Origin of the sequence: Enterococcus sp. DIV0086 (assembly GCF_050498705.1) — a bacterium.
Classification (GTDB): Bacteria; Bacillota; Bacilli; order Lactobacillales; family Enterococcaceae; genus Enterococcus; species Enterococcus faecalis.
On sequence record NZ_JBNIDN010000002.1, the window covers coordinates 1 to 57,671 of the forward strand.

General features: G+C 32.0%; 46 protein-coding genes and 7 pseudogenes (1 of these 53 running past the window's edge). 47 read left to right on the top strand and 6 right to left on the bottom strand.

What is annotated here, in order from left to right; all coding sequences use genetic code 11:
• Positions 1-176 precede the first annotated feature (176 nt).
• From IGI63_RS13995 to IGI63_RS14010, 4 genes are all read left to right on the top strand, one after another.
• Positions 177-686 carry a hypothetical protein gene (locus IGI63_RS13995; protein WP_429975999.1) on the top strand — a complete coding sequence of 170 codons (510 nt, stop codon included), beginning with the start codon at positions 177-179 and terminating at the stop codon, positions 684-686.
• A 136-nt stretch (positions 687-822) separates the two neighbouring features.
• Positions 823-1,503 (top strand): HAD family hydrolase, encoded by a 681-nt coding sequence (locus IGI63_RS14000; RefSeq protein ID WP_429976000.1) that lies wholly within the window; start codon positions 823-825, stop codon positions 1,501-1,503.
• 346 nt (positions 1,504-1,849) lie between these two features.
• On the top strand, positions 1,850-2,347 hold the full coding sequence (locus IGI63_RS14005) for a hypothetical protein (RefSeq protein ID WP_429976001.1): 498 nt from the start codon (positions 1,850-1,852) through the stop codon (positions 2,345-2,347).
• A 768-nt stretch (positions 2,348-3,115) separates the two neighbouring features.
• Positions 3,116-3,247, top strand: coding sequence for a hypothetical protein (locus tag IGI63_RS14010; RefSeq protein ID WP_429976002.1), 132 nt, complete (start codon positions 3,116-3,118; stop codon positions 3,245-3,247).
• A 135-nt stretch (positions 3,248-3,382) separates the two neighbouring features.
• On the opposite strand, the gene IGI63_RS14015 is transcribed toward IGI63_RS14010, so the two are convergent.
• Entirely contained in the window at positions 3,383-4,132 is a 750-nt protein-coding gene (locus IGI63_RS14015; protein ID WP_429976003.1) for an isochorismatase family protein, read from the bottom strand.
• 466 nt (positions 4,133-4,598) lie between these two features.
• Between IGI63_RS14015 and IGI63_RS14020 the strand changes: the two genes are divergently transcribed.
• The 3 genes and pseudogenes from IGI63_RS14020 (at position 4,599) to IGI63_RS14030 (ending at position 6,054) form a co-directional block, all read left to right on the top strand.
• Entirely contained in the window at positions 4,599-4,865 is a 267-nt protein-coding gene (locus IGI63_RS14020) for an IS3 family transposase (protein WP_429976004.1), read from the top strand.
• A gap of 271 nt (positions 4,866-5,136) precedes the next feature.
• A pseudogene (locus IGI63_RS14025) lies at positions 5,137-5,274 on the top strand (hypothetical protein); the annotation flags it as partial.
• Positions 5,275-5,589: 315 nt separating this feature from the next.
• Positions 5,590-6,054, top strand: coding sequence for a hypothetical protein (locus IGI63_RS14030; protein ID WP_429976005.1), 465 nt, complete (start codon positions 5,590-5,592; stop codon positions 6,052-6,054).
• 103 nt (positions 6,055-6,157) lie between these two features.
• Here the strand turns inward: IGI63_RS14030 and IGI63_RS14035 are convergent.
• A pseudogene (locus IGI63_RS14035) lies at positions 6,158-6,460 on the bottom strand (transposase); the annotation flags it as partial.
• Between the two features lie 116 nt (positions 6,461-6,576).
• Between IGI63_RS14035 and IGI63_RS14040 the strand changes: the two are divergent.
• The 17 genes and pseudogenes from IGI63_RS14040 to IGI63_RS14120 all read left to right on the top strand — a co-directional run bounded on the left by IGI63_RS14040 (position 6,577) and on the right by IGI63_RS14120 (position 26,760).
• Positions 6,577-6,765 carry a transposase gene (locus tag IGI63_RS14040; RefSeq protein WP_429976006.1) on the top strand — a complete coding sequence of 63 codons (189 nt, stop codon included), beginning with the start codon at positions 6,577-6,579 and terminating at the stop codon, positions 6,763-6,765.
• Between the two features lie 1,069 nt (positions 6,766-7,834).
• Positions 7,835-8,085, top strand: a pseudogene (locus IGI63_RS14045) (IS3 family transposase); the annotation flags it as partial.
• 1,859 nt (positions 8,086-9,944) lie between these two features.
• Positions 9,945-10,889: an ABC transporter permease gene (locus IGI63_RS14050; RefSeq protein WP_429976007.1), complete on the top strand. Its 945-nt coding sequence runs from the start codon at positions 9,945-9,947 to the stop codon at positions 10,887-10,889.
• Between the two features lie 330 nt (positions 10,890-11,219).
• Positions 11,220-12,131, top strand: coding sequence for a carbohydrate ABC transporter permease (locus tag IGI63_RS14055; RefSeq protein WP_429976295.1), 912 nt, complete (start codon positions 11,220-11,222; stop codon positions 12,129-12,131).
• Between the two features lie 245 nt (positions 12,132-12,376).
• Complete coding sequence (locus IGI63_RS14060; protein WP_429976008.1) at positions 12,377-14,062, top strand: extracellular solute-binding protein; 1,686 nt, start codon at positions 12,377-12,379, stop codon at positions 14,060-14,062.
• 1,445 nt (positions 14,063-15,507) lie between these two features.
• Positions 15,508-16,137 (top strand): YesL family protein, encoded by a 630-nt coding sequence (locus IGI63_RS14065; protein WP_429976009.1) that lies wholly within the window; start codon positions 15,508-15,510, stop codon positions 16,135-16,137.
• Entirely contained in the window at positions 16,115-16,618 is a 504-nt protein-coding gene (locus IGI63_RS14070) for a hypothetical protein (protein ID WP_429976010.1), read from the top strand. The genes IGI63_RS14065 and IGI63_RS14070 overlap by 23 nt, the downstream gene beginning before the upstream one ends.
• Positions 16,619-17,483: 865 nt before the next feature.
• On the top strand, positions 17,484-18,203 hold the full coding sequence (locus IGI63_RS14075) for a metal ABC transporter ATP-binding protein (RefSeq protein WP_429976011.1): 720 nt from the start codon (positions 17,484-17,486) through the stop codon (positions 18,201-18,203).
• Position 18,204: 1 nt separating this feature from the next.
• Entirely contained in the window at positions 18,205-19,044 is an 840-nt protein-coding gene (locus tag IGI63_RS14080) for a metal ABC transporter permease subunit (RefSeq protein WP_429976012.1), read from the top strand.
• Complete coding sequence (locus tag IGI63_RS14085) at positions 19,044-19,994, top strand: metal ABC transporter substrate-binding lipoprotein (RefSeq protein WP_429976013.1); 951 nt, start codon at positions 19,044-19,046, stop codon at positions 19,992-19,994. Before IGI63_RS14080 ends, IGI63_RS14085 begins: the two co-directional genes overlap by 1 nt.
• 16 nt (positions 19,995-20,010) lie before the next feature.
• Positions 20,011-20,244 carry a metal-dependent transcriptional regulator gene (locus IGI63_RS14090; RefSeq protein ID WP_429976014.1) on the top strand — a complete coding sequence of 78 codons (234 nt, stop codon included), beginning with the start codon at positions 20,011-20,013 and terminating at the stop codon, positions 20,242-20,244.
• 732 nt (positions 20,245-20,976) lie between these two features.
• Positions 20,977-23,790: a BspA family leucine-rich repeat surface protein gene (locus tag IGI63_RS14095; RefSeq protein ID WP_429976015.1), complete on the top strand. Its 2,814-nt coding sequence runs from the start codon at positions 20,977-20,979 to the stop codon at positions 23,788-23,790.
• A 54-nt stretch (positions 23,791-23,844) separates the two neighbouring features.
• Entirely contained in the window at positions 23,845-24,192 is a 348-nt protein-coding gene (locus tag IGI63_RS14100) for a hypothetical protein (protein WP_429976016.1), read from the top strand.
• The gene (locus tag IGI63_RS14105; RefSeq protein ID WP_429976017.1) at positions 24,189-24,722 is read left to right on the top strand and encodes a hypothetical protein; all 534 of its coding nucleotides are present in this window, start codon (positions 24,189-24,191) and stop codon (positions 24,720-24,722) included. Before IGI63_RS14100 ends, IGI63_RS14105 begins: the two co-directional genes overlap by 4 nt.
• 69 nt (positions 24,723-24,791) lie before the next feature.
• Complete coding sequence (locus IGI63_RS14110; RefSeq protein WP_429976018.1) at positions 24,792-25,817, top strand: DUF916 and DUF3324 domain-containing protein; 1,026 nt, start codon at positions 24,792-24,794, stop codon at positions 25,815-25,817.
• 140 nt (positions 25,818-25,957) lie between these two features.
• Positions 25,958-26,599 carry a DUF998 domain-containing protein gene (locus IGI63_RS14115; RefSeq protein ID WP_429976019.1) on the top strand — a complete coding sequence of 214 codons (642 nt, stop codon included), beginning with the start codon at positions 25,958-25,960 and terminating at the stop codon, positions 26,597-26,599.
• Positions 26,600-26,637: 38 nt separating this feature from the next.
• Positions 26,638-26,760: a cysteine-rich KTR domain-containing protein gene (locus IGI63_RS14120; RefSeq protein WP_429976020.1), complete on the top strand. Its 123-nt coding sequence runs from the start codon at positions 26,638-26,640 to the stop codon at positions 26,758-26,760.
• Between the two features lie 779 nt (positions 26,761-27,539).
• On the opposite strand, the pseudogene IGI63_RS14125 reads toward IGI63_RS14120, so the two are convergent.
• Positions 27,540-27,776, bottom strand: a pseudogene (locus IGI63_RS14125) (IS3 family transposase); the annotation flags it as partial.
• Between the two features lie 459 nt (positions 27,777-28,235).
• Between IGI63_RS14125 and IGI63_RS14130 the strand changes: the two are divergent.
• From IGI63_RS14130 to IGI63_RS14140, 3 genes are read left to right on the top strand one after another with little or no spacing between them, the layout of a single operon-like run.
• Positions 28,236-28,532: an IS3 family transposase gene (locus IGI63_RS14130; protein WP_429976021.1), complete on the top strand. Its 297-nt coding sequence runs from the start codon at positions 28,236-28,238 to the stop codon at positions 28,530-28,532.
• Entirely contained in the window at positions 28,519-28,764 is a 246-nt protein-coding gene (locus IGI63_RS14135) for a DDE-type integrase/transposase/recombinase (RefSeq protein WP_429976022.1), read from the top strand. The genes IGI63_RS14130 and IGI63_RS14135 overlap by 14 nt, the downstream gene beginning before the upstream one ends.
• A complete protein-coding gene (locus tag IGI63_RS14140; RefSeq protein ID WP_429976296.1) occupies positions 28,740-28,922 on the top strand; it encodes an IS3 family transposase in 183 nt (60 codons plus the stop codon). Before IGI63_RS14135 ends, IGI63_RS14140 begins: the two co-directional genes overlap by 25 nt.
• A 1,669-nt stretch (positions 28,923-30,591) precedes the next feature.
• Here the strand turns inward: IGI63_RS14140 and IGI63_RS14145 are convergent.
• Positions 30,592-31,551 (bottom strand): sugar-binding transcriptional regulator, encoded by a 960-nt coding sequence (locus tag IGI63_RS14145; RefSeq protein ID WP_429976023.1) that lies wholly within the window; start codon positions 31,549-31,551, stop codon positions 30,592-30,594.
• Between the two features lie 181 nt (positions 31,552-31,732).
• Here IGI63_RS14145 and IGI63_RS14150 point away from each other — a divergent pair, with 181 nt between their 5' ends.
• The 9 genes and pseudogenes from IGI63_RS14150 to IGI63_RS14190 form a co-directional block, all read left to right on the top strand.
• Positions 31,733-32,920: an NAD(P)-dependent malic enzyme gene (locus IGI63_RS14150; protein WP_429976024.1), complete on the top strand. Its 1,188-nt coding sequence runs from the start codon at positions 31,733-31,735 to the stop codon at positions 32,918-32,920.
• Positions 32,901-34,205 (top strand): 2-hydroxycarboxylate transporter family protein, encoded by a 1,305-nt coding sequence (locus tag IGI63_RS14155; RefSeq protein WP_429976025.1) that lies wholly within the window; start codon positions 32,901-32,903, stop codon positions 34,203-34,205. The genes IGI63_RS14150 and IGI63_RS14155 overlap by 20 nt, the downstream gene beginning before the upstream one ends.
• A 22-nt stretch (positions 34,206-34,227) precedes the next feature.
• Positions 34,228-35,244, top strand: coding sequence for a [citrate (pro-3S)-lyase] ligase (gene citC / locus IGI63_RS14160; RefSeq protein ID WP_429976026.1), 1,017 nt, complete (start codon positions 34,228-34,230; stop codon positions 35,242-35,244).
• A 3-nt stretch (positions 35,245-35,247) separates the two neighbouring features.
• On the top strand, positions 35,248-35,550 hold the full coding sequence (citD, locus tag IGI63_RS14165) for a citrate lyase acyl carrier protein (protein WP_429976027.1): 303 nt from the start codon (positions 35,248-35,250) through the stop codon (positions 35,548-35,550).
• On the top strand, positions 35,547-36,452 hold the full coding sequence (gene citE / locus IGI63_RS14170; protein WP_429976028.1) for a citrate (pro-3S)-lyase subunit beta: 906 nt from the start codon (positions 35,547-35,549) through the stop codon (positions 36,450-36,452). The genes citD and citE overlap by 4 nt, the downstream gene beginning before the upstream one ends.
• The gene (gene citF / locus IGI63_RS14175; RefSeq protein ID WP_429976029.1) at positions 36,445-37,998 is read left to right on the top strand and encodes a citrate lyase subunit alpha; all 1,554 of its coding nucleotides are present in this window, start codon (positions 36,445-36,447) and stop codon (positions 37,996-37,998) included. Before citE ends, citF begins: the two co-directional genes overlap by 8 nt.
• A 2-nt stretch (positions 37,999-38,000) precedes the next feature.
• Positions 38,001-38,543: a citrate lyase holo-[acyl-carrier protein] synthase gene (citX, locus tag IGI63_RS14180; protein ID WP_429976030.1), complete on the top strand. Its 543-nt coding sequence runs from the start codon at positions 38,001-38,003 to the stop codon at positions 38,541-38,543.
• A gap of 1 nt (position 38,544) precedes the next feature.
• On the top strand, positions 38,545-39,411 hold the full coding sequence (gene citG, locus IGI63_RS14185; RefSeq protein WP_429976031.1) for a triphosphoribosyl-dephospho-CoA synthase CitG: 867 nt from the start codon (positions 38,545-38,547) through the stop codon (positions 39,409-39,411).
• A gap of 441 nt (positions 39,412-39,852) precedes the next feature.
• A pseudogene (locus IGI63_RS14190) lies at positions 39,853-40,014 on the top strand (bis(5'-nucleosyl)-tetraphosphatase (symmetrical) YqeK); the annotation flags it as partial.
• Positions 40,015-40,180: 166 nt separating this feature from the next.
• Here IGI63_RS14190 and IGI63_RS14195 read toward each other — a convergent pair.
• Positions 40,181-40,849: a GntR family transcriptional regulator gene (locus IGI63_RS14195; RefSeq protein ID WP_429976032.1), complete on the bottom strand. Its 669-nt coding sequence runs from the start codon at positions 40,847-40,849 to the stop codon at positions 40,181-40,183.
• Positions 40,850-41,031: 182 nt separating this feature from the next.
• Between IGI63_RS14195 and IGI63_RS14200 the strand changes: the two genes are divergently transcribed.
• From IGI63_RS14200 to IGI63_RS14240, 9 genes and pseudogenes are all read left to right on the top strand, one after another.
• Positions 41,032-42,663 carry a mannitol dehydrogenase family protein gene (locus IGI63_RS14200; RefSeq protein ID WP_429976033.1) on the top strand — a complete coding sequence of 544 codons (1,632 nt, stop codon included), beginning with the start codon at positions 41,032-41,034 and terminating at the stop codon, positions 42,661-42,663.
• Between the two features lies 1 nt (position 42,664).
• Positions 42,665-43,732 (top strand): mannonate dehydratase, encoded by a 1,068-nt coding sequence (gene uxuA / locus IGI63_RS14205; protein ID WP_429976034.1) that lies wholly within the window; start codon positions 42,665-42,667, stop codon positions 43,730-43,732.
• 68 nt (positions 43,733-43,800) lie between these two features.
• The gene (uxaC, locus tag IGI63_RS14210) at positions 43,801-45,207 is read left to right on the top strand and encodes a glucuronate isomerase (protein ID WP_429976035.1); all 1,407 of its coding nucleotides are present in this window, start codon (positions 43,801-43,803) and stop codon (positions 45,205-45,207) included.
• A gap of 80 nt (positions 45,208-45,287) precedes the next feature.
• Positions 45,288-46,796 carry an MFS transporter gene (locus IGI63_RS14215; protein ID WP_429976036.1) on the top strand — a complete coding sequence of 503 codons (1,509 nt, stop codon included), beginning with the start codon at positions 45,288-45,290 and terminating at the stop codon, positions 46,794-46,796.
• Between the two features lie 24 nt (positions 46,797-46,820).
• Complete coding sequence (locus tag IGI63_RS14220; protein WP_429976037.1) at positions 46,821-49,331, top strand: TIM-barrel domain-containing protein; 2,511 nt, start codon at positions 46,821-46,823, stop codon at positions 49,329-49,331.
• A 1,294-nt stretch (positions 49,332-50,625) separates the two neighbouring features.
• Positions 50,626-51,567, top strand: a complete 942-nt coding sequence (locus IGI63_RS14225) for a nucleoside hydrolase (RefSeq protein WP_429976038.1) — start codon at positions 50,626-50,628, stop codon at positions 51,565-51,567.
• A 760-nt stretch (positions 51,568-52,327) separates the two neighbouring features.
• On the top strand, positions 52,328-53,206 hold the full coding sequence (locus IGI63_RS14230) for a helix-turn-helix transcriptional regulator (protein ID WP_429976039.1): 879 nt from the start codon (positions 52,328-52,330) through the stop codon (positions 53,204-53,206).
• A 531-nt stretch (positions 53,207-53,737) separates the two neighbouring features.
• Entirely contained in the window at positions 53,738-54,373 is a 636-nt protein-coding gene (locus tag IGI63_RS14235; RefSeq protein ID WP_429976040.1) for a GyrI-like domain-containing protein, read from the top strand.
• A 412-nt stretch (positions 54,374-54,785) separates the two neighbouring features.
• Positions 54,786-55,161: pseudogene (locus tag IGI63_RS14240) on the top strand (transposase); the annotation flags it as partial.
• Between the two features lie 270 nt (positions 55,162-55,431).
• Here the strand turns inward: IGI63_RS14240 and IGI63_RS14245 are convergent.
• Positions 55,432-55,593: pseudogene (locus IGI63_RS14245) on the bottom strand (IS6 family transposase); the annotation flags it as partial.
• A 423-nt stretch (positions 55,594-56,016) separates the two neighbouring features.
• Between IGI63_RS14245 and IGI63_RS14250 the strand changes: the two are divergent.
• The gene (locus tag IGI63_RS14250; protein ID WP_429976041.1) at positions 56,017-57,510 is read left to right on the top strand and encodes a phytoene desaturase family protein; all 1,494 of its coding nucleotides are present in this window, start codon (positions 56,017-56,019) and stop codon (positions 57,508-57,510) included.
• Positions 57,500-57,671, top strand: the 5' end (the start) of a protein-coding gene (locus IGI63_RS14255) for a phytoene/squalene synthase family protein (RefSeq protein WP_429976042.1). The gene runs 665 nt beyond the window's last position; 172 of the gene's 837 nt are visible here — the first part of the coding sequence; the start codon lies at positions 57,500-57,502; its stop codon lies beyond the right edge, outside the window. Before IGI63_RS14250 ends, IGI63_RS14255 begins: the two co-directional genes overlap by 11 nt.

Consider the following 57,671-nt stretch of genomic DNA (forward strand, 5'->3'; position numbering starts at 1 on the left):
AAAACCAAAATAATCTTTGAGCATTTTCACAATGTTTTTGTTGGGGAAATGTTTGTGACCTAGACCAATTTCCATTCACAAAGTGGCAGTGTAAATGCCTTTGAAATAGTAGAGGTTAGGGTAAAAATGTAGATTATGTTAACTGGATGATTAAATAACAGAAATGAGGGATTTGAATGAACACCAAAATTTTATTCGTGTTTCTGCTTACACTAAGTATAGGGTTAAGTGCTTGTTCCAAAAACGAAACTAAAAGGAGTGAGAAGCAACAAAGCTCCTCTGTTTCAGTTAAATCTAGTAAGAGTAGTGAAAAGGAAATAATTTCAAAGGATACAACAGTGTCTAAAGAAAATGTCATTGAGCAAAACTCATCAAATACTGTTGAAAATGAGAACACTGATAAAATTAACACAAAAAATCTAACTACTGAGCAAGCTATTTCATGGGTTAAAAACTATTTAATTCAGCAGGGAGCAAATCCTTCTGAAGCAGAGAATGAATTTCAAACCCAAATGTCAGACGATGGGTATCTAGAAATTTTGAGATATTCTTGGAATCCAGCAAAGACTTCCAAAACGATTTCGAATATATATCGTGTAAACGAACAAGGAGAACTACAAATAGGAAACAATGCAAATTTAGGAGAACCTTGGGAGACTATTAGTACAACTTATATTGGTGATTAGAACATGTAATAGCGATTATGTGACTAGTTCATTAAATAACGAAAAAAAGTAGTAAGCAATGAACCCCTGCATAGATTTGCGGGAGGTATAATAGACTAAAAATTTATGGTGTAACTGTTGGAGGAAGGAGAGTTTTATGAAAATTGAAGCAATCATTTTTGACATGGATGGGGTTATTGTTGACACTGAATTTTTTGATTTTAGTATACAAAAAGAGTTTATCCGTCAAGAGAATTCCTTTATTAATCTTGAAACTACTGATTTTAGTGAGCTAATTGGTCAGTCCTATAATATGTTATACGAAACACTAAAGCGTTTTATAGGAAGTACAGAGCCTTTGGAAATTATCGGAGATAAATTTACAAAATTTAGTGATGAAAAATATAAGTCATTAAATTATAAGAAGCTATTTCGTGGAGACACTCTTTTTCTTTTAGAATATGCAAAAGAAAAACAGATAAAATTAGCGGTAGCTTCATCTTCAACCTATTCGCATATCGTAGAAGTTCTTTCTTCATGCGGTATCTTATCTTATTTTGATGTTATTTACAGCGGGGAATTTGTTGAACAAAGTAAACCAAACCCTCAAGTATATTTAAATGTGCTAGAAAAATTGAACATAGCGTCAGAATTTTGCATCGCAATAGAAGATTCATCGTATGGGATAACTGCGGCAAACGAAGCAGGAATAACCACGATTGCCTATCAAGAAACCAGAGTTCCTGTTTACCAAGACCACGCAGCTTATCTAGCTAAAAATATGGAACATGTACAACAAATTATAACAGAACTAAATATCTCAGATAATGTATACTAAGCCATGAAGTGTAACCCGTTGTGCTAGTTAATTTTTAAAAGTATCCAAGTGAATATCTAAGCGTACCAGAAACTATATTTGAGCTCTTTCTAGCATAAAACTTTAAGTTAACAGGATCGCTTCTAAACGGGATTCAAATCCTATTAATGGATTATTATGAAAGAACAATGCTTAATCATATTTTGGCTTCCACTGATCATGAAGAAATTGGAGGATCAACTTATTTTATGCCGACCAATCCAGGAGGAAAAAAAGGTTTGACATTGAAAATTCTTGTTGCCATGGCACGGGGCTTGAAAATCACTTTAAGTATGTTGAATCAATTTTTTATCAAAATGAGGAGGCAGTGTTTCTTAATTTATTTATTGCCGCTGAACTTCGTTCAAAAGAAGAAAAAATTTGGCTGGAAGTAGATTATGATGATATATGTCCGGAACAAGTGAAACTTATGATTAATCAACTATCAAAAGCACTGAAGGTTCGTCGACCATATTGGGCTGACGGAGAAGCAAACATTGAGATAAATGGAGAAAAGGTTGAAGTTGCTGCAAAAGCAGGATATTACACTTTAAAAGTGAACCCAGGTGATTATGTGATACTCACCTTTCCAATTAACTATCGATTAGAATCAACACCTGATGTGTCAGATATTGTATCACTTGGTTATGGATCATATATTTTGGCTGCTCTGAATTCAGAAACAGAGTTTTTAACACTTAATGAATTGACAGAATTTGAAAAAACGAAGAATGGTTTAACTTTTACTCATAAAGGGCAAGAATATAAGCCGCTCGCACAAATCAATCATGAAGCCTATCATTTATATTTGAAAAAACAATACTGATTATTTTTTTGAAGGATTGTCGGCTGTTAATTAAGTGGTTAGAAGAAAGTGTGTGACTTTATTAATTGAGAAAGTAAGTACAGATAGTTTTAAATAAACAACCGAAGAGCTTTCTTCGGTCGTTTTATTGATTATTTCTACTTTTCGAGCGTTGCGATAAAGTAACCGCTAGTTTCTTTTAAATTGCAAGGTTTAAAAGATAATGATGAAAAAAATAAAGATCCACATAGAATTTTTAGGAGATAAAAAAAATGTCTAAAAAATTGTTTTAGTTATAGATAGTTAATATAAAATATTTTTTTGAAGGGGAGTAACAACTTTTTTAATAATTATTTAAATAACTATTAAAAAGTTGGAAATTGAGTTGTCTACCAAAAGTTAGACCTGAAAATCTAACTTTTGGAAGTTTTTTGTATGGTAAAATACAATTTTTAATTTAAACTTGTCCATGACTACTTACCTGGTCAAGAAAGTACTTGGTTTCTCGCAAAGAAGTATGAGTTTAAATCTAATTCTCAAAAAAATTAAATAGATTAATGCTTATAAAAAACTTGGTGAAGAAGGGCTACTTCGTAGTCGAAAAGGTAAGAATTACTCTGTTCAATTTAAATTAAATGTGATAGAGTGTACTTAACGACAGAGTTAACCTATCAAGAAGTAGCTAATCTTCTCAAATGAACAATTCATCTTTAATTGCGAATTGGCTTAAAATGTATCGTAAGTTTGGTATAGATGGACTCTCTAAACACAAAGGACGTTCCACCTAAAATGACTAAGAAGAAACAAAATGAAATTCAACCATTACCTAGTGAACCATCTCAAGTAGAGAAACTAGAAAAAGAAAATAGAATGATAAAATTGAGAATTGTAGGGCCTCCAAAGTTAGATTTTTTAATCTAACTTTGGAGGCCCACTACAATTCTCATATATAAACTATCTGCCTTTTTTTAAAAAACTAGTTAGTAACCTAAAGATCTTTCATAAAAGCTTGGAACTCAAAGAAATATTCTTATCGTTACCTCAAAAGACATTCTATTATTCAACATCTTTAAATGGATCTTTTACGACCGGTTTATTCGCATTATTCCAGTAATTCTCAATCACCAGACCGTATTCAGAAAGATAATTCAAGAAGGGTTCAAACATATCATTTGCACTGGGTTTCTTCCAGTCTTCTTGGAGCTCGCAAGCTAATGAAAATGTTGAAACTAGTTCCGCACCAGCATTTCCCATACGGGTAATAGCTGCTTGATATTCAAGTTCATTCCAAGCACCACATGAGTCAATTACTGGAAAAACGCGGTATCCATCATTTAGTAAAGATAATGTTGGAAACGTGCAACAAGTTCCAATAGTAACACCGGAAATAATGAGATGATCACGTCCAGTATCTTTTATCAAGGTCATTAATGCTTCACGAAAAGTAGGATCCTCATAAGCATTGATAATACCTGTCCGTCTATAAATGGGTTCATCAGGAAATAGTTCTTTGATCTCCGTCAAAGTATCTCCGTTTTGCCATTGAGCATTAGAAGATGAGATCAATACAGGAATATCCAGCGCTTTAGCTGTTTTAGCAAGCCCAAGAATATTGTTTTTTAACTCTGCTAATGCAGGGGTGCGCACGCTAGAAATCAGTCCAATTTGATGGTCAATCAATAAAATGATCGAGTTTTCAGGAGTAGGTTTACTATGAACGAAATGTCCTTTTTCCTTTGCTTCATCCATAGACAATTGATCTGGTAGAGCTTTTGCGTTTAAATCACTAATAATTTCTTTTATCATTGTTGCACCTCATTTCATTAGTATATATGTATAGTATTCGGAAATGAAAAAATATACAACTATTTATTCTTGTAAGCAGAATGTTTTACTGATTAAAACAATTCATAATTTTGATAATTGAGTTAAAATCGTACTCTTACATGGAACCCAGTACTAGCGAAAATGAGATTTTATCTGTATTATAAGATAACCTTGAGTCTTTTAAGATAAGGGATGACATTATTTTGCTAAGGAACGAAATGAAATCCAGTCATTACCAAGTGAACCATCTTAAGTTGAGAAACTAGAAAAAGAAAATAGAATGTTAAAAATTGAAAATGCTTATTTAAAAGAATCGAGGAGGCTGCGTTTAGAGGACGAATAAAAAATGAACAAATCGCACGAATTATTCACAATCACCTAGGACGCTTTCGACTTTCGATTAAAAGACATTCAAGAAACCCTGAGGCTTCAAAAAGCCACTTACATGTACTGGCAAAAACGCATCGACAGAACCACTTCAACACAAAGGATGGAAGAAGAAATTCAAGAGATTCGTAAAAAACATCAACATTATGGTTATAGAAGGATGACTCAAGAATTGAAACGACGTGGATATCAAGTAAATAAAAATAAAGTGCAGCGATTAATGCAAAAGCTACAGTTACAAGTTAAAGCATTTACCAAGAAATCTAGAAAATATAATTTCTATAAAGGAACTGTTGGGAAAGTTGCTAAAAATTTGATTCATTGAAGGTTTAGCACTTCGTTCGCTCATCAAAAAATTACGACGGATACAACTGAATTTAAATACTATGAAAAAAATGGCACGGGCATTCTTCGACAAAAAAACTATATTTAGATCCATTCATGGATATGTATAACAGTGAAATTCTGAGCTAAAGCTCACAAAATGCTGATCAGGTAATCGTTACATTGATTATCTTTTTTATCATGTTAAATGTGTTCTTTTTCTTTGCATGGATGTTTTCAAGCACTCCTACAGTTGAAAAGTATTAGAAAAATATGGCACATGGATTAGTGTGAAAGCTTACATCCTTTTAGGGGTATTCATTATTGTAGAAAATGGAACTATTCAATATATTATAATTTTCATTTCGTATTCACAAAAGTTTAAATTAGCTGTCTCAAATAAGTTGTAATGGAATTAAACTTCAATCAGAGTGTATAGAAAATGTTGTGTTTACGATTTTTAAGAGGTATACTCGATGTAACTTAACTGTCATATGGAGCGTGATAGTGATGAATAATCAAAAAAAGATTGAAACATCTGAATATTTCACTGGTATTTCTGTTGATATTACTACTAAATATTTGCGCTTATCTTCGTTTTTACCGGTTCACTGAAGGCAAGTAGTCTTATGGAAGACGTTAATGGTAAAGATTGTAGTTAATTACTTAGCGAACAAAAAAGTAGTATTCAGTTTCTTGTTTTATCATTATTGGAGGTCATTATCATGAGAAGAAAAAAGAACAAGCATCGACTATTTAAATTTTTAGTCGCAGTAATCTTATTAATGGCAATAGGGCTACTGTTTTTTAAAAATTTGAATAATGAGGCTCGAACACTTAATTCTGGGAAAGATACGCCAGTAGACAAGGTTGTAAAAAGAGAAGTAGTCAAAAAAATTAATAATGCTGCTGAGGGTACACAGGATCAAGAAAAGAAAGAATATCTTACTAAAGTTGCTGATTTTATAAATAAGCAACCCATGTCAAGAATTATGGAACTAGTTAACAATGAACAACAAGCTAGCCAAGCTTTACAAAGTGAAGTGGGAGTTCCAAAAAATATTGCTGATGAGAAAGTTCATGAAATATTTACGTCTCCGGAGTATTCAATGATTAGAGAGAAAATTAGTAATGGTGATTACTACGGTGCTTACAATGAATATAAAAAAATTTCTCAACAATCAAAATGAAAATTTTGAAGTGTACGGAAAATGGGCCCTTTTTCAAATAGTGTTGGTAAAGATAAATTGTAGAATCGCATCAAATCCAGAAGAGAAAGTCCTCTGGATTTTTTTATTTGGTTTGTATTGCTTGTCCTTGTTGGACGAAAATCCGCAATTTGAAATTATAAAAGTTACGAAAACTATAGGCATTCCGCTTTAATACACTGATATGATTATTTAGACACTCCAATTGTTCATTGGAATAAGAATAATTTAAGGCATGATAAATTTGTTTTTGGTATTTTTTAAAGGTTCGTATAGTTGTTTGATAAGTAGCTGGCAAATGAGAAATATTTTGCGTAAGTAAGGCATCAAAATACGTTTGGTTTCGTTTATGAATGGCATACAAAAAGTCTAGATACAACGTGTAGCCATGTGTGGCTCCTATAATAGAAATGCGGACAAATCGTTCGCTATAATCTAGTAAAATTTTTTTATTATGCAACCTAAAATCCAGCGACAAGATATTAACAAGAATTTAAAAAATCGATGGTCTCTATGAATCAGACCGGACAGTCTGTCAACTCACTGTCAAAAGAATACAATGTAGGTGTCTCGACAATTTGCAAATGGATCCGTCAGGCTGATTCTAATGACAGAAATGTCCTTTCGTTAAGGGAACGGAAATTAGTAAAAGAAAATAAATGCTTAAAAGAAGAAATTGATAGTTTGAAGTGAACAGCGGTACTTCTGGTAAAAATTTAATCAATAAAAGATGTGCCACTGTATTACGGGTGATTCGTCTAGGGCATCGCATTACCCAAATTTTGTAAGTTTTATTTATTCCTAGCTCCATTTACTATGATTATTTGAAGTGAAAGCTGAGTAAATCAGCACAGAAATGCCAACATTTTAAGTAACTAGTCTTAAAATGTCGGCTGAAACACCCGATGTATGGTTATCCGCGCATAGCAAAATACTTTAAAGAGACGTTAAATCTCTAAATCAGTCGCTATCTTGTTTATTACCTTATGTGAGAATTATGCATCCAATCAATAATGGTTCTAAAAACGAAGAAACCCAAAATTTATACCGAAATCGCTCAACGTCCTAATCTAATAAAAAATTAACCGATAACTCAAATGTGTTTTTAACAGATATTACGTGTAGATCTGTAAAATGTAAGTGGATTTATTTAGCTAGTCTATATAATCCTGAAACTCCTCTAGTTGAAACGCATAAAATAGGTGCTCATTTGACAAAATAATTAGCAACGAGCGTAATTCAATCGCCCATTTAAAAGCATTAGGAACAAAAATTGTTCATAGTGATGTGGGAAGCTAAAATACAAGCGATTCTTTTGAACAAATACTCAATCGTTGTGCGGTGAAATATTCCTATTCCCGTAAGGAATGCTCTGAAAACAATACTCGAATCGAAAGTTTCCATTCAATTTTAAAGAGAAAATGTGTGGATTTTCAATCAATTTAAGAAACCTTTGTTTGTATTGATCGCAACATTTTCTAGTATAACAATGAGCGCATCTTATTGGCTCTCTACTTGTTTATAATGATTTCACCGTTTTTAACAATTTAACTAAAAATGGTTTTTTGAGGTGTCTTTTATCAGAAAAATAAATGATTGAGGTTAGATTAGCCACCTTACCTAATTTCTATCTAGAAAGTGTAGAATCAAAAATCATTTTGAAAGGTAGTAGCTTTTTTCTCCGAATTATTGACATATGATCCAAAACTATCTGTGAGAAACGGGTGGCTGACATTACTTACATTCCTACTAAGAAAAATGACTTGAAACCAGCAAAATAAGGAATTCATATAGAAGAAAAGGAACACCTTACATAATGCAGGAATCGAATCTTTCCATGTCTCATTGAAGAAGGAAGAAGTCTACATGGCTAGCTATTCAGATTTTGAAGAATTAAATCATGTGCTAGCTAGCTATATTGAAGGATTTTGTAACCGAAATCGAATTCATAGCTCGATTTACTATCTAAAACCTCAAGAGTTTGAAAAGTTGGCAAAAGAAAAAATAGCATAACCATCTCTACTAAAACATGTTCAAGATATTAACTCAAATTCAATCTATAAAAGTAAACATAAATGCTAACAAATATTAAGAGAATAAACGTAAGGGATATAATTTTTTTATTTTATGAAATAAGATTTTTATATAGAGGATTGCCAATTCATAAATAATTTTACATAATAAGATAATTTAAAAGGTAAAATTAACAATGTTAACAAAATAATTAGGGAAATAGAAGTTATAAAAGTGTTATATTTTATGAAATTTCCTAAAAGAATTCCCAAAGAAATTCCAGCGTCAATTCCTAAGCATAACGTAAGTAATATTACTCTTTTTAGATAGTACTTTATTTTTTTATCAAGTGTACTAAGTTGTTTTATAGTGAATAATTGATATTTTTTTAGTTTTTTCTTGAAGTTAATTTTGGATGCATTCGTGGGATCTCTTTCTTTCGTAAAGAAAGTAGATTTAAATATGCTCTAAGTAGTGAATACGAAAATTTAATATATAAAAAGAGAAATACAGTTAAAAATAGCGTAAATGCTCCTTGCAAGAAAATAAAAAGCCTTCTTTCATTTATATTTATAATTCGTTTCGAATATATGCAACGTGTGAAGATATCAGATAGTAGTTTAATCAAACAACATAGTTAGTATCAAGTTTCTTATCACAAATAAAAATAACATTTAGTAGTATGTAAGCAATAGAGCGTATATAAATTTTATTTTTGGTTTTGATTTTTATAATGTTTAGTTCATTTTCTGAATATATTTTTGGATATTGCTGAAGTATGAATGTTTTTTGTATCAACTTATTGCTACTTTATGCAGAACTAGGTCTGCTTATATAAGCATTTTTTTGCTAAAGCTGTTACAAAAAAATATTTTAGAAATTTAAACTGCTTTCAAAAGGGAAGTGGTTCGGCAAAAATTCAACGAATATCTTTAGTAATTATGAATTATAACTCGATATTAGTCATTGATTGAATATATCGTTTGAATTTTTGTCACACTTTCTCTCAGCAACAACGAGTAACAAATAAGAAGACTTATCTAGAAAATTTATACTAGGGAAGTGATTTTTAAAGATCATCCGAAGAGAAACATGAAAAATTGTACAGATAAATACACGGGAAAAAATTAAATTACATATTGCAAACGATTACAATATGTGATTTAATGAACTTGAATCAATTCAAGTTTCTATATTGATAGATAATAATCTACCTAGTAAAAGATTAAAAATAACTGCTACATAATGTTTATGGCGTATAATAGATAAATACATATTAAAAGAAATTTCGAAAATGTTGAAAACGGATACAAAAAACAAATTAATGAACTTGAATCGATTCAAGTTCATAGATTAATAGATAAAAATTTACAATGGTTAAAAGTGTAGAAATAAAGAAATTATAGATACGTAAATCCATAAAATACAATTAGAGGTTAAAAAAAGTGCAGCTATTTTGTAGAGAAGTCCAAGTGAACCTCGATACTTTATTGTTAGAATGAAAATGTTCTTGCAAATATTTTATATTCAAAATAACTTGTGAATTGGCTTTCAAATAGGTTTTTAATACTATTTATAAATGAATTTATGATGATGCTTTTACCGATTTTACTAATATTAAGAAAGCTCGAAATTAGTATTTAAATGACAATTTGATGAAGTTTTTCAATTTGTTAAATAAATATAAAACTATAGGTTTACAATTTTTTGTAAATGTGAAATTTCCTTATTAATAAGCTCAAAAAATCAGCTAGTACTCCTGATATTATTTAATAAAAACAAGGATCATAGCGATGGTTTTTAGATATTCAATTGGTCATTATTAATTTAATCAGCACGAAGAATAAATTAATCATATTATGTTAGAAAGGTGGATATTTAGAAATGGAATTAGTGGGAAACAAGAAAAGATTGAAAACGTTAAAAAAAATTATCAACTGTATATTTTTATCTTACCTGCATTTGTGTTCTTCTTAGTCTTTTGTTACCAACCTATGTATGGAGTAATTATTGCGTGGAAAGACTACAATCCTTTGCTGGGGATATGGGGAAGCCCATGGGTAGGATGGACTTATTTTAAGCAATTCTTTGATTCTTATTTCTTTTGGGATTTGATTAAAAATACATTAGGCATCAGCGTTTATTCGTTATTAGTTGGATTTCCATTACCCATAATACTGGCACTAGCAATTAATGAGTTAAAAGATGGATCTGGGAAGAAATTTGTGCAAACGATTACCTATGCACCTAACTTTATTTCAATTGTAGTAATAGTTGGAATGTTGTTTTCTTTCCTTAATCCAGAAACAGGAATTATTAATTATGCACTTCAATCTGTTGGGATTAAACCGATTAGCTTCATGGAAAATCCAGCTTGGTTTAAGACAACATACGTTTTATCTAATGTATGGCAAACAACAGGATGGAGTTCAGTTATTTATATAGCAGCTTTGTCTGGTGTAGATTCACAACTTCACGAAGCAGCAATTATTGATGGAGCTTCTCGATTACAACGTATTTGGTATATAAACCTGCCCACAATAACCCCTACAATAATCATACTGTTGATAATGAGCTTAGGTGGTTTGCTAAATGTAGGATTTGAAAAAATTATTTTAATGCAAAATGCATTAAATATGTCATCTTCAGATGTTATTTCCACTTTTGTTTATCGTGTGGGTTTATTGAACGGACAGTATTCGTTTTCAGCTGCAGTTGGAGTATTTAATTCAATCATCAATGCTATCATATTGGTTTCTGCAAATGCAATTACTCGTAAATTCAGTGATAACAGTTTGTGGTAGTTCTCATCCATATTTTTGTTGGAAATAAGTATATCTGCTAATGTAGTATTATTAATTGTTAAAAATTAAAATTTAATATCTAACATTCATTTTTCAATAAAAAAGAGTGAATTTTGTTATTAATATTGATGGTTATTATATGTAGTGTGGCTACATGAATCTTATCTAATATATTATGAAAATGGATTTGTCAACAAAAAAAGACATTGAAGAAATTTGACTTTCCTTGTCAACTTCCTTTGACTATCTTTCTTAACTCAATTATATAGAGCAACAGTTAAATAAAATAGAATGGCTTTTAATTGAGTAATACCAATATGTAAGGGGAATATTATGAATAATAAGAATTTAAAATTATCAAAAGAAGATAAAATATTTGTTGCGCTTAATTATCTATTTATTATAGTTTCAACAGTAATTGTATTATATCCTTTAATTTATATTATCAGCGCATCTATTTCTACTCCTAATGCTGTAATCAGCGGCAAGATGTGGCTTTTTCCAAAAGGATTTACATTGGAAGGCTATAAAAAGGTTTTGATAAATAATGATATCTGGATGGGATATAAGAATACAATTATTTATACCATAGCATCGATTATTATTAATCTGATTGTTACCATACCGTGTGCATATTCTCTTTCTCGAACGGAATTTTTAGGGAGAAGTTTCTTTATGAAATTTATGATGATAACAATGTTCTTTTCGGGGGGGATGATTCCAACATATTTGTTAATTAAAAGTTTAGGAATGCTTAATACTATGTGGGCTCTTATCATCCCAGGCGCAACTAATGTTTATAACATAATAGTTACAAAATCGTTCTTTGATTCAAATATCCCGCGTGAGCTAGAAGAATCGGCTATTGTGGATGGTGCTGATGATTTTACAATTTTATTAAAAATTGTATTACCTTTGTCAACTTCAATTATCGCAGTCATCGCTCTTTTTGTAGGAGTTGGACGATGGAATGGCTTTATGGACGCTTTGATATACTTGTCAGACCGTAGCAAATATCCATTGCAGATGATTCTGCGTGAAATCTTAGTTCTACAAGATATGGGATCAAACATGACTTCATCAAATACTAGCACAGCAGAACTTCTGCAGAAAAAAGCAGAGCTTGCCGCTATAATTAAATATTCTGTTATGATTATATCTACTTTGCCAGTTATCGTTATATATCCATTTCTTCAGCGCTACTTTGTGAAAGGAATGTTAGTTGGATCGCTTAAAGGGTAATTTTCAAGGGAAACTATAAAGAACATCGATAAATACTAATGAATACATCAACGAAGAAACGACTTATTCGAAATATAGGCCAAATTAATGCATTTCAATAATTAATAATTTTTAGAGATACATTTAATTTTTATATTTTAGCATTTAATAATATTTACCCAATATCGTCTGACCTGATAACTTGTATATTGACAATATCACTTGGTTTTTAGAATTATTTTTATAAAGAAGAGGAGATTTTTAACATGAATAAAAAAATTTTTGTTTTAGCTGGAATCACTATACTTATGATTACCATGAGCGCCTGTGGAAGTTCTTCTAAAAATGTCGGAAAAGATGATGGAATCAAATCTAATTCAGAAAATGTTTCAAAAACAAGTTTTCCGATTGTTAAAGATAAACTGAAATTAAGCATGTTTGCTCCAAATATGGGGGAAAGCAACTATGCTGACATGGCTTTTCTTAAAGAATACTCGAAGAAAACAAACATTGAATTTGATTACACAACACCGCCTTTGGCTGATGTTGAAACTAAATTAAACTTAGTGCTTGGTTCAGGAGATGCTCCAGATGTAATTTATGCTTCAAATATTACTACAGATCAGATTGGTAGATATGGTGGATCAGTATTGATTCCGTTGGAAGATTACATTGATAAAGGTTACATGCCAAACTTTAAAAAGATTTTAGATAAATACCCTTCGGTTAAGAAATCTATTTCTACACCAGATGGACATATCTATACTTTACCTTTCTTAACTAATAAATACCTTGTTGATGATAAAGATTACTCCAAAAAAACAATAATTAATCAGGGATCATTATGGTTTAACGGTGAGTGGCTAAAAAAATTGAACCTTGAAGTTCCTAAAACAACAGATGATCTTTATAAAACATTGAAAGCATTTAAAGAAAAAGATCCTAATGGCAAAGGTGATGAGATTCCGTTGTCTACTTCGTCACCTACACAAGATAAATTGTCTGTATTACGCCCATGGATTATGAGTGCTTTTGGAGTTCTATCTCAAGAACAGCAAGTTGATAAAAATGGTAAGGTAACATATGGAGCGATTCAAGACAATTATCGCGACTATTTAGAATTTATGCATAAACTTTATTCAGATAAATTATTAGATCAAGAGGTCTTCTCACAATCGGATGATACTTTAAAAGCAAAAGGGCATTCTAACCGTTTAGGAGCATTTGTTGATTGGTATAGCTACTTTGCTACAGGGAAAAATACTGATGAGGCAATGGGAGATCCAATGGCTAATCCAATGACATCAAAAGATTCAAAAAAAGCAGTATTCCCAGTATCAGATGGAATTACTAATGGTACCTTTGCACTAACTAATAAATGTAAAAATCCCGCTGCCGCACTCCGATGGGTAGATTATTTTTATTCTGAAAAAGGGGCTCAAGAGTTAAATTGTGGGCCAGACGAAACTAAAGGAGGATATTGGCATTGGGATAAAAATGATAAAGGAGAAAAAGTTCGTGTCTTGAATAAAGACATACCATATGACAAAGCAGATGAAGCACGTGGTAAGGTTACTCCAGATTATGGTACAGTGCCACCAAAAGTAAATGCCCATGCACCTATTGTATTAGAAAATAAAAATGATCCTGTTGAAGATGATAAGATAAGTCAATTTAGTAATAAAGAGGCAGAAAATAAAATTAAACCTGCTGCAAAAATAGCATGGCCTACAATCTTGGTATCTAAAGAAAACCAAGATAAAATAGGTTCTACAATGGAGACAGATTTGTTAACGTACGTCCAACAGTCAGAAGCTAGCTTTATCGCTGGAAAAGTAAAATTAACAGATGATACATGGAAGAAATATATTGAAACGCTTAAAGGAATTGGTGTAGATAAATATACAGAAATCCAACAAAATATATACGATGATTGGTGTAAAACAAAATAAGCAATGAAAATTGTGGAATCATGGTGCTAGCTAATTAAAAACTGAGAAAAACAAAAACTTTGCATAGAATAAGCTCAAAACAACGACAAAATGAGGGATTATTCTATGCAAAATCAAACTAAATATATCGAAATTTACCCAAATACTCAACTAATGTTTTCTGAAATTCTAGAAATCCATTAATCACTTTAAAGAAGGATACGTCCTTGAGAAAATAAAAGGTAGAAAGGACACTCAACTTTTTAGAGATTTAATATTAGTTTTATGGTTACCAAAACTGACTTTTTCTTAACTTATACAGTCACTAAAGCCTCAAATCATGATGTGAATAAGGCTGAAACACTTGTCTAGGATTATCCTATTGAAAAACTATAGGGAAACAAGGGCTACGTTAGCTCAGATATGTAAGAAAGACTGTTGAATAAAAACATAGAAACTACCTGCTCCATTAAAAAGAATGTCAAACACAACAATAAAATTAGCGGCTCACTACTATCTGAACAACGAAAGGTGATTGAAACGGTATTTTTTAGTTTAGAAATTTAGGTATTCAGAATTTTAAAAGTAAATCATTACTAGGGGCAGAAAGTCGATTAGATAGTGTTTTACTTGACTACTGTTTAATGTGTTCTAAGGTACAAGGATGTTATATAGAAACGTTAAAAGGTTCTAAAATAACGGGTATTGTAGATGTAAGAATAGAGGTTGAGGCAATTTTGGAGAGAGGGGAAATAGACATAAAGGAAGGCACACTCGTATATATCCAAATTTTATGTAATCAGAGGATAAAATGTTGAACAATTGTTACTAGAATACAAATTGGTATATCAACTAAACTATTCTATCTTGTTAAAGAAATAATCTATTAAAGACGTTTTCTGTAAACATGCTGGTAGATTTTTCATGATTATTTATTATTTTCTTTAGGTTGAATGGTTTAGATAACTTGAATTTCAGTTAATTATTTTCGTATTTATTTGGAGCGATAAGCTTTATCACCAAGTTTATCGCTTCCTTTAAAATTTTACTCTAGGCAATCAAGAGCTGGTACTGCACCACTTATTATTTGACCTCTGGTCAATAGAAAAACAACAGGACTTACGAGGCAAGCACTAAAAATATATGAATTTTTGTATTCCGACCACCATAAGAGATATGTGTTGATTAATAAACTTTTTATTTAAGCCAAATGGATGGCTATTATATTGACACCTGGTACATGTTAGTTAGAACATATGAATCTTTAGGGAGTATCCCCTATATACAATATATTATAACTATGACTTTTTCAATGGAGATAAAAAAGATATAATAAAATTACTTTTTCTAGATCAACTTTTCTTGGCTAACTTATAGTTTGCAAAAAAACGTTCATAAGTATCTATTACATAATTAATACTATAAATAAACAATTATTTAAGTAAAATAAAAATGAGGGGTCTTAAATGAATAGTATAGGCAGAAATAGTTTAAAATTAGGAAGCGTATTAATTTTTATAGGTAAATTACAAATGTTCTGGTTTGTAGTAGTTTTTAGATATTTTATTATAGGAGGTATTTTCCCTGCCATAGCAGCGGTTCATGCTTGTTTATTCGATGTTTATAGAAAAGGAGAAATAATAGTAGAAGAACTATCTTATTCTGAATTTCTAATTAAAACAAAGGAAAATTTTAAACAATCTAATATTGTTGGTTATCTATCAATTGTAATACTAATTTTTTTATATATTGATTTGCGCATATCATACGTTTTTATTCAAAATAATTATATTACTTTAATTATTTATTCTTTGATTTTTATATTTTTAGGAACTTTTCTATACCTGATTCCAAGCGTTGTTCGTTATAATTTAAATATACTAGAGAGCTTTGAACAAGCATTTTTCTTATTATTAGCAAGTCCTATTTATACAATCGCTATGTTATTAGGGATGTTATTAGCAGTAGTTTTAGGATTATATATCCCAGTTCTTGTTTTAGTACCCTCAATTTTAATTTTATTTTCTAATAATTGGTTCAGCTATCAAGCTATGTTGAAATTAGAGAAAGCGAATGAAAATAATGAAGCTAACTAAAAACAAATTATGCATAATTATAATTTCTATTCTGTTAGTGTCTCTATTTAATTATTATTACACAAAAATAGATGATAAATTTTATAATAAAGTACATCCAACTGATTCAAACTCAATTAATAATTTAGACGCTAAGCTAACTAAAGAAATATTTGAAAAGAGTATAGAAGCTAGCAACGATAAGGATGTTGAAAAATATGTAAAATTAATTGTACCTGCAGGATACGAGAATACAACAAAAGAATTAAAAAAATTTTTTAAAAAGAATAATATAAAAAATACTTTAATATCCTTTAATGTATTGAAAGAAAAAGATAATCATCTATTAGCTGAAGCTCAAATTAAATCTGTGAATCAAGATAAAAACAAAAAAAAATATCGTGATAACGTATCTACTATGAACGTAGCGTATGTTAAAAGTGGAGGTAAATGGCTAATTGAGATGGTGACAACTATAGATACCAACTTATTGCAAAAATAGAAATTTAAAGAACCCAATGAAGAAAGGGTATTAACCCCAAAAAGTTAGACTTTTTATAGAGTGGAAAATCCACTCTATTTTTTATGCAATTTTGTGTTTGAAACGTCGAATGATTCGTAAGTCCATCAGATATTCAGCTCATTTTATGTTCTTTTAAGAACTGAAATCGGACTTCTTTTTTAGAAGCCCTAAAATTTTTTAATAAACCCAATTTCTCCCTTAGGCAACGAATTTTTTGCTATAGTTTCTTTATTTCAGAATGAACGTTAAAAAGTGTCTTTTCGTTCTCAGAAAACCTTCTTTTTTTTCATATTCTTCAACTTATTGAACCTATTGATACAAACTATTAGCGTGAACTTCTAGCTGTAAACTAACTTCTTTTACAGCAAATCTTTCTTTAGACACTAGTTTTACAATGGCATTTTTAAATACTACGTATAATGAATGTTTTGGAATAATACAGATTCTCGCTTTACTTTATCTTTTTGTCTAATGTCTATAGACCTTTATCTGTTAGGGTTTTCCTTGGCTCGATGATATTTATTAATAATAAATACATTTTCAATCTACCATTTTAATTTCTTGTAGTTATTACAACATTATTTTTTTAAATTTTATTGAAAAAAAATAATAATTATTGAGATGTATTATAAATAGAAGACTGCATTTGTCATATGCATTATGCAAGATCATTATTCTTTGCCGAGATACAAAAATAAACTTTGACTACTTTTGTTAGTTTAGTGGACTTTCAAACGAAGCATTAAAAAAATAATAGCAATTAAAAAAGTTAAACTTGACCTTAATTAAATTTTAGGCTATCCTAAAATAAATTAAAAATATAACAGATTTGAAGGAGAATACTATGCTGGAAATTAGCGGACTCAATGTTTTTTATAATAATTTTTTAGCTTTAGAAAATATTTCACTTGAAATAAACAGAGGAGAAATTACAGGGATTATTGGTCCAAACGGTGCCGGGAAATCAACCTTTATTAAAGCTATACTAAATATTATTCCTCACGAAGGGACAATATTAATTGATAATAACGATAGTAAAAAAATATTAAAGAAAGTTGCGTATGTTGAGCAAAAGGCGGCACTTGATCCTACCTTTCCGATAAAAGTGAAGGAGTGCGTTTCTTTAGGAACTTATGCTAAAATGAAATCTTTTCAAAGAGTTAAAAGTAAAGAATGGTGGAAAGTTAAAGAGGCATTACAGAAAGTGAATTTATCAGAATATTCAGACCTACAAATAGGAGAATTATCCGGTGGTCAATTTCAAAGGGTACTCGTGGCAAGGTGTTTAGTGCAAGAAGCCGATTATATATTTTTAGACGAACCTTTTGCTGGAATAGATTCAGTAAGCGAAAAAATAATTATGGATACCCTTAAACAATTAAAAAAACAAGGTAAAACTATTTTGATTGTTCATCATGATTTAAGTAAGGCAAAAGATTATTTTGACAATGTTTTAATATTAAATAAAAATTTAATTGCTCAAGGGAGTGTTGATAATGTTTTTAATGAATTGAATCTAAAAAAAGCATACGGAGATGCGATATTTATAGGGAAGGAGATGTAGTATGATTCAAAATTTCATTAACGGTCTTTATGACTTTCACTTTTTACAAAATGCGTTAATTACCTCTGTAGTTATTGGAATTGTTTCTGGAACTGTAGGATGCTTTATTATTTTAAGAGGGATGTCACTTATGGGGGATGCAATTTCACACGCTGTATTACCGGGAGTTGCTATTTCTTATATTTTGGAGATTAATTTTTTTATAGGAGCAATCTTGTTTGGATTGTTTGCTTCTATAATTATTACCTTTATAAAAGGAAACAGTATTATAAAAGGAGACACAGCTATTGGAATAACTTTCAGTTCCTTTTTAGCTTTGGGAGTCATTCTCATTGGCGTTGCTAATAGTTCAACAGATTTATTTCATATTCTATTCGGAAACATTTTGGCAGTACAAGATATAGACAAGTGGATCACAATAGGGGTTTCAATAGTCGTGTTAATTGTTGTCTTTTTATTTTTTAAAGAATTACTGATTACTTCTTTTGATCCTTTGATGGCAAAAGCTATGGGGAGGAATGTGAATTTTTATCATTATCTATTAATGGTGTTACTTACCATAGTCGCTGTGACTGCAATGCAAAGTGTTGGAACGATATTAATTGTTGCTATGCTTATAACTCCAGCGGCTACAGCCTATCTATATGCGACTAGTTTATCAACGATGATTTTTATATCATCGATATTGGGAGCATTTTCATCTCTATTAGGATTATTTATTGGATATAGTTTTAATATCGCGGTGGGTTCTAGTATTGTTCTCACATCAGCGGGATTTTTCGCTATTAGTTTTTTAATTTCACCTAAACAAAAATTTTTAAGAAAGAGAGTGATTAATTAATGATAAAAGAATGGAAGAAAACTTTACTGAGTTTTAGTATATTGATAGGTATTTTTGTGTTAGGAGCATGTTCAACAAACAACAGTGATAAGCAATCGCATGAAAGTCAAGGAAAATTAAAAGTTGTATCTACAAATTCCATTATTTCTGATATTACTGAAAATATTGCTGGAGATAAAATTGAATTACACAGTATAGTACCGGTTGGTAAAGACCCCCACGAATATGAGCCTTTACCAGAGGATGTCCAAAAAACTTCTAAAGCTGACTTGATTTTTTATAATGGTATAAATTTAGAAACTGGTGGAAATGCTTGGTTTACAAAACTAGTGAAGAATGCTAATAAAAAGGAAAATAAAGACTACTTTGCAGTTAGCAACGGAGTGGATATTATATATTTAGAAGGACAGAACGAAAAAGGAAAAGAAGATCCCCATGCATGGCTAAATTTAGAAAATGGGATTATTTATGCCAAAAATATTGAAAAGCGTTTAGCAGAAAAAGACCCCGATAATAAAGATTTCTATAAGAAAAATCTAAATATGTATATTGAAAAGTTGGATTCTTTAGATAAAGAAGCAAAATCTAAATTTGCTAAAATTCCTAAAAACAAAAAAATGATTGTAACAAGTGAAGGGTGCTTTAAGTATTTTTCTAAGGCATATGACGTTTCATCTGCTTATATTTGGGAAATTAACACTGAAGAGGAGGGGACTCCAGATCAAATAAAAAATTTAGTGGAGAAGCTACGTGCTACAGAAGTTCCTTCACTGTTTGTAGAGAGCAGTGTAGACGATAGACCAATGAAAACAGTATCTAAAGATACAGGCATCCCGATTTATTCAACTATCTTTACAGACTCTATTGCTGAAAAAGGACAAAATGGAGATAGTTATTATGCAATGATGAAGTGGAACCTTGATAAAATTTCCGAGGGACTCTCTAAATAAATTGGAGGGATAAAGTATGGTGAAAGCCAGACAAACGACAATACTCATTTATTTATTAGTAATACAGAAACTATCTAACAGAGGAAAAGAAATTAAAAACAATGATTTAGCAAAAGTCCTAAATGTTACTCCATCATCTGTGAGTGAAATGCTAGATAAACTCAGGAATGATGGATATTTGGAAGGAAACTTTAAGTTAACAAATAAAGGAAAACGATTTATACAAAATTATAGAAATCGTTTTATTTAAAAGTTTACGATGAGCTACCTACCTCCAAAAGCTAGGCTTTCAGGTCTAACTTTTGGGGGTCACTACATGAATCATGAGACTTATTTTTTTCTTAGATTTAAGCTGAAATTCTTATTAATATCTTAATTTTATTGCAAATAAGAAAAGTCCAAAAGAAAGCAATTTTTTTGCACTTTATTATCTGTTTTACGAACACCTTACTTTCTATAAAGAGCCTTATTAGTAAACACGTATCTTTGTTAGCTAAATTATTTTTTAATAGTTTTACAGTTGCATAGTTAGGTTTTGTATCTTTATTACGTAACATAGATACTCAGGGGCACCATTATCTCAATATAGTTATTCTTACAACTGTGTTTTTTTGATTTGTTTTATAGTCATTAAATTAAAATAAGTTTATAACTTTACAAGAAATATAATCTTCTTGTTAGATAGGCGTATTATAAGTGGGGTTAACGATGAACCGTATACTCCCTTTACTACACGAAAAATATAAATGAAACTTTTATAGTGCGTTTTGTGTTGTTTTTATGAACAATCGGTAGTTTAATCACGTGACGTATTGGACTTAAAATTAAATAAATAGTATAGTACGCAAAGGGGGATTTTTTTGAAAAAAATCGTTTATTTATAGGAATTATAATTTTATTGGGTGCTTTTCATTCATCTCAATCTGCTCTTGCTTTAGAATTCCCAAAAAAAGATTCTTCTAATTTGACATCGTAGAGTGTATTGAATACAGTCGTTAGACCTTTATCAAATTCGATGCCTACTACTAGCTTTAATAATACGGAAGAAACCACACAAAAGACTGAAACATCTTCCTTTACTATTTCTTCAGACCATAAAGATCAAGAAAATAGTTTTTCGAGAGAACATTATACTGAGAGTTCAACAGAAACTAGTGATACGGGATTTTCTTCACAAGCCAAAGATTCACCAACACTGCAAACTTCAAAAGATAGTTCTAGCGATAGTACTAAAGCGAAGCAAACGCTACCACAAATGAAACTAGAAAGACAAGAAACAGATTCACTAACTGGAATGTGGGGAACTGCCAATTATGAATGGAATCCTTCGAATGGAACACTTACAGTAAAAGAAGGAGATTTAAAAGATGGGGAATTAGCTCCATATAGAAACGGAACAATTGATCCAACAGATATACTAAAAATTGATTTTACAGCGGCTGTAACCGCTCCACTCACTTCTTATTTAGGTATTAGGACTGAGGGATTATTTGAGGGCTTGAGCAACATGAAAACTATCAAAGGATTAACAAATTTAGACACTATGAGCGTCACTAATATGTCTCGAATGTTTAGAAACGCAAGCTCACTTACTAGCTTAGATTTAAGTCAATTTGATACAGCAAAGGTAACAAATATGACAGCCATGTTTAGTGGTACAAGCTCTCTCACTAGTTTAGATTTAAGTTCTTTCGATACTCGCAATGTTACTAATATGGACTCAATTTTTTATAGTGCAAGTTCACTAGCTAATTTAAATTTAAGTTCTTTTGATACAGAACGAGTAACAAGTATGAATAATATGTTTTATGGCACATTCAAGCTTAATTCACTCACTCTTGGCAAAAAATTCAAATTTTTATCGGGCGCAGGTCTTCCATCAATACAAATAAATGATGATTACACAGGTGAGTGGCAAAATATAGATAACGGCACAGAGACTTTTCCAACTGGTTCTAATAGCTGGACTTCAAATGACTTTATGAGCAACTACGACGGGAGTAAAGATGCAGGTACCTACGTCTGGCAACCAACGGGATTAAATAACTGGGGAACGGCACCTTACAAGTGGGATAAATCAACTGGAACATTAATAGTAAAAGAAGGAGATTTAAAAGATGGTGGTTTAGCGCCATATAGAAATGGTACTATTGAACCAAACGATGTTAAAGAAATTGATTTTACAGGACCTGTAATTGCTCCACCTGAACCTACTGCCGATAATAAGGGATTATTTGATAGTTTACCAAATATAACATCTATAGATGGACTGACATATTTAAATACTAGAAATGTCACTAGCATGGTAAATATGTTTGCTAATTCACCAAAATTGAATAATTTAAAATTTGGAAATAATTTTGATACGAGTCAAGTTACTGAAATGTGGGGGATGTTTTATAAAAATAATTCACTAACTAGTTTAGATATAAGTAATTTTAATATGAATAGTGTCACTAAAATGGGAAATATGTTTTATGGTACATCGAATCTTAAATCACTTACCCTTGGAAAATCATTTAAATTTTTACCGGATGCAGGTCTTCCATCAATACAAATAAATGATGGTTACACAGGCAAGTGGCAGAATATTGGTAACGGAACAGCGACTTTTCCAACGGGTCCTAATAACTGGACTTCAAACGAATTTATGAGCAACTATGACGGAAATAAAGATGCAGGCACCTATATCTGGCAGCCAAAAGATGTAGGACTCTGGGGGACCGCGCCTTATAAATGGGACAAATCAACTAGAACTCTAACAGTAAAAAAAGGAGATTTAAAAAATAGTAATTTAGCACCATATAGAAATGGGACAATTGACCCGGCAGATATACTAAAAATAGATTTTACAGAAGCTGCAACTGCCCCAACTGCTTCTTCTGGAAGTACTGGATTATTTGGTAATTTAAATAACATGATAACAATTGAAGGATTAAAAAATCTAGATACTAAAAACATGGTTAGTATGTGGCGCATGTTTTCAAATGCTAGCTCACTAACTAATTTAGATTTAAGTAGTTTTGATACTAGAAACGTTGTTTCTATGGCTTCTATGTTTTCTGGGACAAGTTCACTTACTAGTTTAAATCTTACCAATTTTGATACTAGAAAGGTAACGAATATGGATTCTATGTTTTCAGATGCAATAAAGCTCCAATCTCTTACACTTGGAAAAACATTTAAATTTGCGTCTACACACACGGAATTTCCTGAACCATCTAATGACGAGAAATTTAGTGGAAAATGGCGGAACGTTAGCATAGGAACGCCACAAAAGCCTTTAGGAGAAAACCTTTGGACGAGTGACGAGCTTACGACAAAATATAATGGTGAAACAGACGCGGACCAGTATGTTTGGCAACCAACAGGTATGTATATCAATGAAGTAGCGGATACGTTCTCTTTCCCAAAGGTACAAATTTCGGGGGAAAAACAGACAGTAATATCTACTGGAAAATCAAGCCTATCTTTAACAGATGCGTTGCCAAAAAATGATATTGGTACACAATTACTTGTTTCTTACGAAACACCCGATGATGATTGGCAAAATATAGGACTATCACTGAAAATAACCCCTACCACTACACAAATATATGTTAAAACAACGGAAGTACATGTAAGTTCTGATCCAGCCCCGATAATTACGCAATTTGATGAAAGTGAAAAACAAGCGGCGACTATCGTTGACCTTGATCTTGCACCAGAACTTACAGTGCCACCAGCATCAGCAGCACTCGTCGCAAAAGACTATTCAACAACTATTGATTGGACGATCCAGCAAGGGCCTAGTTAACACTCAAGTCTATCGTCTAATAAGATCGCTAGAATAGAAGAAAGGAGACCTCAGATGAAACGTGTGGTTTATAGTCTTTTAATTATTATAGGAATCGGCAGCTTTTGGGGGATTTCAGAACAAAAGGTTTCGGCTGCCTCTACACAGACAGACGTAGCGATTACAATCAAAGAAGCACCACCGGTGGTTCCCGATGCGAATCAGGTGATTCCAGGTTCACTGTCACAAGCAAGTATTCGTTGCCACCCGCAAACAACGAATACACAGTATTCTCACTATCCTAAAACCAATGAGGAATTCTCTCCTTGGTGGTGGCAACCAGTAGGAATATTGCTGTGTCTACTAGTAGTAATACGTTATCTCTTTTACAAACATAAAATGGAAAGAAGGCAGTTATTATGAAGAAAATCATTGTAAGCACAGCACTATTAGGCGGATTAATGGGGATGACATTGTTTATCCAAACCCCAGTTCATGCTGTAGATACCAACAAAACTGACGCTAATATCACAGTCAGTGGGGGTGGATTGAACATCGATGAGCTAGGAAAAATCGATTTTGAAGCCATTACATTGAATGGGAAAGACCAAATAGCTAAACCAGTGGATCCAAAAGTGCCTGCGTTAAACGTCCATGACTACCGTGGAAAAACAGACGGTTGGTATTTACAAGCAAACTATGAAACAAAGGAAAAATCACTTGGTAACGGAATGACGCTGCATGTCAATCCTTCTTCGGATCAAGGTGGTATTGCAGCCCCTACCGATTTAGGAACTGATGCTGCAACGATTTATACCCTTACTACAGCAGATCTAAACAATCCAGATACGACGCTTACCTTAAATCCAACCATTACAGTTCCGAAAAACACTCGTGCAGCAAGTTACACAGCAACGATTGTATGGAATGCGGTTGAGGGAGCGCCAGCATAGATACAGAAAAATAAAAAAGAGAGAGCCATTCTCTAGCGAGAATGGTTCTTTTCATTCGAGGTGAAACTAATGAGATCAAAAAAAACAAAAATTCTATATTTTTTAGTCGTTCTTTTCTTTGTAGGAATCTTCCCGCAGGATCAAGTTCAAGCACAAACCGATTCTTCTACAGAACAAGCAAATAACTATAGTGTTTCTCCTAGTTTTGGGGCAACGCAAAAGAAAGAAACGACAAATTTTTATGATATGAGGTTGCAGCCTAAACAAACCGATACCTTTCAATTAACAATCACCAATCAAGCAAAACAACCACAAACCTTTCAGGTCATAGTGAATACAGCTACGACAAATCGGAACGGAATCGTAGATTATACGAAGACGGATTTCCCTAAAGATCCCTCCATGACAGTCGCAATCAAGGATCTGATCACGATCGATGCGCCAAAAGTGACGATCCCGGCGAACCAATCACAAACAGTTAGTTTTCATTTGACGATGCCCAATCAACCTTTAGCAGGAATTTTGTTGGGTGGGGTGGTGGTTCGTCCAATCCAGGAGAATAAACAAGGGAAAGGAATTCAAAATGTCTTTACACATACCTTAGCAATTCGTGTCGATCAAACAGATCAAATCATTCCCACAAAATTGATTGGTGGTAACGTGACGATCGGTCAAGACAATTTACACAACCAAGTGTCGATGGCTTTACGCAATCTAGAACCCAAGTTATTAACACAATTGGAAGGGACCTTTGTGGTCACTAAGAAGGGCCAATCAACTCCAATAATCAAAAAAACGAGTAAAAATCTTAGTATTGCCCCTAACAGTGCATTTAACTTACCATTAGCTCTTGATCAATCCTTTAAAGCTGGCGACTATACCTATACAATTCGGTTAAAAAATGCGAATGGGGAATGGAAATTCTCAAAAGACTTTACGATCAGAGCCAGTGAAGCCAAAAAATACAATAATACTTCCGTTGATCATACCGAATATTCATGGAAACGGTGGGTGCTTTACGGCGGTATTGTTTTACTCATTGTGATGTTGTGTACGCTATTCTATTATTTAGGAAAGAAAAAAGATAAGAATTAAAGTAAAGAAGGAGACGGGACTTAATGTTTTTTACGTAAAGGAATAGACAAAAGATTTAATTGTTGAAATTGAATTTAATTAGCTTCAGTCAATCTTGATCAAATAATTTAATCATATTTATAAAACGGAGATAGATTTAAATGAATAAAAAAAGAGAATTAATTAACTATTTAGGTTTGCTAGGAGTAGTCAGCTTGATTTCCTATACAATAGCTGTTGTTTTTTCACCACTTGCTTATCCAAACTATAATTGGATGTCACAAGCTGTTAGTGATTTGAGTGCAATTAATTCCCCCTCCAGAAATCTTTGGAATCAATTATCATGTTTATATAGTGTCTGTGGTATAGTAAGCATTACTTTAGTTTGCGTATTTATCCAAGGAAAACTTAATAAAACACTTAGAATAGGAATTTATTTGTTTGCAGTAATGAATTGGATTTCAGCTATTGGATATAGCTTGTTTCCTCTATCTGATAGTGGTTATGCAGGCACATTTCAAGACATAATGCACACATATGTAGTAACAGTGTTAGTTGTCCTGTTATCAATAGTATCACTCGTTTTCATAATGACTGGTGGATATCGCGGTAAGCAGTATCGTTCTTTAGCAATATGGGCAACTTTAGCATTCATATTTATGCTTATTGGTGGAATTGGTGTGTCTTCTGTTCCTGTAACATATTTTGGTATTTTTGAAAGATTTAGTGTATTTTCCGCAACATGCTTTAATGCTGTTTTAGGGATATATCTATTTGAATCTTTTGGTTCGCATAAAAGATGATCTAAAGGAGCAGAAAATTAAATAGTAAATGGGATGTATTGATATATTGTCCTATTTGTAAGAATAAAACTCGGAACAAAATTCGAGAAAATACAGAACTAAAGAACTTCCCTTTGCTTTGTCAGAAATGCAAAAATGAGAGTTTGATTGATGTCAAATAAATAAAAGCAATAATAATAAAAGAGCTAGATGCTAAGACGTAAAGTCGATAAATTGAAAGATTAAATACTTCAAGTTATCGGCTTTTTTGATTGATGATTATTAAATAAGACAAATGATTATTAGTGTAGTGGCAACATGGAGGAGCTAGTATGCCTGTGTACGAAGTGATTAAAGTTAAAACTGAATACCAGTATCAGATACACACTTTTCCCCCAAGGTTTAAGTGTGTATCTTTTTGAATTTATTTGTTTTTTTCGATTATTTACCCCCTCACACCTGTTATAGGAACGAACAAAGAGTAATAATGTCGGTTAATTTGGGCAATATACATTTCGTGGTCAGCTGACCATGCTGACATTGGATGAAATTGTGCAAGTTGCACAAGCAATGAAGGTGCCATTTGACAAGCGAGCCACGCTTAGTCTTATTATTAGTCAGTTTGAACCGGGGGAAAATGGTGTGCATTAAACGGTGATGTACCAAGAATTGGCGAAGGATTGGTTAACTGAAATCGACTATTTGAATGGTTATATCGCGAAGCAAAAAAAGTACATCATATTCCTACACCAATCAATACGACTTTGACAGCACTAATAAACTGTCGTGAAGAGTTGAATGCGCTGCGCAGTTAAGTGAAAATTTGGTAGTACTGCAAAGCTATCTTGAACTCAATTTTAGACTATAATATTTGAATAAATCAACTAAAAAAGGGACGCATCCAATGTAGTGACCCCAAAAAGTTAGACTTTTTATAGAGTGAATTTTTCCACTTTATTTTTTATGCAGTTTTTTGATTGAATTGTCGAAATTCTACTGGGCTTTTCCAGTTAAGTTTTTCTTTGATTCGGTGGTGATTATAATAATAAATATAGTTATCAATGACTTGTTATAATTCATTTTGGTTTTGATAAACTTTTCCATAATACAATTTTTGCTTTAGAATACTGAAGAAATTCTCCATAGGAGAATTATCTAAACAGGTTCCTTTCCGAGACATACTGGTGTTAATATCAAATCTTAGACATCTTTTCGTAGAGACAGAAATAAATTAAACTTATTTACGAGAGTATGGATTTTATGACCCGATACGAAGAAAATTTAAAACAGATGATTGTTGAGTTGAATCAAACTGGACATTCTGTTCGAAAGTTGGCGAAAGAATATGGTTTATCTGAAGCAACGAATTACAAATAGAAAAATTTATATTTACCAAATCAGTCCACAGGCCTGACCGGAAAAGACGCGGCTGAGTTGAGAAAAGAAAATGCTCGTTTGAAAGAGGAACTTAAAATAATAAAAAAAAAGTCACAGCCATATTCTCTCGAAAGACCTAAAGTCACTTATTCGATTGATTGAAAAATGGTGTAAGAATTACACGGTTTCTTTGTTGTGTCGGTTATTAGAAATTCCTAGAAGGGTCTACTATTTTTATAAAAATAAATCGTTAACAGCTACAGAAGTCAGAAATAACCAATTGAAAAAGAAGATTTCAACGCCCTTTTTTGATAATAAACAGCGTTATTGTGCAACAGAAATCCATCAAGAGTTGCTAAAAAAAGGGATTTTAGTATCTCTTAAACATGTCCAAAAGCTAATGAAACAATTAAACTTAAGGCCGATTATAGTAAAAAAATGTAGACCTCAAATGTCTATTAAAGCAATTATTTCAAAAGAGAACATTTTAAATCAGGATTTTTCTACTCAAACTATATGTGAGAAATGGGTGGTGTTACTTAACTGCAATCATGAATTTACACATGAAAAAAATTAGTAGCTACACATTTTCAAAAAGAATGACTGTGGATTGTGCCATTCAAACGTTAAATAAAGCAAAACTACATTATCACATCCCAGAAGGAATAATTTTACACACTGACTTAGGTAGTCAGTACACAGCAAGAGAAATAGAAAAATGGCTTGAAATCAACAAAATAAGGCAGTTCTATAGTAGAAAAGGAACGTCTTATGATAATGCAGAATCGAATCTTTCCGTACCTCATTAAAGAAGGAAGAAGTCTACACAACTAGTTACTCAGATTTTGAAGAAGCAAATCACGCACTATTTAGCTACATTGAAGGATTTTATAACCGTAATCGAATTTACAGCTCGATTCACTATCTAACTCCACAGGAGTTTGAAGAGTTGCAAAAGAAAAAATGACATAACCGTCGCTAGTAAAATTCAAATGTGTCCAAGATATTGACTCAAATCCATTTTGGATAAATGTCAATGAAGTAGACAGAAAAAATATTTTTAATGTGATTGCTAATGGATTTCTTTTTTCAAATTCGGAGAAAGCATATCGATAGCTTAATGGGGACTTCTAGGGTTATAGAAACCTTCGATATTCAAAGCACGCTAGTTTTCCTTCCTCTAATGAAGAAAGTGTATGGCGTTTGAGTTCTTCATGTTTCATCCATTTGAAGAATGATTCAGTTACAGCATTATCCCGTGGATAATCTATTTTGGAATAAGAGGGCAAAATCTTAGTTATTCTTGAATTTTTCGTAACTGATGGGACAGATAGCGAAGGCCTCTATCAGAGTGGAAAATGACAGAATCCGTAGGTTTTTGATAGAGGAATTTTGGTTTTACGATCGACATTTTTGGTAAGTTCATTGATTTTATTAGACGGTACATTCGGCCGATACTAATTGAAATACCCTGTTCACGTTGTAAAAAATTTGTATTTTAGCAGCATCTAATCGATAGTTTATTTCTGTGTAAATCTGAAGAATCAACCATTTTAATTCTATATTTTCAAGAAAACGAGCGGAAGGTTTTCTGTTGTTATATTTATAAAACTTACTACGATTGACTTTTAGCATACGACATAACTTAAAAACAGTGTGTTCTGATTGAAGTAAGGAAATAGCTCTCAGTAGTTGGTGAAGTGTGGCGTGAATATGGCAATTGTTTTTTTAGATAAGGTTATCCTTTTCTAAAGTAGACTTTTGTTTTTTGGAGTTCTCTCACTTGCTTGCTTAGCAGCAAGAAGCTCTCCTGATCCCTCGATTTCAGAATCGAGTTTGACTCATCGTCAGATGGTTGTTTGTGGAATTTCATATTCATTGCATAAACTAGATTGATTTTTCCTTCCATGATAAACATTAATCAAGCTTTTCTTAAAATTTTTATCGTATATTTTGTAATTGGGCATAAAAGTACTTCCTTTCATTTTTGTGCCTACTTATAGATAGTATACCATTAATAAATATGACTACTTTATTAGTATATATCCACCTTCAACTACACCTATGTTGATGATCAAGTTTATATAAGATGCGAAGCTGCAGTAATGGATAGTCCAAGATACTTAGACTTTCAAAAAATGGGTTTACTATGTAAACGATTAAAACAGTTAAGGAATGGTAAGACATTTTACTAATACTATGGTATGTGATTATTCATAGCAGTAGGTGAAAGAGGAGGACTAAACACTAAAAAAACAGTGGAAGATCGCAAAAATAACTTTTAAAGTTTCAGAATTTTCGCTGATTGACGAAAGCATGCATGGTTCTTCTGCCTATCAATTTTATTAGAGGAATAGTTTTTTTTTTACGTTTGTCTGGCACTCTTTTTTTTGTTATTGTCAACCTTAATGAAAAACTCAGAGCTAATTTAATCTTTATTATTTTAAATCATTAGTATGAATCAATAGCAATATCAAGCCTTTCTATGAAGACGTATTTTAATTGGGCGAGATTGGGAAAAATTAAAAAATTTTAACCAATGATCCTTCAGTAAATAAACTGCCTTTTTGTGAAACACATTATTTTCTAAAATTAAAATAAGCGAATTATAGCTAGGAGTTAGAGCTCTTAATTACTTAATGAGTTCCTCTTTTTTTTATTAGAGCTAAAATTTTCCAAGCGGTTTTTTCGTCTAGAAATAAATCAGTAAAAAAGTCGCCATTTAGTGCACCTAAGCAAGCTTCAGCTTTAAATTTATTTTTACAGATACCAATTCGTTTAGAAATGTCAAAAATTTCTTTTAAAGAAAGTCCAAACGTCTTATCATCAGTTTCCTTGATGAATTTACCATTAATAGTAAATGGACGGCCATACAGGAATCCTACCGTATTAGTAATGTTGGGAAATAAAATCTTACGATGCTTACTCCATGGTTCAATAGAATCAATTGAAGATAAAGTTCCAATTCCAGAAATTAACATATCAGCATGGGAAGCAGTTACTAGTGTATTCGCTAATGAAGGTTCCAATGACATCAATTCACGAGCAGTATCATTAATTACATATAAAGGGATACTCAAAGTTAAATATGAAGATTCATAACGTTCTGCTGCTTTTTGAACTAAACGTGTAGATCCAGCAAGAGAATTATATTTTCCAATCTCTCCAATAAATTGTGTAAAAATTAAATCTTCACGAGCACTCATTTTAAATTGATCGATTACTTTGTAGACAGTGTCACCCCATGACAATGCAACAATATTCGTTTCTTTTATAAACTGTTGAATATAATCAGCAGAAAATTTAGAAAACAGTAAATCGTGCTCAGACAAATCCTCGTTGCTTTTTAAGATATAAACATCTGTTTTTTCAAAATAATGTTTAAAAATTTTTTCTAATTCATAGTTTCTTGCATAAGGAGAATTAATTGAAATACTAACCAATTGTCTTTCACGAGCATCTTCAATGTATTTTAAAGCCTTATAGCGGGAAAGACCATATTTTTTTGCTATTTCACTAATATTAATATCATGAAGAAAATAATCTTCACAAATCTTAACAAGTAATGATTCATAGTTTGAAAATTCTATATTCATAATAAGCCTCCTAAGTATTTAAAATAAATTCTTTGATTAAATTATATCAAAAAAATCTAAATAAGTCTTTTTTAAATTTTTTAAATAATTATGAATTTTTTTCAATATTTTAAAATTAAAATTGAATTATTTTTAATTTATGTTAAAATTAATTTGTAAATTTAAAAAATGGGGTGAAGGAATGTTCGACGAAGTTTTAGATATACACAAAAAGAACATAGGGGTATTAAAATTAGCAACAACTGAATCTGTTCACAATAACCAAGACTTAGCTAAAATGTATACTCCTGGCGTTGCAGAGCTTAGTCTGATGATTGAAAAAAATCATAATTTGGCCCGAGAATTAACGATTAGTGGTAAACTAGTGGCTATTATTACGGACGGTTCAGCTGTATTAGGATTAGGAAATGTCGGTGCTCAAGCAGGCTTACCAATTGTAGAAGGAAAAGCATTACTTTATAAAGACTTGGCCGAGGTTGATGCTATTCCTTTAGCAATTGAACAAAGGTCAGTGAATGAAATTGTTCAGACAATTGGAAACTTACAAAGTAGTTTTGCTGGAATACATTTAGAAGATATTGCAGCGCCAAAGTGCTTTGAAATTGAAGAAAAGCTTCAAGAAAAATTATCAATTCCTGTTTATCATGATGATCAAGAAGGCACAGCGATTATTGTCTTAGCTGCTTTGATTAATGCAGCTAAGTTAAAAAATAAATCATTGTCTGATCTGCATATAGTAATCAACGGAATTGGTGCTTCTGGTGTTGCTACTGCTAGATTATTAATAGCTGCAGGCATTACTAACCTAACGTTGATTGATAAACAAGGAGTCTTGAAAAAAAAGGATCAGACACTAAACAAATATCAGCGAGAATTGCTCAATCATATAAATAAAACAAAGATAGAGGCAAGCACGTTGGATGATGCGATAGCTGGACAAGATGTATTTATTGGTTTATCTGTTGGAAATATTTTAACTTCAGAAATGATCAAAAAAATGGGAAATAATCCCATTATCTTTGCTTTGGCAAATCCATTACCGGAAATTGAGCCCGACATAGCAAAAGAAGCTGGTGTGAATTTAATAGCCACTGGTTCTTCAAAATTTTCAAATCAAGTCAATAATATCTTAGTTTTTCCAGGCCTTTTTAAAGGTTTATTGATTTCAAAGGCCAATAAGGTTGATGTATCTTTGCAATACGAAATAGCCAAAAGTATAGCAGCTATGGTGAAAAATCCAACGCCTGAAAAATTCATTCCTAACGTTTTCGATAGAGGTGTCGTAGACGCCGTTTCACAAACAGTAATAACTTATGTCCAAAAAATAAAGGAAAAAGAGGAAATGCCATATGTTAACAAAATTAAATAAGATTAAGATTGGGTTTATTCCTTTAATTCTTTATATTATTTTGGCTCTGGCTTATATTGCTATAACTGTAGCAAATATCGTGCCAAAAAATGACATGTTAGTTGCCTTAGGCATCATGACTGTTTTCGCTTATCTATTAGAGAAAATAGGGAAAAATATCCCTGTTTTAAAAAATCTCGGGGGAAAGGTTTTAGTTGTTACATTCTTACCTGCATTTCTTGTTTATAAACATTGGTTGCCAGAAAGTACTGTGAAAGTTGTTTCTGATTTTATGAACCATAATAACTTTTTAATGTTTTTCATTACATTATTAGTTGTAGGTAGCATCGCTTCAATGAACCGGCAAACATTAGTTAAAGCAACTAGTCGCATTATTTTTATTTTGATTTTATGTAACGTGTTGAGTTCTTTAATTGGTGTAAGTGTTGGGATGCTCTTTGGTTTATCTGCTTGGAATACTTACTTTTTTATTGTTGCACCAATTATGGCAGGTGGTGTAGGTGAAGGTGCCATGCCTTTATCAATTGGTTATGCAGCTACTATGGCAGGTATGGGGCAAAATGCTATTTTTGGTAAAATTTTGCCATGTGTTATGTTAGGTAGTTTAGTTGCAGTTTTATTATCTGGAGTACTGAATAAAGTTGGAGAAAAATATCCTCACTTAAATGGTCATGGAAATTTAATCGATAACGAAGACGAACATTTAGAAAATTTAAAAGGTACAGAAAAACCAATTGATATTGAGAAAACGCTGGTAGCAGGTGTTGTAGCTATTACTGTATATTTTGTTGCTGTTTATGTTGAACATTTATTAAAAATAGCTTTTGGTTTTGTTATTCCGTCTCCAGTAATTTTGTTGGTTTCTTTAATGGGTGCTAAAATGCTTGGTTTTATCCCGAAAGAAATTGAAGAAGGTGGTAATTCATTATATGGATTTACAGTTCGTGGAATCACTCCACCTTTATTATTTGGTGTAGGAGTTGCACAAACAGATTGGCTACAACTTATTGAAGTTTTTAAAAGTCCGGCGACTATCCTGACTATTATTATTACTGTTGCTGCTATTGTTATCATTGCTTTTATTGCGGCCGTTGTCTTAAAAATGTATCCTGTTGACACGGCAATTGCTGTTTCATGTTGTAGTGGCCAAGGTGGAACTGGTGCTTTAGCTATCTTAGCTGCAGGTAACCGAATGGAACTAATGCCGTTTGCGCAAGTTGCAGTTCGTTTGGGAGGTGCAATGACAGTTACATTTGCTATCTTTTTAATGGGATTGTTGTCATAGTCTATAGAAAGGACGTGTGAATGTGTTTAATCAAACAGACATCCGTCAATTATTTTTAAAAAATAATTATGTAAGAATACAATGGCAAGTTTTGTTAATGCAATCAGGGATTGAACAGCCGGTAGAAGAAGTTTTTCATGAACTGGATAAAACATTGGGATTGTTTATGGATGACGAATTAATAGGAACAGTATCTTATCAAACGAATGTAATTAAATACGTTGCTATATCCGATAAGTATAAAGAGTCTGGACACACACTGAATGTATTAATATCGGCGATTATTGAAGAAATGAGCCAGCAAGGCATCTTTCATTATTTCGTTTTCACCAAAAGACAGTATCAAAAAAGTTTTGAGTATCTAGGCTTTGAATCGATTATATCAACAGAAAAAATAGCGGTTTTAGAAATGGGAAATTGGTCTATTCAGCAATATTTGCTTACAATACCACAAGGTGTAGGCAAAAAAAAAGCAGCTATTGTAATGAATGCTAATCCCTTTACTTTAGGTCATTTTTATCTAGTAGAACAAGCTGTTCTCGCCAATGACTGGGTCTATATATTTGTTCTTGAAAAAGAACAAACCCTCTTTTCTACAGTAGAAAGAATCAACTTAGTGAAACAAGGATTGAAAAATTTTGAGAATATAACAATTGTTTCAGGAGGTGATTATATAATTAGCCCAGCGACTTTTCCAACCTATTTTTTACGTAAAGATGATGAGTTAGCAAAAGAACAAATGGTTGTCGATGCAATGTTATTTAAAGAAAGAATTGCTCCTGATTTAAATATTACGACTAGATATGTTGGAGAAGAACCACTCTCGCCTATGACTAGTTCTTACAATAAGATATTAAAACTAATTTTACCACCAGAAGTGAGAGTCGACATTCTCCCAAGAAAAAAAACAGAATGTAATCAAGTGATTTCTGCTTCTGAAGTACGTGAAGCTTTTCTTGAGGGATCCTTAGAAAAAATTAAATATATGGTACCAAAAACCACATATAATTATTTGAAATCAAAAAGGAGTGCTAAGTAAACAATGAAAATAGAAAAAACAGCAATTGCAGGAACTTTAGAATCAAGTGATGTACAAATTATGATTACACCTAATGCAGAAGGAATAGAAATTGATTTAGATAGCCAAGTTATTGAACAATTTGGAAAACAAATCAAAAAAGTCATTCTTGCAACATTAAATGACTATCAAATTACAAATGCTAAATTAAAAGTAATAGACAAAGGTGCCTTGGATTGTGTTATCATTGCACGATTAAAAACTGCAATTCACCGTTCATTAGGAATTCAACACCAAGAAACACCTTGGGAGGGATTAGTAAAATGATGAAAGAGCGCTTGAGAAGAACGATGATGTTTGTACCAGGAAATAATTCTGCAATGATTAAGGATGCAGGAATTTACGGGGCAGATTCTATTATGTTTGATTTAGAAGATGCTGTATCAATACCAGAAAAAGACAGTGCCAGAATGCTTGTTGCACAAGCTTTGCAAACAATTGATTATGGAAAAACAGAATTAGTAGTTCGTATTAATGATTTACATTCAGAGTTTGGTCGGGCTGATATTTTTGCAATGGTTAGAGCAGGAGTTCATGTAATACGTTTGCCAAAAACTGATTACCCAGAAGATGTGGAAGAGGTCGAAACCGTGATTACAGAAGCAGAGGACTATTTTAAGATATCAAGGGGAACCACATTAATGATGGCAGCCATTGAAGGTGCAGCTGGCGTTTTAAATGCACCAATGATAGCTAAAGCTTCGAATCGTTTAATCGGGATTGCAATTGGTGCAGAAGATTATGTAACAAATATGAAAACCAAACGATATCCAGATGGAAAAGAGTTATTTTTTGCACGTAGCATGATTGTTCATGCAGCTCGTGCAGCAGGTATTTCAGCGTTTGATACGGTTTATTCTGATGTAGATAGTATGGACGGTTTTTTAGATGAAGTACGTTTGATTCACCAATTAGGCTTTGATGGAAAATCATGTATAAATCCAAGACAAATTCCAGTAGTTAATAGTGTTTTCCAACCAACAGTTAAAGAAATTAAACATGCACTAGACGTCATATCGGCAATAGAAGAAGCAAAAGAAAAAGGTTCAGGCGTTATTTCTTTAAATGGTAAAATGATTGATAAACCAATTGTTGAACGAGCCCAACGGACTTTGATGCTAGCGAAAGCATCCCAATTGATTGATGAGGAGGGAAATATCCATGCATAAAGAACAAAAAAGAACGATTTCACTAAAGAATTTATCAAGATACAATAAAGAATTTCAAGGCGTTGAATTATTTTCAGAGACCATTCAACGGACGGCACCTAAAGTAACAACTGTTCCAAATAAAATGAATAAAATTGCGAGTTCCATTAAAGAAGCCGTTGAAAATTCTGGCTTAAAAAATGGTATGACTATTTCTTTTCATCACCATTTAAGAGAAGGCGATTTTGTTTTCAATCAAGTGATGGGAGTAATTCGTCAAATGGGTATTAAAGGACTTACTTTGGCTCCAAGTTCATTGTCAAATACCATGAATGATATGGTAATAGAATGTATTAAAGATGGTACTGTAACCCATATTACAAGTAGCGGAATGCGTGGTAGCCTTGGAGAATTTATTTCTAATGGGGGAATGGAAAACCCTGTTATTTTGAGGTCTCATGGGAATCGCCCTCGAGCCATTGAAAGTGGTGAATTAAAAATAGATGTAGCTTTTTTAGGGGTACCAACTTCTGATAATTACGGTAATGCGAATGCAATTTACGGCAAATCCGTTTTTGGATCATTAGGTTATGCTAAAATAGATGCACAATATGCAGATAAAGTCATCTTGTTAACAGATAATTTAGTTCCATATCCAAATACGCCAATAAGTATTCCCCAAACACAAGTAGATTATGTAGTAGAAGTTCAAGCAATTGGCGATCCCGATAAAATTGGTGCTGGAGCTACTCGCTTTACTAAAAATCCAAAAGAATTAAAAATAGCTGAAATGGTAAAAGAAGTTATCGTTCATTCTCCCTATTTTAAAAATGGTTTTTCTTTCCAAACAGGAACAGGAGGCGCAGCTCTGGCAGTGACTCGTTATTTATCAAACGAAATGGAAACCAAAAATATTAAAGCCTCTTTTGCATTAGGAGGAATTACTAAACCAACAATTGATTTATTAGAAAAAGGTTTAGTTGAAAAAGTTTTAGATGTTCAAGATTTCGACAAAGGTGCAGCTGAAGGGATGTCAAGGTTTGAACAGCAACAAGAAATCGATGCCTCTTTTTATGCTGACCCAAGTAATAAAGGCGCTGTTGTTAATAAATTAGATGTGGCTATTTTATCTGCATTAGAAATTGACACGCAATTTAATGTAAATGTTATGACTGGTTCGGATGGTGTATTAAGAGGTGCCATTGGTGGACACCAAGATGCAGCCACAGCTAAGTTAACAATCATATCAGCTCCGTTGGTACGTGGCAGAATACCAACAGTAGTAAATGCTGTAACGACTCTAGTCACACCAGGAGCAAGCATTGATGTTTTAGTAACGGAAATTGGTATTGCAATCAATCCAAAACGTCAAGATTTAATTGAGATTCTTAAAACAATTCCACAACTCCCTGTTTTTACAATTGAAGAATTGCAAAAAAAAGCAGAACAGATTGTAGGTGTAGCAGAACCTTTACGATTTACCGATAAAGTTGTTGCTTATATAGAATACCGTGATGGATCTATTTTGGATATCGTTCATCAAGTACAACCTATTGAAGAGGATTAAAAATGTTTGATACAGGAAAAATTCAAAAACTAGAAGATGTTTTAACTCATAAAGAACAACGTGTTAGTCTGCAAACTAAATTGCTTTTCGAGCATCAAAACAATACATTATTAGTTTTCACCTTAAATATTCCTGGGCCAATCAAAAATAATTCCGAAATTTTACGCATCTTTTATATGGGGAAAGTAGCACTAAAAAAAATGTTTATCAGAAAAAAAATACACCCAATATATACCCAAGAGATTAACTTACCTAGCGGTTTGGATTGGTTTGTGGAAGTTTCTACGGATCCCTTTATATTTAAGCAATTTTTAGTAGAATTAGAGCAAGAGCATCCATTAGGTAGAATATTTGATTTAGATGTTTTGTTTTTCAAAAATGGACGAGTACAAATTGTTAGTCGTCAAGATCTGGGCTATCCTGAAAGACCTTGTTTTATTTGCCAACAAGCAGCGAAAGTCTGTGCACGTAATAAAACGCATGAGATAAAAGAAATACAAAAAAAAATTGAACAAATCTTTGATATTCATACGAAAGAAGTTTGATATGATAAATGAAAATATTCGAAAATTAGCTCAGCAGGCTCAATTAGCGATGCTGTATGAAGTAACATGTTTGAATAAACCAGGATTGGTTGATCCAGTTGACTCAGGATCACATCACGATATGGATATTTTTACTTTTATAGAAAGTAGTATTAGTTTAGGCCCTTATTTTGAATCTTTTGTTCAAACTGGTCTAGAATTAAAAGAATTTCCAATTATTGAAACCTTTACTTTGATTCGCAAAATTGGTTTAGAGGCAGAAACTGCTATGTTTTTTGCCACCAAAGGCATCAATACCCATAAAGGGGCTATATTTTCTTTAGCGATTTTCCTAGCGGTCTGTGGTCGTTTGATGATTTGGCAATTCCCTTGTGAATTCCATACTCTTCAACGAGAGATTAAAAATATGACCAAGGATTTACTTACGGATTTTGAAACGATCAACGGATCAATGCTAGAAGAATTAACTTGGGGCGAACAATTGTATGTTAATTATGGTTTAACAGGCATTAGGGGCGAAGCACAAAAAGGATATCCTACTATATTTGATAAAGGTTTACCTTATTACCAAAAGTATCAAGGAACACTACAGGAGCAGTTGTTAGATACATTACTATATATATCTTTGCAGGCAGATGATACTACCTTAATGAAACGAAGTAACGATATAAACATTTCCGAAAAATATCAACCTTTAATTTGTAAATATTTTACATTAGGTGGAACAAAGACTTTAGCAGGAAAGAACTTTTTAAAAAAGTTAAACTCTTTGTTTAAGGAAAAAAATTGGAGTATTGGTGGCAGTGCTGATTTATTGATTGTTACTATCTTTTTAGCTAAAGTATCAAACATTGGCTGGTTAAAATAAGAAATTATCATGTGATATACCTGATTTTAGACAGCTATTTATAAAGAAAAAAAGTAAATCTAAATGTGTCAGTATGAGTTAATTTTGTGTTTAGATAATAAATCAGAAAAAATTCATGGAAACGATTTTTAAAGTTTTCATGAATTTCTTCTTAGTTTTGTAAGTATTTTTAATGACCGTACAATTGATTCGTTTATAGTGTTTGAGAGAAACGTGTTTTTGTGTTAAATCCATACTTTGTAGTACTTTTGTATAAGTTCCTACCGAATATCAGCCAAAAGTTCTTTATAGTCGGAGATAATTTCTGTCGTATCTAGATGTTTCAGAAAAGCGATGTGAAACGTTAAAGAATCAAATGCCGTTATGGGGTGAAAGGAGTATATTTTATCTATCTAAAAGAGCATTAGGAACTATAAAGGGCTGTAGAAATGAATCATCAACATGCATTATGCATTGATAAGTGAAATTAAACAATATTTATTGAGTAAAAACTGTGAGAAGGCATATTATCATTGCGTAAAAGTTGGAGAGTATGCCTATCAAATTAGTAAAAGACATTTAATTAGTCCAGAGAAATTAAGAATTTTAGGGTATTTATTTGAATAAAAAAACTCCATTAAATAGTGAACTTACCTTAAAAAGTTAGATTTTTAGTCTAACCTCTTAAGTTCGTAAGTAATATAAGCATTTAAAGTTTTTAGTAATAGACTTAAGTTATCGAAGCTTACTATTAAGTTATTAAGTTCATAATAAATACTCAAATAAAAATCTAGTTTTTCTTAAAATACTCAGGGAAACGTTGAACAACAATTTCTTTTTCATTCAGCATCATGTGAGAGTGAACAGAGGTTAAAAAATTGACTTCATCTGGATTCTTAGCAATTAATGCCTCAAAAATACGATAATGTTGTTCTAAAATAGTAGCCCAAGGAAGTCCACTAGTAATCACTCGTAACCAACGAAAGCGTTCAAGGTGTGTATTGTGATCATCGAGCCACGACCAAATTTCTTGGCGATGAGCAATCTCAAAACAAATTTCATGAAATAAATTATCAGCTGCAAAAAAGTCTCGTTTATTTTTATTTGCAGCTGCTTTTTCTTGTTCATCTAAGACTGTTTGAAGGATTTTAATAGTTTGTTCATCTAGTTTTGCACAACATTCCATCATAATTTGACGTTCTAAATGTTCACGAGTAAAGCGTGCATTTTCGGCAGCTTTTAAATCAATTTTTGATACGTAAGTTCCGCTTTGTGGGATTGTATAAACCAATTCTTGTTGTCGTAATTGAATCAAAGATTCACGGATAGGAGTTCTTCCGATATTTAATAATTCTTCTAAATTTTTTTCAGAAATCTTTTTACCTGGTTCTAAATCACAATAGATGATTTTTTTTCGAATTGCTTTAAAAGCTTGTAATTGTAAACTATTTAATGTCATTGTTTCGCCTCAATTTATGTAGTTGATACCACTAGTATATCAGAAGTAGTTAAAATATTCTAATATGCTAGTTTTTTTAATATTTATGGTTTTATAACAAAAATATCCTTGACTTTCTTTTTTTATAGGAATAAAGTATGTTTAATAATACAAACTAATATATTAGTTTAAGGAGAGATGAAATGTTTGATTTAAAAAATTGGCAAGATATAACTGAAGAATTAAAAACAAAAGCCATAGAGTTTCCCCAGTTTAATGTGAACAAAGTCAAAGAAGAAGGGAAAAAAGCACCTATTTGGTTGCATTTTGGTGGCGGCAATTTATATCGTGGATTTCATGCAGAGCTTGCACAAAATTTAGCAAATCAAAATTTACTAGACGTGGGTATTGTTGTTTGTGAAACCTTTGATGAAGAAGTAGTAACAAAAGCTTATAAACCATTTCATAACGATGTATTAGAAGTGATAATGCATGAAGATGGTCAGTTAGACAAGAAAATTTTAGCTGCAACGGCAGAAAGCATTTATTGCCAACCAGAAAATGATAACGGATTTAAACAAGTTGTTTCTTATTTTGAAAATCCTACGTTACAATTTGTGACTTTATCGATTACAGAAAAAGGTTATGGTTTGAAAAATACGGATGGTCATTTTTCATCAATGGCACAGGCGGATATTGATAATGGACCAGCAAAAGTAAAACATACGATTGGTATCATTACCGCTTTGTTATATAAACGCTTTTTAGCAGGAGAGTTACCAATTGCGATGGTTTCAACAGATAATTTTTCACAAAATGGCAAGCGCTTCCTAAATAGTGTTAATGAGTTGGCACAAGCTTGGCAAGAAAAGAATTTTGTAGCGCCTGCCTTTCTGGATTATTTGAATACCCCAGAAAAAGTTAGTTTTCCTTGGAGTATGATTGACAGAATTACACCTAATCCTTCAGAAACTGTCCAACAAACATTGGAAAAAAGTGGTTGGTCAGATATGTCTATCATTCATACCAGCAAGCATACCAATATTGCACCATTTACTAATACAGAAGTTGTTCATTATTTAGTCATCGAAGATTCATTTCCAAATGGACGACCAGCTTTAGAAAAAGCAGGTGTGATTTTAACAGATCGAAAAACTGTTGATAAAGTAGATATTATGAAAGTAACGACGTGTTTAAATCCTTTACATACAGCGCTGGCTGTGACAGGTTGTTTACTGGGTTATCAATCAATTTCTGCTGAAATGAACGATCAAGATTTGGTTGGTTTAATCAAAGGAATAGGGTATCAAGAAGGACTTCCTGTTGTAGAAAATCCTGGTATTATCCAGCCACAAGCATTTATTGACGAAGTGATTCAACAACGTTTGACAAATCCCAATATTCCGGATACGCCACAACGGATTGCCAGTGACACATCACAAAAAGTAGCGATTCGCTTTGGTGAAACCATCAAAAAATATCAGGAAGATCCCAATAGAAATGTCCAAGAATTGACCTTTATTCCTCTGGCAATTGCGGCGTGGCTTCGTTATTTATTAGCCATTGATGATGAAGGACAACCTTTTGTTCCTAGTCCGGATCCTTTATTAACCGAGCTACAAACAGTTTTGCAAGACATAACATTTGGAGAGCAAGAGACGGAAAAAATTCACACATCATTAGTACCTATCTTGCAAAATAATACAATTTTTGGAATTGATTTGGTTCAAATTGGTTTGTCCGAAAAAATTGAAACATTCTTTAAAGAAATGGTCGTCAGTCCTGGAGCTGTTCGTCAAACCATTCACCGATATGTAGAAATGGGAGGAAAATAAGATGGAAATGACCTTTAGATGGTATGGAGCCAATGAAGAAAAAATAACATTGGAACAAATTCGTCAGATTCCAGCTATGAAAGGAATTGTCGGTACATTAATGGATATTCCTGTAGGGAAAGTCTGGCCGAAAGAACGAATCAAAGCGTTGAAAGAAGAGATTGAGGCAGAGGGTTTAACTTTGAAAGTCATTGAAAGTGTCAATGTTCATGACGACATTAAAATTGGCTTACCAAGTCGAGACCAATATATCGAAAATTATAAACAAACGATTAAGAATTTAGCTGAATTTGGTGTAGAAGTCATTTGCTATAATTTTATGCCTGTATTTGATTGGGTAAAATCAGACTTAGATTATCGTTTGCCCGATGGTTCTTCGACACTAGCTTATATTGCAGCAGATATTCCTGAAGACCCAGAAGAAATCATTCAAAAAGTTGAATCTTCAAGTAACAATTTTGAATTACCAGGTTGGGAGCCAGAACGTTTAGCTCAAATAAAATCATTGTTGGAAGCTTATAAAGATGTCAATGAAGAAAAGTTACGTGATAATTTTGCTTACTTCTTACGAGCGATTATTCCTACTTGCGAAGAAGTTGGCATGAAAATGGCAGTTCATCCGGATGATCCGCCCTATTCTATTTTTAGCTTACCAAGAATTGTCAAAAATCGTGAAGATTTAGATTGGTTATGCAACGTAGTCGATAGTCCTTATAACGGAATTACCTTGTGTACAGGAAGTATTGCGGAAGACCCGGCGAATGATGTGTATGCGATTTTAGCTGAATTTTGTCAGCGAGATCGGATTCCTTTTGCTCATGTCCGAAACATTCAATTCATTCAAAAGAAAGATTTTTATGAAGCGCCTCATAAATCAGAGTATGGTTCATTAGATATGTATAAAGTGTTGAAAACGATGCATAATAATGGTTTTGATGGCTATATTCGTCCAGATCACGGTCGAATGATTTGGGGAGAAACAGGTCGGCCAGGTTATGGCTTATACGATCGTGCATTAGGAGCAGTGTACTTAAATGGTATTTGGGAAGCGTTAGAAAAAGGAAACTAATTGGAAAAGACCAGGTAAAGCTTCATTCCTTTATCTAGTTGAAATAAAAAGAAAAGGAAGTGGGTTAATTGTTATTAAATGAAGATTTCTTATTGGAAAGTCATTGGGGAAAAGAGTTGTTTCATCAGTTTGCTAAAGAAGAACCAATTATTGATTACCATTGTCACTTAGAACCACAAGTGATTTTAGAAAACAAGCAATATGAAAACCTCACACAAGTTTGGCTAAACGACCATGGTGTGGGCGACCATTACAAATGGCGTTTAATGAGAGCAAATGGTGTTCCAGAAAACTTAATTAGTGGAGATGGCGACGATTATCAAAAGTTTTTGGCTTTTGTACAAACGATTGAAAAAGCGCCAGGCAATCCAATTTATGAATGGTCTCATTTGGAATTACGTCGATATTTTGAGATTTCGTTAACGATTAATGAAAAAAACGCACCAGAGATTTGGCACTTGGCGAATCAAAAATTGCAAACAGATGCGTATCGTCCAAAAGAATTATTGACAATGATGAAAGTCAAAGCACTTTGTACAACAGATGACCCAATCGATGATTTAGCTGCTCATGAAGCATTAGCGAACGAAAAGAATTCCTTTAAAGTTTTACCAACTTTCCGCCCGGATGCAGTTTGGACGATTACAGATGAAAGCTTTCCAGCGTATATTGCAAAATTAGCCTTAGCAGCACAACAAGATATAACAACGTTTGCTGATTTGTTGCGAGCTTTAGAAGAACGAATTAACTATTTCCACGAAAAAGGTGGACGGCTAGCAGACCAAGGATTAAATACTTATTTTTATCAAGAAGCAACAAAAGCAGAATTAGAGAATATTTTTACTGCAGCGTTACAAGGAAAAACGATTTTTTCTGAAAAAGAAATTGCTCAATTTACTACGGCGATTCAGCTACATTTAATGGATTGTTACCATCAACATGGTTGGACTATGCAAATGCACATGAACGCTTTACGAAACGATTCTAGTAAAATGAAACGAGAAATCGGAGTTAATGTTGGTGGAGATTCGATGGGTGACCAAGTAAATTTGACTTCAAATATTGTCGCACTTTTCTCAGAAGCAGAAGAACGAGGAATTTTACCGAAAACTATTTTATATTCATTGAATCCAACTGATTGGTTACCATTAGCGACAGCAATGCAAAGTTTTCAAGGAGAAATCGTACAGAAATTACAATTAGGCTGTGCGTGGTGGTTTAATGATACATGTGAAGGTATACGAAAACAATTGACAGTGATGGCGCAACAAAGCTTACTGGCTAACTTTACTGGAATGTTGACTGATTCAAGAAGTTTCCTAAGCTATCCGCGTCATGAATATTTTAGAAGAGTGCTTTGTCAATTGTTAGGAGAATGGGTAGAACAAGGACGTTTGTCTGAAGACACAGACTATTTAGGAAAAATTGTCAAAGATATTTGCTACAGGAATGCCTACGAATATTTCAATTTTTAAAATGTTTATTAACTCATATAACTTGTATTTTTTACACCTATAGAGCAACAGTAGAGCGTTAATATAAGGAGAGATAAAATATGCTTTTCAAAAGTAGAAATAAAATTTTCGTACCACGAAAAATCACTTTAATGCGGGCAATAGGATACGGTCTGCCTGATATTATGGGTGGGGGAGCATTCACAATTATTGGAGCATGGTTGTTATTTTATTGGACGACATATGCTGGATTGAGTGCCGTTGAAGCGGCGTCAATTTTAGGTATTTCACGTATTGTAGATGCAGTAGTCAGTTTATTAATGGGAAGTGTAACAGACAATTTTTATAAAACAAAATTAGGGACAATTTTTGGCCGTCGACATTTCTTTTTACTTATAGGATCTCCTTTAATGCTTACTTTTATATTAATGTGGATTGAACACATGTCGTTTATATATTATCTTTTTTCATATCTTTTATTTGAGATCGTTGCAGCAATGGTTTTAATTCCTTGGGAGACGCTTCCAACAGAGATGACAAATGATTTTAACCATCGAACTTTATTTTCTACTTCTCGAATGTTTATTTCTTCCATAGGAGTTTTTTTAGCAACTTTTATTCCTGGACAATTATTTAAGTTCCTAGGGGAAAAAAGTGCTTGGCCGTTTATCATTAACGCGTTTATATTTTCTATTATATATGTTGTCTGTATATTTATTACGTATCGAGTAACTTGGGAAAAAGAAGTCATTAAGACAGAAATAAATAATCTTGATACACCAAAATTAAGTTTAAATAGAGTTTTATTTAATGAAGTTAAGGATTACGTTTCAACGTTCAAGTTGCGTTCTTTTCGAAAACACTTAATCATTTATCTTTTATCTTTCACATCTAAAGATGTATTTAACTCAGTTTTTGCATACTTTGCTGTGTCTTCTATAATGGTTAGTTCCACTGATGCTGCTAATGTTCTTTCGCTAAGTATAATTGGTCCAGTAGTTATAGTTTTATCTGGGTTCTTAATGGTCCGTTTTGGTCCAACGTGGTTATACAAAGTTTCATATAGTTCTGAGTTATTAGCTCTCTGTGGATTCTTATATTTATACCTAGCAAAACCAGACAATTTAACTATTTTTTTATATATCTTCGGGTTACTATATAATTTTGGACTATCAATTTTGCAATATGTTCCATGGAACGTGTTCCCATTAATTCCAGATTTAGATGAAATTGTAACCTCTAAGCGTCGTGCAGGTTTATATGCGGCTGTAATGACTTTTGTACGTAAATCAACTGTCGCAATAGCAACGATTATAGTGGGCTTTTTACTTGATATAGGAGGTTATACTAAAGGACAGTCTATCCAGACACATGCTGCTCAAAATATGATCACATTTATCTTAGTCGGAGGTACAGGCTCACTTTTAATTTTAGCGCTAATTGAAGCCAGAACTTTTCATCTAAACAAAGTAACACACCAAACTGTATATAATTTATTAACAAAGTTACGTAATGGTGAATCTAAAGAAAATACTGATTATAAAACAATTAAAGTAGTAGAAGATTTAACTGGCTACAAATGGGATAGCATATGGGGAAAATCCCATTAATAAAATATGATAAGGAGAATTACTATGTTAGTACAAAAATTTGAGAGCATTGAAAGAATAAGTAATGGCTATATAATTCATGCAGATACAGCTGATATTCTATTAATATTCATGACTGATGATATTGTTCGTATTCGGGTATCTTTTAATAGGGAATTTGAAGAAGCATCGTATGCTTTGGTAACGACTGCATGGCTTGACAAATTAGACAATTTATTCAAATGTGAGCGTAAAAGGATCAAAGCATTAACAGTTGAATACATTGAAGATGAAAAATCGTTAACTTTTAAAACTCAAACGCTATCGATTGTTCTGTTCAAACAGCCTCTTCATTTTGTTTTTTATAATAAGCAAGGAAATATGTTGTATAGTGATTTGCGTGAGAGGGCTTTTGAAAAAGATTTTCTTGGACGTATATTCCATTATAATATGATTGATCGTGATTATGATCATTTTTATGGTTTTGGTGAGCGTACTGGAAATTTAGATAAACGTCAAAAACGTATGCGAAATTCACCAAAAGATGCCATTGGTCACGACCCAGAACATGGGGATCCAATGTACAAGCATATTCCGTTTTACATTAGGATTAACGAGAAAACTAAGGCTTCCTTCGGCCTATTCTATAACAACTCTTACGAATCAACTTTTGATATGGGAAAAGAACGTAGTGGGTATTGGGACCCATATAGCTACTATAAAACTGACGGTGGTGATATTGACCTTTTCTTTTTAAATGGACCGCGTGTTAATGAAGTTGTTAGAAGATATACCTATCTTACAGGGACACAAGCATTACCACCCAAGCAAAGTCTAGGTTACACTGCATCGACTATGTACTATACTGAACTTGAAAAAGATAATGATAAAGAGATTTACGATGTAATCAAAACTTATCAGAATGAAGACATTAATATAGACAACTTTTGGTTGGCTTCAGGTTATTCGTCAGGGGAAAATGATAATTTACGCTACACTTTTAATTGGAATTATAAAAGGTTTCCAAATCCAGATGCTTTCTTTGATAAAATGAATGATTTAGGTATAAATGTTATTCCAAATCTTAAACCAGGGGTTTTAAAAAACCACCCTTATCGAGATCAATATGCTTCTGTTAATGGTTTTGTTAAGACGCCCGATCAAAAAAAAGATTATGTGGGACGCTGGTGGGGTGGTGCAGGACTATTTCCTGACTTTACCAATCCTGACACGCGCGAAGTATGGAAAAAGCTTTTGAAAAAGACAATTCTCCAAAAAGGAACTGGAACTGTTTGGAATGATAATTGTGAATATGATGGAATTGAGGATCGCGATGCTTATTGTAGTCGTGAAGGACTCGGTGGTAGAATTGCTGAATTAAAACCGATTCAAGCGAATATGATGGCGTATGTAGCAAAACAAGCTATCGAAGAAGTATATCCAAATCGTCGCCCGTATATCATCAATCGTGCTGGATATACAGGTATTCAGAGATATGCCCAAACTTGGGCGGGAGATAATCTAACAGATTGGAGAACCTTAAAGTATGATATAGAAACAATTTTAGGGATGGGCATATCAGGTGTAGCAAATCAAGGATGTGATATAGGTGGTTTTGATGGTTGTGCACCAGAGGGTGAGTTGTTATTACGATGGATTCAAAATGGTATTTTTCAGCCACGCTTCGTGATAAACTCTGCTAATAATGATAACACAGTCACTCAACCTTTTATGTATAAAGAATACAATGATTATGTAAGAGAAGCTTACCATCTGCGCTACAAAATGTTGCCTTATCTATATTCATTAATGTTCAATGCATATAAGACTGGAGAACCGATCATGAGACCAACATTCTATGAGTTTCAAAATGATCAGAACTGCTATGATGATAAGTATTTCACTTTTATGTATGGTCCATCAGTTTTAGTGGCCAATGTTTTGGAGAAAGGCGTAACTAGTCGCAAGTTATATTTACCTGAAGGTACAGTATGGTATGACATGAATGACAATTTGAAACCTTATAAAGGCGGTCAAATTATTGAAATTCCAGTAACATTGGAAAGTATTCCAATGTTTATACAGGATAAAGGAATTTTTGTCACTTCTCCAGATATCAAGCACATTTCAACGGACATATTGAAACATCTGGAAATTCTCATTGGAAATGCAACAAATACTAGTTTTTTATTTTACGATGATGATGGATATACAAATAATTTTAAAAAGGGACAGTTTAGTCTAACAAAAATAACTGTTAAAGGTGACAAACAAAAGATTATTCAGTTTGATCGAAATGGTTCTTATCAATCTACTATAGAGTTTGTAACACTTAAGCTAATAAGTAAAGATAAAGGCGCTTTATGGGTTAGTGTGGATGGCATAAAAATAAAAAGCTTTTTAATTCTAGAACAATGGGAAAAATCAACTGAAGGATGGTATTACAATCTTTCTGACCGTACTATTTTGATAAAAATTCGTTTACCACAAAAGGATAAATTTGACATTGTCGTGTCTACTGAGAAATTTGATCTTATTGGAATGCTGGGAGAATAAGTTTAATTCAGTTATAAGTGTTTTTAATCAGTATGGATTACAGAAATTTTTAAATACGGTAGTACTTGACTATTTATTAAATTTTAAAAAGGAAAGAGCTTTGCTAAAAGGATATAAAAATAAACCTAAACTCTAATTTTTTAGAATAGTGGTGAATGTTTACTAACATAATAGTAAATAGTAAGTATTCTATCTCGATGATTTACGATTGAGCCTATTTAAGATTTGCGAATATTTAATAATATAAATAAAAAATCAAGATATCTGTCATGATACAAATATTGTCTGAAATTGGAACAAGCTAGCATTAGATTTGACAGAAGAAGTAGAAAATGCTAAATGATTAATATATTGTGATGGGAACTATCAGATTATCTTATATGCCACATAAATAGGTAAATGAATTTTATATTGAATAATCAGAAGTTGACTCTAGAGAGGAGTAAGGAGAGATATAGATAGTAGATATCTAGTTTTTTCAGTACAAATTTAAACAAAAGTAACATTTATATGGCGTATAAGCATAGAGCTTATACGTCTTTTTAATTATTTTTATTGAAAATAATTATTTCTATTTATTATAAATATGAAAAAATATGCTTTTAAAGCAGGAGAAATAAAAATGAATGATTTGTTAAAAGCACATGTTCAATGTACTTTTTGATAGCTATTGTGGCACAGTTATTAGAAACGAAGCGTGAAATATTCAAAAGCAATATAAAAGATTCCAAGAAAGACAGTTTCCGTTGACAGAGATAACTGAACGAGAGTTTGAGGAGTTATCTTATATAGATCTAAATATAGAAATAGTAAAGTACTTTGAACTTGTGGGATGAAAATTTTAGTAGCTAATCTTAAATTGACAGAGGCAATCAATAAATTTCCTAAGGAAATAAAACGTATTATTCTAGTATACTATTTAGAATGATCGATAAATAGGTAAACTGAGGGGGCTCAATGCAGGGAGTATCTGGTATCAACGACAGAAAGCTGTCAAACAGTTGAAATATAATTTTATATTTTGTGGAAATTTTGACTTGGATAAGACAATATTACATTTTATCTCTATATATTGGGATTTTCAAAATAATTAAATACTTACTCACAAGTGATCTGATCCTAGTTAAAAAAGTAATTTATTTATTCCTCTTGAAAAATTAAACAATAACTAACTGAATTGTAAAATCTTTTGATAATACTTAGCGTTATTAATTACACATGTGAGACATTCGTCCTAGAAACTATAAAAGAGAACGTTTACAATATAAACATAAAAAAGATTGGAGATGACATAATGAGAAAATTTATTATTGATACAGATACTGGAAGCGATGATGCTGTTGCATTGGCTATGGGGTTAAAAGAACAATCGATTGAGTTACTAGGGATTACTACAGTTTCAGGAAATTGTGAATTAGATCAAGCAACTGATAATGCTTTAATGGTTGTCGAACATTCAGAAAGAACTGTTTCCGTTTACAAAGGTTGTCGGTACCCGCTTTTAAAAGATAAACGGATTAATGCAGTAAATGTACATGGAAATGATGGAATGGGAGATTTAGGGCTAATTCATCCTAATACAAAAGCTAAGAACAAGCATGCTGTAGATTTTATTATTGAAATGGTTTCGAAGTTTCCAAATGAAATTGAAATTGCTATTATTGGCCCAGCTACTAATATCGCCTTAGCAATTATGAAAGAGCCTGAAATTATGTCGAAAGTAAAACAGTTTTTTATCATGGGCACGTCAGGTTTTGCTCTAGGTAATGCTTCGACTATGGCTGAGTTTAACGTGTATGCTGATGCAGAAAGCTATGTTCCACTCCTCAGAAGTAGTGTTCCGAAGACGATTATAGGTTTTGATGTTTGTATTGAAAATACTTTTGAAGAAGAAGATATAAAACGTTTGTACGAAAAAAGTAATTTAGGTAAATTTTTAGTAGATTGCAATAGTACTTTAATCCAATACAACCATAAGCGAATGGGCTGTAAATTATTAGATATACCAGATGCTTTAGCTTTAGCTGTAGCTTTGTGGAAAGATGAAATAGTAATTGAATCAAAAGATGTTTATGCTGAATGCTGCTATAAGGAAGACAAAACTTACGGATTAGTTATTTTAAATGATAATACTGATGTATTAGCTGTAAAACACCAATATCCTTCAAATAATGCGGAAGTAGTAACTAAGATAAATAGAAATAAATTTATAGAAAAAGTAATTGAACTAGTTTAGCTTTCATTAAGAGATATGACAATCCTGGTTATGTGTTAAAGGAAATGAATGACTCTGCTTATTTAAAAATGTTTATAAATGAGCTTAATAAAGAAATCAAATAGATAAAAAAATAAAATTTGATAAATGAACTGAGAATAAAATAAATAAAACGTTCTTATGACGATATTATGTGGTTATCAGTCGAAAAATATTTTATAGAAAATGGTATGTATGGGAAAACAGTCGGTAAATTTGTTTACACATCTATGTTAGGGATACTCAATCTCTATGCAGGTAGCTATAGAGATGAGTTTATATAACAGAGTGAAACTTTTAAACAGCTGGAAATTATGTACTATGTATAATCAAATGTAGAAAAAAATATCATGCACATTACGCCGTTTTCTCCTAACGAAAAAACAAAAAAATGTACTTTTCTTTTCCAGATTTTTTGGAGAGGAAGGGATAGCAGATTGTATTTACAGCTAATTTTGGAATCATCGGGCTAACCTCTCTATGGATTTAATAAGGAGAAGCTAGAAGAGGTTATTCAAGTGTATATATATGACAAAACAAATGATCTTTATCAATTAAATCAACACAAGCGGATTATTTAGAAATGTTTAGTGAAGAAGTAAGAAAAGAAAACAAAATTTAAAAAAGAGAACAAAAAAATTTTAAAGAAAATAGAACTATGTGAAATATAAGTAGGCATACAAAGGAATAAGATTAAAAAGTTAATGTTTTATAATCATTTTTGAGAATGGATTTGATAAAAGTGCGGAAAAATAGACTGTTTCAAATATTGTATTATATTCTTGAGAAAGGAAAAGTAACTGCACCGGAACTCGCTAAAAAATTTGAAGTTTCTATACGTACAATTTATCGAGATATCGATACTATTAGTAGTATTGGTGTTCCCATTTATACAACACAGGGAAAAGATGGCGGTATATCAATACTTGATACGTTCATACTGGAAAAATCTTTTTTTACCGAATCAGAACAAGAATTGATAATCAATGCTCTGCAAGGTTTGCCTTTCATAGAGAAAAAAGAATCTGAAGAATTATTATCTAAATTCAGTTCTTTATTTCAGATTAAAGCAACAAATTGGATTGAGGTTGATTTTTCAAGTTGGAAGTCGAATCAGCCAACACAAGAGCAATTTAACAACATGAAAGAAGCTATTTTAAACCAAAATATGATTTCATTTCAATATATAAATAATTTAGGAGAAATGACCGAACGAGAATTAAATCCTTGTAAGCTAGTATTTAAGAGTGGAAATTGGTATGTTTATGGTTATTGTCACTTGAGAAAAGAATACCGTCTGTTTAAATTAACGAGAATTAAAAGCTTAAAAATGCTAAAAAGTAAGTTTTCATTGCAAGTACCTTCTCCAACATATTTAAAAGAAATATTTTCTTTTGATTTAATAGAAATAGAGCTGAAGTTTGATAAGAAAATGGCATTTCGAGTTTATGATGAATTTTCCGAGGATATTTCAACTGATGCACAAGGAAATTTATATGTAACTACTAAATTGCCTAATAATGCAACGCTTTACAGCTATATTCTCTCTTTTGCTAGTGACATTGAAGTCATTAGCCCACCTCAAGTTAGAGAACAATTAAAACTAAAAATAAAAAAATGAAAGAAAAATATAGAACCTGACACAGGATGACAAGTATCCTCTTATATACTATATATATTGGAGGGAGATAATTGATAAAAGAAAAACTTTTAGGAAATGATTTGCGTTCTATTTCAAAAGTAAATGAAGTTGTTAAAAGTGTTGACAGTGTAAAGACAAAAAAACAATTCGATGAATTATTCTTTTTTTGAACTAAGAAGAACGTTTGTGAACAATGCGAAGTATCGATGTGATCTAAAAAATAACAAGATGCTCATCTCAATTTTTAAATATTCATAAAAGAGAATTTGTAACATTCAGTAAGACTGCTACAAACATAGAATTTATATGGCACTAGTATTATTGATATCAGAAATAGACCTTAAAACAATAAGTTAAAAGAAATATTTAATCTTTTAACTAGTTGAGCATTAAATAAGCCAGAAAGCAAAATTGTGAGTGTGAATGCGATTCAGAAAGTAAAAAGTGAACAAACTCCCTAGCTAAATACAATAATTAAGAAATTAACTATTTATCAGGAGGAAAATGAAGATGAAACATGAATGGAGAAAAGTTGAAAAAAATATTTATTTACCTAAAAAACAACCTGCTAAAATAGAGTTGAAACCAATGAAATACTTTACAATAGAAGGAATAGGTAATCCCAATAGCAAAGAGTTTAGTGAAGCAGTTAGAGTGCTTTATGCAATGTCTTATGGAGTTAAAACCGCGCCAAAAAAAGGAAAAACTCCAGATGGATACTTTGATTACACTGTTTATCCATTAGAAGGTTTTTGGTCTTTAAATGATGTGGGGATCAAACAATTTAAGGAAGATAAAGTATTTTGTAAAAAAGATTTAATGTTTAAGTTAATGATTCGTCAGCCAGAATTTATCAGAAGTGATTTTGCTTTAAAGATAGTTGAAGATATATTAAAAAGCAAACCAAATGAATATAACAAAAGAATTAAATTCGAAATAATTGAAGAAGGGCTATGTGTACAAGCATTGCATCTGGGGAGTTATGATACAGAAACCATAACTTTTTCAACCATGAATGAGTATTGCGAAGAAAACAAATTACAAAGGTTAAATCTTTATCATAAAGAAATTTATCTTAACGATCCTAGAAAAACAGAGCCTGAAAAAAATAAAACTGTATTAAGATATTCAGTCGAAAAAATTTAAAAATATATATTTTTTTGAAAGAAGTTAATGTCATTATAGATACCAAAAATGTGTTCAATATAAGAGCGAAGAGATCTAATTGAATATTAGATAATAGATTGTAGTATGGTTCTGATTCACATGTATTTTTTTAGTTACGCCTTGAGGTACGAAAATTTTAAAATATGCTAAAATCCATTAAAACCGTACTTATTGGATTATTGTTCAATCTATTGTTATTAAATGATTTTCAAACTTTTTAAAAAATTTATTGCACACAACTAGGTCTTAAAAAGTAGCGAACAAAAGAAAATCCCTTATCAAACGTTAATTTGATAAGGGATTTTTGGTAGGGAACCATCTCATTTTTAATGGAAATCAAGCTATCTAGCAATTGAAGAATGTTGATTTATAGGCATTCCCCATACGTATTATGTTAGCTCTTTATTCCTTTGTAACCCGTCGGGTTGAAGCATATAAGATAGGACGGAAACATGACAAAAGAATTAGCAACGAGTGTGATTCAACCGAACATCCTAAAAGCATTAGAAATAAAAATTATTCATAGTAATATGGGTAGCCAATATACAAGCGATGTGTTTGAAAAAACGCTCAATCGTTGTGAGGTTAAACATTCCTATTCCCGTAAGGGGTGCCCTGGAAATAATGCACGCATCGAAAGCTTTCATTCGATTTTAAAGAGAGAATATGTGAATTTTCAGTCTTTTCAATCTCTTGAAGAAGCCATTGTTGGGATTGATCGCTATATCCGCTGGTATAATAATGAGCGTATTTCATTGGTTGCTTAAACACCTATAAATAAACGTTCTCATCGTTTTTAAAAATTTCACTAAAAACATTTTTTGAGCTGTCTTTTAGCCAAAAAAAGAATGATTGAAGTTAGATTGGCCTGCTTTATCTATCCATTTTTGATAGAAAGAGTAGGATTGAAAATTATTTTGAAAAGTATTCGTCTTTTTTTGTCCAGAGTTTTGACATGGGAGCCGATAAACATTAGTATCCATTTTGTCCATTTTCAAAGAATAGAGGGACTGTCTATTTTTCTTTTTTCAAAGTTAATAGAGGACGTTTCTATATTCTTGTACTCAACGATAAATTACTGTATGACAAATATGGATATCACGATCATAAAGGATTTCTTGAACTTCTCGATAACTGAGATTATAATGAAGATAGTGGTCAAGGGCTACGATAATCACGTCATTTTGATTTAAAGTGATTCATCTTTATTCTTTAAAACAATTCCTTTTTTACTCTAATAGGTGCTTGACATAAAATGTTGCAGCAGAACCCTATTTTGAACATTGTAGTTTTTGTATAAAGTAGTATTTTAAACTATTGAGTTTGAATTTAGTAAGTATATTAGGATAAATAGTAATGGGGGGCCATTATCAAAAGTCTTTGAATATACTCAGTAACCTAGATGCAACTAAGAATCTTGTGAATTAAGGGAATATTTTTGTAAATAAGAGGTACTGGTTAGTAAAAGATATACAACAAAATATATTCCATTACCTGGAAGTCCCATGTAAGTATTAGTAACCGAGAGATCAGCTGAGTGGTGAGTAATTCATGCAAGCTAATTTAAAGTAATTGTAATATAATTTAGATTAGAATATATTTATTTTTATAAAGGAGGAAATATGAAAACTGTTGGAATTATAGGGGCAGGGGTGGCTGGTTTAGCTACAGCTGCAAGGCTACAGTCTAAAGGTTATAAAGTTACCATTTATGAAAAAAATGAAACAATCGGTGGCAGGATGAATGTAATAAAGAAGGATGGTTTTACTTTTGATTTAGGTCCTACCATAGTAATGATGCCTGAAGTATATCAAGAATTATTCCGATACTGCGGAAAGAATCCCGATGATTATATTCCTATGAAACAATTAACAACCATCTATGATATATATTTTAAAAAAGATTGTTGTGTTAGCGTTTCGAGTGACTTAGCAAAACTTCAAGCTATGCTAGAATCAATGGAACCTGGGAGTACTGCAGGTTTTTTAGAATTTCTTACAGAAATATATAAACGTTACGAAATTGCTCGTAAACATTTTCTTGAGCGAAGTTTTCGCTCACCTTTGGATTTTTATAATCCTATGATGTTATATCAAGCTTTAAAATTAAAAACATTTAGCAGTGCAGATCGATTAATAAAAAAATATGTCTCTAATGATAAAATCCAAAAATTATTAGCTTTTCAAACGTTGTATATCGGAATTTCACCAAAACAAGGTCCATCACTCTATTCTATTATACCTATGATTGAATTAGTATTTGGAGTACACTTTATCAAAGGTGGTATGCGTTCTATGGCTATCGGTATGGAAAAACTATGTCTGGAATTGGGAGTTGAGATTAAGGTTAATTCGCCTGTTACAAAAATCGTCATAGAAAAGAATCAAGCAATTGGTGTCCAAGTAGAAAATACTTTTCACCAACATGATCATATAATTTGCTGTGCAGACTTTCCATATGCTATAAACAATTTAATTGAAAATGATAGAGCGAAGGGTAAATATACACAAAAAAAGATTGAAAACATGGAGTATTCTTGTTCAGTTTATATTTTATACCTAGGAGTAAAGCGCAATTTAAAAGGGAAAGTACCAATACACAATGTTGTTTTTTCAGATGACTTTGATTCAAATATTAATGACATTTTCGATGGCGCTTTACCGTTAGATCCGTCTATATATGTATATATTCCTTCCGTTGAAGATGAAAGTCTTGCCCCTAAAGAAATGGAAAGCATATATATTTTGACACCTGTACCAGAATTAAAGACGGCGGAGTTCAGCTGGGATAATAAAGAAGATATAAGTAAACTAAAAAAAGCAGTGCTTGATAAGGTGGAATCTATACCACAACTAAAAAATATTGAACAGGATATCGTCAGCGAAACTACACTCACACCAATAGATATAAAAAATAAATTCAATGGAATGTATGGATCAGCATTTGGATTGAAACCAACACTATTGCAAAGTAATTATTATAGACCTCAAAATGTGAGCAAGTCATGTAAAAATTTATATTTTGCTGGCGCTAGTGTCCATCCTGGAGCTGGGGTGCCTATTGTTTTAACAAGTGCGATGATAACAGCAAATGAGGTGTTAAAAGATGACAAGTGAAATAGATATCTATAATGACTATATGTACTGTAAAGAAATTATAAATAAACATTCAAAATCATTCAGTATAGTATTCAGCCAGTTACCAGAGGAAAAAAAGAATGCTATATTTGCTGTATATGCATTTTGTAGAAAGTTGGATGATAGCATTGATGTTTACA

Excerpts from the sequence above, each read along its gene's own strand:
- IGI63_RS13995 (WP_429975999.1), top strand. The coding sequence starts at position 177 with ATGAACACCAAAATTTTATTCGTGTTTCTGCTTACACTAAGTATAGGG.
- IGI63_RS14000 (WP_429976000.1), top strand. The coding sequence starts at position 823 with ATGAAAATTGAAGCAATCATTTTTGACATGGATGGGGTTATTGTTGAC.
- IGI63_RS14010 (WP_429976002.1), top strand. The coding sequence starts at position 3,116 with ATGACTAAGAAGAAACAAAATGAAATTCAACCATTACCTAGTGAACCA.
- IGI63_RS14015 (WP_429976003.1), bottom strand. The coding sequence starts at position 4,132 with ATGATAAAAGAAATTATTAGTGATTTAAACGCAAAAGCTCTACCAGAT.
- IGI63_RS14020 (WP_429976004.1), top strand. The coding sequence starts at position 4,599 with ATGTACTGGCAAAAACGCATCGACAGAACCACTTCAACACAAAGGATG.
- IGI63_RS14030 (WP_429976005.1), top strand. The coding sequence starts at position 5,590 with ATGAGAAGAAAAAAGAACAAGCATCGACTATTTAAATTTTTAGTCGCA.
- IGI63_RS14040 (WP_429976006.1), top strand. The coding sequence starts at position 6,577 with ATGGTCTCTATGAATCAGACCGGACAGTCTGTCAACTCACTGTCAAAA.
- IGI63_RS14050 (WP_429976007.1), top strand. The coding sequence starts at position 9,945 with ATGTTAGAAAGGTGGATATTTAGAAATGGAATTAGTGGGAAACAAGAA.
- IGI63_RS14060 (WP_429976008.1), top strand. The coding sequence starts at position 12,377 with ATGAATAAAAAAATTTTTGTTTTAGCTGGAATCACTATACTTATGATT.
- IGI63_RS14065 (WP_429976009.1), top strand. The coding sequence starts at position 15,508 with ATGAATAGTATAGGCAGAAATAGTTTAAAATTAGGAAGCGTATTAATT.
- IGI63_RS14070 (WP_429976010.1), top strand. The coding sequence starts at position 16,115 with ATGAAAATAATGAAGCTAACTAAAAACAAATTATGCATAATTATAATT.
- IGI63_RS14075 (WP_429976011.1), top strand. The coding sequence starts at position 17,484 with ATGCTGGAAATTAGCGGACTCAATGTTTTTTATAATAATTTTTTAGCT.
- IGI63_RS14080 (WP_429976012.1), top strand. The coding sequence starts at position 18,205 with ATGATTCAAAATTTCATTAACGGTCTTTATGACTTTCACTTTTTACAA.
- IGI63_RS14085 (WP_429976013.1), top strand. The coding sequence starts at position 19,044 with ATGATAAAAGAATGGAAGAAAACTTTACTGAGTTTTAGTATATTGATA.
- IGI63_RS14090 (WP_429976014.1), top strand. The coding sequence starts at position 20,011 with ATGGTGAAAGCCAGACAAACGACAATACTCATTTATTTATTAGTAATA.
- IGI63_RS14100 (WP_429976016.1), top strand. The coding sequence starts at position 23,845 with ATGAAACGTGTGGTTTATAGTCTTTTAATTATTATAGGAATCGGCAGC.
- IGI63_RS14105 (WP_429976017.1), top strand. The coding sequence starts at position 24,189 with ATGAAGAAAATCATTGTAAGCACAGCACTATTAGGCGGATTAATGGGG.
- IGI63_RS14110 (WP_429976018.1), top strand. The coding sequence starts at position 24,792 with ATGAGATCAAAAAAAACAAAAATTCTATATTTTTTAGTCGTTCTTTTC.
- IGI63_RS14115 (WP_429976019.1), top strand. The coding sequence starts at position 25,958 with ATGAATAAAAAAAGAGAATTAATTAACTATTTAGGTTTGCTAGGAGTA.
- IGI63_RS14135 (WP_429976022.1), top strand. The coding sequence starts at position 28,519 with ATGAAAAAAATTAGTAGCTACACATTTTCAAAAAGAATGACTGTGGAT.
- IGI63_RS14145 (WP_429976023.1), bottom strand. The coding sequence starts at position 31,551 with ATGAATATAGAATTTTCAAACTATGAATCATTACTTGTTAAGATTTGT.
- IGI63_RS14150 (WP_429976024.1), top strand. The coding sequence starts at position 31,733 with ATGTTCGACGAAGTTTTAGATATACACAAAAAGAACATAGGGGTATTA.
- IGI63_RS14155 (WP_429976025.1), top strand. The coding sequence starts at position 32,901 with ATGTTAACAAAATTAAATAAGATTAAGATTGGGTTTATTCCTTTAATT.
- citD (WP_429976027.1), top strand. The coding sequence starts at position 35,248 with ATGAAAATAGAAAAAACAGCAATTGCAGGAACTTTAGAATCAAGTGAT.
- citE (WP_429976028.1), top strand. The coding sequence starts at position 35,547 with ATGATGAAAGAGCGCTTGAGAAGAACGATGATGTTTGTACCAGGAAAT.
- citF (WP_429976029.1), top strand. The coding sequence starts at position 36,445 with ATGCATAAAGAACAAAAAAGAACGATTTCACTAAAGAATTTATCAAGA.
- citX (WP_429976030.1), top strand. The coding sequence starts at position 38,001 with ATGTTTGATACAGGAAAAATTCAAAAACTAGAAGATGTTTTAACTCAT.
- citG (WP_429976031.1), top strand. The coding sequence starts at position 38,545 with ATGATAAATGAAAATATTCGAAAATTAGCTCAGCAGGCTCAATTAGCG.
- IGI63_RS14195 (WP_429976032.1), bottom strand. The coding sequence starts at position 40,849 with ATGACATTAAATAGTTTACAATTACAAGCTTTTAAAGCAATTCGAAAA.
- IGI63_RS14200 (WP_429976033.1), top strand. The coding sequence starts at position 41,032 with ATGTTTGATTTAAAAAATTGGCAAGATATAACTGAAGAATTAAAAACA.
- uxuA (WP_429976034.1), top strand. The coding sequence starts at position 42,665 with ATGGAAATGACCTTTAGATGGTATGGAGCCAATGAAGAAAAAATAACA.
- IGI63_RS14215 (WP_429976036.1), top strand. The coding sequence starts at position 45,288 with ATGCTTTTCAAAAGTAGAAATAAAATTTTCGTACCACGAAAAATCACT.
- IGI63_RS14220 (WP_429976037.1), top strand. The coding sequence starts at position 46,821 with ATGTTAGTACAAAAATTTGAGAGCATTGAAAGAATAAGTAATGGCTAT.
- IGI63_RS14225 (WP_429976038.1), top strand. The coding sequence starts at position 50,626 with ATGAGAAAATTTATTATTGATACAGATACTGGAAGCGATGATGCTGTT.
- IGI63_RS14235 (WP_429976040.1), top strand. The coding sequence starts at position 53,738 with ATGAAACATGAATGGAGAAAAGTTGAAAAAAATATTTATTTACCTAAA.
- IGI63_RS14250 (WP_429976041.1), top strand. The coding sequence starts at position 56,017 with ATGAAAACTGTTGGAATTATAGGGGCAGGGGTGGCTGGTTTAGCTACA.